Source organism: Herbiconiux sp., from assembly GCF_023264895.1.
Classification (GTDB): domain Bacteria; phylum Actinomycetota; class Actinomycetes; order Actinomycetales; family Microbacteriaceae; genus Herbiconiux.
On record NZ_JAHFUY010000016.1, the window covers coordinates 1 to 57,671 of the forward strand.

Here is a 57,671-nt window from a genome sequence, read left to right on the forward strand (position 1 = left end):
CCCGCCGTTCCCGGATGCGCCCGGCCGGCCGCCCGCCCCCGCCTACCCGCGGAGGATGCGGGTACGGCTGAGCGCCACGACGACGACGGCCATGAGCCCGATGAACCCCGCGACCGCCACGATGTAGACCGCGACCGCGCCGTAGCCACCCGGCTGCGCCGGGTTGAGGAACGGGTACGGGTACCAGCCGACGAGCGGCCCGCGGATCATCGTGTAGACCGACCACACGAGCGGGAACGCGACGATGGCCCCGATGGCCGACCACTTCAGCGGCGACTTGCCCGGCGTGAGGATCCACACGACGACGACGTAGATCGGCGCGATGAGGTGCAGCACCTCGTTCGACCACGGCACCGTGCTGCCCTGGTCGAGGGAGATCGAGCGCAGGAGCAGGTTGTAGACCACCCCGGTGGTGGCCATGTAGGTCACGACGGCCGCGAGCGAGAGGTTGTACCAGGCCGGATCGCGCCGCACCGTGAACGAGTAGTAGGCGCCGATGAGCAGGGCGAGAGCCGCCAGGGCGTTGGAGAGGATGGTGAAGTAGCTGAAGAAGTTCACCAGGAAGTGCGGCACGTCGGGCACGAGCTCGATGCTGTGCACGAGCTGCGCCACGATCGCCGCGATGATGACACCGGCCGCGACGATGCGGATGACCCCGAACACTCTGCGCATGGCCACACTCTAGCGGCGGGCCTCGCCGCCTCCGGCAGGCTTCCCGACGGCGGCCGCCTTCTCCCGCAGCACCGACCGCTCGCGCTCGTTGCGGGCGAGCGCGGCCGCGGCCTCGAACTCCGTGCGGGCCTCCTCGTGGCGCCCGAGGCGCGCGAGCAGCTCTCCACGCACGCTCGGCAGCAGGTGCGACCCGGCAAGCGCGCCACCCTCCCGCAGCCCGTCGACGATCGGCAGAGCGGATGCCGGTCCCATCGCCATCGAGACCGCCACCGCCCGGTTGAGGTCGACGAACGGATTCGGCGCGATCCGCCCGAGGGCCTCGTAGAGCAGCACGATCCGCGCCCAGTCGGTGGCCTCGACGCTCGGCGCCACGGCATGGCACTCCGCGATCGCGGCCTGCAGCGCATAGCTGCCGCGGCTGCGGCCGAGCCGCCGGGAGAGGTCGTCGGCGCGCGCGAGCACGGTGCGCCCGCGGCCGATCTGCGAGCGGTCCCACAGGGTGCGGTCCTGGTCGTCGAGCAGCACGGGCGTGCCGTCCGGTCGCTCCCGCGCACGGAACCTCGACGCCTGGAACTCCATCAGGGCCACGAGCCCGTGCACCTCGGGTTCTCGCGGCAGGAGGCCGTCGAGCACCCGGCCGAGCCGGAGCGCCTCCGCGGCGAGCTCGGTGCGGATCCAGCGGTCGCCCGCCGTGGCCGCGTAGCCCTCGGTGAACACGAGGTACACGACGCCGAGCACGGGCCCGAGCCGGGCGCGCCACTCGGCGGGCTCCGGCACCTCGAACGGCACCTTGGCGGCCGCGAGCGTCTTCTTCGCCCGCACGATCCGCTGCTGCACCGTCGAGACGGGCAGGAGGAACAGCCGCGCGATCTCCTCCGTCGTGAGACCGCCCACGACCTTGAGGGTGAGCGCGACCTGCGCCTCCCGGGAGAGCACCGGGTGGCAGGCGGTGAACACGAGCCGCAGCACGTCGTCCGGGATCGGCTGCCACGCGTCGCCCGCACCGGAGACCGACTCCTCGAGCTCGTGGGCCATCGCCCGGTGCCGCTCGTCGAGGCGCTCCCGGCGGCGCCACACGTCGATCGCCTTCCGCTTCGCGACGGCGGTGAGCCAGGCGGCCGGGTTCTCCGGCACGCCCGACTCCTGCCACTGGCGGAGGGCGTCGAGCACGGCCTCCTGCGCGAGGTCCTCGGCGAGCCCGAGGTCTCCCGTGAGGCGGGCGAGGGTGGCGACCACGTGCGATCCGTCGATGCGCCAGACGGCGTCGACCCGTCGCCGCAGGGCGTCGACGACACGCTCGCCGGCCTGGCTCTCGCCGGCCCGACCCTCGCCGGCCCGACCCTCGCCGGCCTGGCCCGCGGTCACCGCGCGGCCTGCTCCTCGCGCCAGCCCTCCTCCTTCTTCAGGAACTCGTTGTCCTGGAAGCCCTCGAAGTCGCTCATCTCGGTGACCCGGCGCACCTCGAGCTTCGAGCCCGCACCGAGGGGTGCTCGCGACGCCCACTCGACCGCCTCCTCCTTGGAGGAGACCTCGAGCATCCAGAAGCCGCTGAACAGCTCGTGGGTCTCGCCGTAGGGGCCGTCGGTCACGATCGGGGCCTCGCCGCCGAACTCCACCACGAAGTTCTTCGACATGTCGTCCGCCAGGCCCTCGCCCGCGAGGAGCACGCCCGCGTTCATCATGGCCTCGTTGTAGGCGCCCATCGCGTTGATGATCTCCTCGAAGTCGGCCGCCTCGTACTCGGTCTTCGCCGCGTCGGTCGATCGCATGATCAGCATGTACTTCATCGTCTTCTCCTCATCTCGGAGCGGCCCTCTGCGCGCTCCTACTCTGACGTCGAACGGCGGATGCGCGGATCGACACGATCGGGAAAGAAATCTCCGGCCCATACGATTGAACCGTGCCTGACACCCAGATCTCCACCCTCATCCGTTCCCGCCTGACCGAGACGCCGGACTTCCCGAGCCCCGGGATCCTCTTCCGCGACCTCTCCGGACTCTTCGCCGACGGGCCGGCTCTCCGCGCCGTGGCCGAGGAGCTCATCGAGGGCTTCGGTCCGATCGACGCCGTGGTGGGCGTCGAGGCGCGCGGCTTCGTGCTGGGCGCCGCTGCCGCGGTGGCCGGCGGCCTCGGGATGCTCGCGGTGCGGAAGGCGGGCAAGCTCCCGGGCGAGGTGCTCGCCGAGAGCTACGAGCTCGAGTACGGCACCGCGACCCTCGAGGTGCACCCCGACACCCTTCCGCGCGGCGCCCGCGTGGTGATCGTCGACGACGTGCTCGCGACCGGCGGCACCCTCACCGCCACGCTGCGGCTGATGGAGCGCGCCGGCTGGGAGGTCGCGGGCGTCGCGGTCGTGATCGAGCTGTCGAGCGAGTTCGACGGCCGAGGCGTGCTCGCGGCGTCGACGGATGCGCCGGTGAAGGCCCTCGTGTCGTTCTAGTCGCGCGCGCGTGGAGAAACGCGAGCCTGGCGGTGACCTCGGCGCCCTGGGCGATGGTCAGCACGAGGCTCGCGTTTCTCCGCGTGGCCGGCCGGGACCGGGGCCTGTGCCGGCGACTGCTGAAGCGGCAAGGCCTGGCTAGTCGCCGACGACGCGCGCGCCGGCCACCGGGCCGGTGACGCGCACGACGTGGTGGCGTGCCGCGCTCAGCGCGATCTGCAACTCGAGCGCACCGTCGAGGTCGGCGGCGAGGAAGGCGATCGTGGGGCCCGATCCGGAGACGATGCCGGCGAGGGCGCCGTTGGCCTCCCCCACCTCGAGCACGGCGCCGAGCCCCGGATGCAGGTGCAGCGAGGGCGCCTGGAGGTCATTGTGCAGCGACTCGGCGAGCATGTGCGGGTCGCCGGCCCGGAGCGCCTGCAGCACGTCGGCCTCGACCTGCGGCTGGCCCTGGGCGGGGAAGATGTCCTGGGCGTGGCGCTCGCGGTGCCGGTCGAGCTCGCGGTAGACCTCGGGGGTCGAGAGCCCGCGCTCCGGCAGCACGAGCACCCACTGGAAGTTCCCCTTCGCGAGCGCGGGGCTGAGCTGGTCGCCGCGCCCCGTGCCGATTGCCGTGCCCCCGGTGAAGGCGAACGGCACGTCGGCGCCGAGCTCGGAGGCGAGCGTGAGCAGCTCGTCGCGGCCGAGCTCCGTGCCCCAGAGCGTGTCGCAGGCGAGCAGGGTGGCTGCGGCGTCGGCCGATCCGCCGCCCATGCCGCCCGCGATCGGCACGTTCTTCTCGATCCGGAGGTGGGCGCCGCCGCGGAACCCCGTGGTGCGTGCGAGCAGCCGGGCTGCGCGGATGGCGAGGTTCGAGCCGTCGGTCTCGAGCCCCGAGGTGTCGATGTGCCCGCCGAACTCCACCGAGAAGTCGTCGGCCGCGCTCGCGAAGACGTCCTCGTAGAGCGAGACGGCCTGGTAGGCGGTGGCGACGTCGTGGTAGCCGTCCTCCATCACCGCGCCCACCTTGAGGAACACGTTGATCTTGCCGGGGGCCCGCACGTGCACGGTCTTCAGCTGGCCCCTGGTGGTCATGGATCCAACTTATCCCACCGGGCCAGCCCCTCCGTTCAGCGCCCGGAGAGCACCCGCACGAAGTCGGCGAGGAAGGCCTCGCGGTCGACGTCGAGCACCACGAAGGTGTCGGGCGCCGCCTCGGTGGGCCAGCTCACGGGGAGTCCCTCGGCGGTCTGCATGAGGTGCGCGCGGGTGAAGAAGCCGTCGCTCGTGATGTTGACCGGGCCCTCGACCGACTTCGTGATCCACTCCGGCTGCACGAGCAGCGCGGCGGCGAGGCCGTCGTGGGCGGGCGAGACGCGGCGGCCCCAGGAGACCTGGTAGAAGTCCATGTAGGCCTCGAGCACCTGGGCCGAGAAGGTGCCCCACTCGGTGCCGGCGCGGTGCAGCGCCTGCACGGCCTGCTCGTCGACGATCGTGCCGGCGGTGACGTTGACGCCCACCATGACGAGCTTGTTGCGCGGCGCGGCGAACACGCGCGCGGAGGCCTCGGCGTCGTTGTGGATGTTGGCGTCGACCATCTGCACGGTCCCGAGCGGCGGGAAGGGGCCTGAGCCTCCCATGATGACGACCGAGCGGTAGAGGGTGAGCAGTTCGGGCTCGATCTCGAGCGCGAGCCCGAGGTTCGTCAGCGGGCCGATCGGCAGCAGGTCGTAGTAGCCGGGGCGTGAACGGCCGAGCTCCACGAGCAGCTCGGCGGAGCTCAGCGGCGAGAGGTTCTTGGGGGTGAGCCGCTCGGGCCAGAGGTCGCCGAGGCCGTCGGCGCCGTGCACGTGCGCCGCGATCCGGGCCTCGCCGTCGATGGGGCCGGGAGCACCCTTGGCCACGAGGGTGTCCTCGAGGCCGGCGACCTTCAGCACGCGCGCGATGTTCTCCAGCGCCGACTCGACGGGGGTGTTGCCATAGACGCTCGTGATGGCCGAGATCTCGGCGTCGTCGCGGCCCGCGAGGTAGAGCAGGGCGAGGGCGTCGTCGATGCCCGTGTCGGTGTCGAGCACGATGTGCCGGACGCCGCCGCCGTCGATCGTGCCGTCTTGGAGCGCGGCGACGGCGGGGGTGGTGGCGGATGCGGGGTTCTGGCCGGTCATACCGAGACCTTTCTGGAGCGGGCGAAGCGGATGCGCGTGAGGACGAGCACGACGAGGGTGATGGCGTAGGGCGCGGCATCCGTGAGCTGCTGGGGGGCTCCGATGCCCTGCAGCCGGAAGCCGAGGGCCTCGGCCGCGCCGAAGCCCAGGCAGGCGAGCGGCAGCCAGAGCGGCCGTCCCGCCACGAGCATGACCGCGGCCACCGCGATCCAGCCACGGCCCGCCGTCATGTTCTCGGTGAAGACCGTGACGTTGCCGAGGGCGAGCTGCGCGCCGGCGATGCCGCAGAGGGCGCCGCCCACGATCGTGGCCCACATCTGGAACGACGGCACGTTCACGCCGAGGCTCGCAGCGGCCTCCGGATGCTCGCCCACGCCGCGCAGGCGCAGGCCGGCCGGCGTCGCCTTCAGCCACAGGCCCACGGCCACGATCACGACGAAGGCGAGGGGCACGAGCAGGGTCTGGCCGGCGAAGATCGGGCCGATGACGGGGACGTCGGCGAGGAACGCCATCTTGGGCAGCCCCTCGAGGCCGCGCGGCGAGAACGATCCGGAGACGTCGAACAGCACGCGCAGGAGGAAGCCCGTGAGACCGAGGGCGAGGAGGTTCGTGCCGATCGCGATGATGATCGGATCGGCCTTCCAGCGCGCCGACCCGACCGCGAGGATCACGGCGAACAGGGCGGTGCTGAGGAGCGCGACGAGCACGCCGCCCCAGGCGCTGCCGGTGTAGTAGCTGCCGGCCACGGCGGCGAAGGCGCCCCACAGCATCTGCCCCTCGAGCGCGATGTTGAAGACGCCCACCTGGGCGGAGATCGCACCGGCGAGGGCGGCGTAGAGGATGGGCGTGGCCGCGAGGAGCACGGCGGCCACGAAGCTCAGTTCGAAGATCTGCATCAGGCGGAGCTCCGCTCGGTGCGGCGCTGGTCGAGCACGGTGCGGAGGGCGAGCACCACGATGACGACTCCCTGGAGCACGTCGGAGAGCTGGCGCGGAACGTCGGCCGAGCGCTCCATCGACGCCCCGCCCACCTGCAGGATGGTGAAGAGGATCGCGGTGACGGGGATGAGCGCCGGGCGACCGCCGGCGAGCAGCGCCGCCGCGAGACCGGCGAAGGTGTAGCCGGGCGAGATGAGCGCCCCGTCGATGAGGCGGTAGGGCGAGGACATGACGATGATCGCGCCGACGATGCCGGCGGCGGCCCCGGCGGCGGCCATCGCACCGAAGGCGAGGCGCCCCACCCGCACGCCGCCGTAGGCGCCGAAGCGCCGGTTCGCCCCCACCACGCGGAGTTCGAAGCCGACGGCGCTGCGGGAGTCGACCACGTAGAACGCGACCATCATGGCGATGATGACGAGGAGGCCGGTGTTGGAGTAGGAGAGGTCGCCGAGCGCCCACATCCGCCCCTCGTCGGGCAGGCGTGGGGTCTGGGCCACCGCGGAGCCGGCCTCGCCGATCTGGAACCGGAGGAGGTAGGAGACCACGGCCACCGCGATCGGCGACAGCAGGAGCGTGGAGATGATGATGGGGATGCCGAAGCGCGTGGCGAGCGGGGCCGACAGCGCACCGAAGCCGCCCGACACGATCGCGGCGGCGAGCACGGCGAGCGGCACGAGCAGGATGCCGGGAAGCGGCACGTTGAGCGCGACCCAGGCCGCCGTGAGGCCGCCGAGCACCATCTGGCCGTTGCCGCCGAGGTTGAACTCGCCCATCCGGAGCGGGATCGCCGCCGCGAGGGCCATGCCGCAGATGAAGCCCCAGACCGAGAAGGTGTAGTCGAGCTGGCGCGGATCGAGGCTGCCCTCGAGCACGGCGGCGTAGGCGGTGAGGGGATCGAGCCCGGCCGCGGCGATGATGACGGCGCCGATGAGGAGGGCGAGGACGACGGCGCCGAGGGGCACGACCGCGGGGTGGCGGAGGGCCGTGGCGAGCAGGCGCCGGGCGCGGGGCTGCGGCTTGGTGGGGGTGGAGGTCATGGGGTGCGGTCGGTCTCCGGCTCGGGAGCGGGGGTGTCGGTGGGCGCGGGAGCGACTGCGGCTGCCGCGTCGGGCGCGGGTGCGGCCTCGGCGGCGCCCGCCATCGCGGCTCCGATGCGGGCCGTCGTGGCCTCGGCGGCGGTGAACTCGGCCACGACGCGGCCGGAGTACATGACGAGGATGCGGTCGGCGAGCGCGAGCAGCTCGCTGATCTCGTGCGAGACGAGCAGCACAGCTCCCCCGCCGGCCCGGTAGTCGAGCAGTCGCTGGTGGATCGACTCGATGGCGCCCACGTCGACTCCCTGGGTGGGCTGCTCGGCAATGAGCACCGGCGCGCCGTGCGAGAGCTCGCGCGCGATGACGACCTTCTGCGCGTTGCCGCCGGAGAGCGCGCCGATCGGCTGCTGCTCGCCCGACGTGCGCACGTCGTAGTCGGCGATGAGCTCGCGGGCACGGGCGCGCTCGGCCCTGATCGACATCCAGCCGCGGCGGAGGCCCTTCGAGGCGCCGATGGGGGCGGTGCGGTGGTGGCCCAGGGTCACGTTCTCGGCCACCGAGAGGGTGACCGCGGTGCCCTCGCCACGACGGTCCTCGGGGATGACGGCGAGCCCGGCCGCGCGTCGGTCGCGCACCGAGCGGCTGCCGACCTCCTCGCCGAGGAGGCGGATGCGCCCGGACGAGGCCTGCACGGTGCCGAGCACGGCGGCGACGAGCTCGTGCTGGCCGTTGCCGGAGACGCCCGCGACGCCGACGATCTCACCGCGGTGCACGGCGAGCGAGACGTCGTGCACGGCAGGGGTGCGGGGGTCGCCCACGGTGACGTGCTCGACCTCGAGCGCCACGGCGCCCGGCGTGCCCGTGCCCGGGTTCCGCACCTCGTCGATCTCGCGGCCGGTCATGGCGTGCACGAGCGACGCGCTCGTGGCCTCGCTGGTGGCGAACCGGCCCGTGACGCGCCCGTCCCGGAGCACGGTGACCTCGTCGCTCACGGCGAGCACCTCGTGGATCTTGTGGGTGACGAGCACGACGGTGGTGCCGGCATCCGCTGCCCGCCTGATGACGGTGAAGAGGGAGGTGACCTCGCTCGGGGTGAGCACGGCGGTGGGCTCGTCGAGGATGAGGATGCGGGCGTCGCGATGAAGCGCCTTGAGGATCTCGACCCGCTGGCGGGCGCCGGCCGAGAGCGAGCCCACGACGGCGGTGGGCTCGGTCTCGAGGCCGTAGCGCTCACTCAGCTCGCGCACGCGCGCGGCGGCGGCCCGGCGGTCGATGAGACCGCCCTTCGTGGGCTCGGCGCCGTAGACGACGTTATCGGCCACGGTCATCGAGTCGAAGAGCCGGAAGTGCTGGTGCACCATGCCGAGACCGGCGGCGATCGCGTCGAGCGGGCCGTCGAACTGCACGGGCGCGCCGTCGACGCGGATCTCTCCGGAGTCGGGCTTCAGGAGGCCGAAGAGCATCGACATGAGGGTCGACTTGCCGGCGCCGTTCTCGCCCATGACGGCGTGCACGGAGCCGCGGCGCAGCACGAGATCGACGCCGTCGTTGGCCACGACGGCGCCGAATCTCTTGCCGATCCCGACGAGCTCGACCGCCGGAGCGCTCGGCTCGCCGGTCACCGCTGCTGCGGAGGGTGAGGTCATCCGGCGGTGAGCGGGTCTGCCACGACGATCTCGCCCGAGATGATCTGGTCGCGGATGGCCGCGACCTGCTCGATGACCTCGGGGTGGTCGGCGATGAGGCACTCCGACTCCGCGACGCCCTCCTCGAGACCGGTGAGGCCGACGCCGCCCTCGGCGAGGCCGTAGGCGGTGAAGCCGCCCGTGGTGCCGTCGAGGATGTCACCGACCGAGTTCACGAGGGCGATGTCGACGCGCTTGATGGCGTTGTCGACGACGTTGCCGGGCGAGTCGAGGCACTGGTTGGTGTCGACGCCGAAGGCCTTGAATCCGGTCTCGGCCGCGGCCTCGAACACACCCAGGTTTCCGCCGGACGCGGCGGCCTGCACGTAGTCGGCCCCGCCGTCGGCGAGGATCTGGGCCTGCGCCTTGGAGCGGGCCTGGTCGCCGAACGGGTTGTCGCCGCCCACGTACTGCACGGCGGTGGCCACGTCGGGCTTGACGCTCTTGGCGCCCTCGAAGAACGGGTCGACCCAGCGGTGCAGGAACGGGGTGTCGAGCGAGGCGACCACACCGATGTTGTTCGTCTGGGTGAGCAGGCCCGCCTCGACGCCGGTGAGGTAGGTGGCCTCGTACTCCTTGAAGACGGCGGAGGTGAGGTTGTCGGTGGGCTCCTCGGCCGAGGTGTCGATCAGCAGGAACTGCTGGTCGGGGTAGTCGGCGGCGGCCTGCGTGATCTGGTCGAGCACGCTGAAGCTCACACCGATGATGATGCTCGGCTCCTCGCGCACGGCGGCGTCGATGTTCTGCTGGATGCTCGTGGGGTCTTCGCTCTCGTACACGTCGACCGAGGCGTCGAACTCCTCGCCGGCCTGCACGGCGCCGTCGGCGGCGAGCTGCAGGAAGTTGTTGGAGCCGATGGGCGTCGGCGTGATGAGGATGATCGAGTTCTCGGCGTCGGCCGAGGCGTCGCCGCCCTCGCCGCCCGAGCTCGAGCACGCGGCCACGGACACGAGGAGCCCGGCCGCCAGTGCGGCGGCGCTGGCTCGGCGCGCGATTTTCGACATGGAAGTCCCCTTACGGAAGGTCTGCTGTGAAGGCGTCCCGGCGGAGATGTGGCGCCCGCCTGATCGGACCCTCCATTCTATCGAGACTCGCAGTCCCATCGTGCCGGGGGTCGGTGGGGCGTGGCACATGGCGTCACAGACGCCTTCGCCGTCGCAGTCGCAGTCGCAGTCAGGGCCCTTCCGGCAGTGACGGTGGTGATGGTCGTGGTCACGGTCGCACCAAGGCCAGCGCTGCCGCCACCACGGCGGCGGGATCGTCGCGGTGCACGGAGTGGCCGGCGCCCACGACCGTCTGCACGATGGCATCCGCCTTGGCCTCGGTGAGGGCTGCACCCTGCTCCGGCGAGAAGATGGCGCCGCACGCGGGGTCGGCGGCGAGCACGTGCACGCGGGGTGCCAGTTCGGCGAGGGTCGGCTCCAGCTGCCAGCGCCTCGACGACCCGCCGGTGGTGTTGGCACGGATGGTGCGCTCCACCACGAACGGGCTGACGACGCGAGCGGCCAGGACCTTCTGCACGGCGTCTTCGACGTGCCAGCGCGGGTGCCGACTCAGGAGCTCGGCCGGATCGAGGTCGTCGAGATCGCCCAGGATGTCGGCGACGAGGTCGTCGGCCTCCTCGTGATCGACCGCGATGACGGGATCGAGCAGGAGGAGCGTGCGGGCCCACCGCGGCTCCGCAGCGGCGGCCACCACCGAGACCGCTCCGCCGAGGGAGTGCCCGACCACGAGGTCCCACGGCCGATCATCCCCGGTCGGGCTGAGGCGCACCACATCAGCCGCGTAGCCGTCGAGCGAGTAATCGGTCGTCCGCGGCGAGGCGCCGTGACCGCGGAGGTCGGCCGCGGTCACCGCCCACCCCTGCTCGGCGAGCAGGCTCGCCACCTGCCACCATGTGCCCGCGGCCGAGGGCAGTCCGTGCAGGAGCAGCACCGACGGCGCTCGGGAGGTGTGCTCGCCCCACCGCAGTGTGGCGAGCTCGACGGCGAACGGCACGGATCCACTCATCCCGGAATCCTCCCACCCCCGCGCCCACCTGGCACGCCGCCGCGACGACCTGTCGCGGACGGCGGGGGTCGGTGACCAGCCCGGGGTCGATGACCAGCCCAGGGCCGGTGATCAATCGAGAGTCAGCGGTCGGCCCGCACATAAGGCAGCAGTTCGGCCATGACCGAGTCGCTGATGGTGGAAGGGCCACCGAGCACGATGATGTGCTTCGGTCGGAGCCGGCCCAGCTCTGTGGCCGCCGCCCCCGGGAGGGAGTCGGGTCGGACGAGCAGCACCGGCGCACCGTCGACGATCGCCGCCGCCGACCCGGAGAGCGCGTCGGGGAACACGAGGCCGGAAGCGACGTACACCGTCTGGATGTCGGTGCGGAAGCCGGCGGCGGTCGCAGCCGAGACCTCGTAGCGGTCGGCGCCGGTGGTGCGGCTGACGGGCGCGATCTCACCGAGCTGCCGCGCGACCTCCGCCGAGACGGTGCTCTCCCCGCCCATCAGGACGATCCTCCCTGGCCGCAGACGCAGCAGTTCCTCCTCCACCACGCCGGGAACGAAATCCTTCGTCGTGAGCAGCACGGGTGCCTGCAGCGAGCCGGCGGCGGCCGACCCGGACAGTGCGTCAGGGAACACCGCGCCCGAGGCGACGTAGACCACGGGTCGGCCCGGCCGGAACGCGTCTCCGGAGAGCAGCGTCGAGACCTCGTACCGGTTCGCGCCGTCGAGGCGGTCGACGACCCCCGCGAAGTCGTGGAGCAGCCGGAAGGTCTCGTCGCTCACGCTCGCAGCCCCACCCGCCACCACGATGCGATCCGGAGAGAGTCGCCTGAGCTCCGTCGCCACGGCCTCGGGGATGCCCCGGTGCGGAACCAGGAGCACAGGTGCGTTGAAGGTGCCGGCGACGGCCGACGCCGACAGAGCGTCGGCGAAGCCGACCCCCGAGGTGATGTAGACGACGGGTCCATCCGGCGCGAAGGTCTTCTCCGACACCAGCGCCGACACCGCGTAGCGGTCGGCCCCGCCATAGCGCTCGACGGCCGGGTAGGCCTGGGCGGCGGGCGCGAGCACGGTCTGAGCGGCCAGCACAGCGGCAGCGACGGCCACCACGGAGACGAAGGAACGGGTACGGGATCGGGAACGGGTCATGAGAATCTCTCCTCGTCGAGATGGAAGGGAACCTCCATCTACCCGCACCCGACCCCGCCGGCGTTATGAGTACTTGCTACTCAATCGCGGCTGCTCGGCCTCCTCAGGAGGGGACGATGTAGCCGGCCAGCTGCGCACGAACGGACTCGGAGACGGTCCTATCGCCTCCGAGGACGACGATTCGCGTGGGGTTCAACCGGTCCAGCTCCAAGCCCACCAGGCCGGGAACGGAGTCCGCCGTGACGAGCAGCACGGGCCCGTGCGCCTTGATCGCAGCAGCCGACCCGGAAAGGGCGTCGGGGAACACCGAGCCGGACGCCACGAACACGGTCTTCGCGCCGACGGGGAAGGCGCTGAGCGACGTCGCGGCCGAGACGGCATAGCGATCGGCACCGCCGACACGGGTGGTGTCGCGCACGATGCCCCGCAGCTGGGTGAGGACGGTGTCGGAGATCGTGTTCTCCCCGCCGAGGACGATCAGCTTCGACGGAGCCAAACGGGCGAGCTCGAGTCCGATGGCGCCCGGGATGGCGTCCTTCTGCACGAGCAGGACCGGGCCGCCCAGCTGTCCCGCGGCCGCGGAGCCCGACAGGGCATCCGGGAACACCTGGCCGGACGCGATGTACGCGACAGGGTTCTTCGGCCACAGGGTCTGCTCGGAGAGCCTGGCGGACACCTCGTAGCGCGTATCGCCGACCACGCGTTCGACGTCATCGGCGAAGTCGCCCAGCGCCTTCTCGACGTCGCTGCTGACGGACGCGGTGCCGCCCACGACGACGATGACGTCGGGATTCAGTTTCGTCAGCTGGGCGGCCACCAGGTCGGAGATGCCCGATCGCGACACGAGCAGCACCGGTGCCTTCTGCGCACCGGCCACGGCCGAGGCGGAAAGGGCGTCGGCATACCCCTCGCCCGACGCCACGAACACGAGGGGCGAGGTGGTGAACTCGCTGGCTGCTACCCCGGCGGACACGGCGTAACGGTCCGCCCCGCCGATGCGCGTGACGCCGGCCGCGGCGAACTCCTCGCTCTGGACCGACTCGGTCGACGACGGCACAGGTGCCGTGTCGGCAACGGCGGCGGAGGGTACGGCGAACAGGGAGAGGGCCACGGCGACGGTGGCCGCAGCTCCCATCGCTCGAAGCGGAGGTCGGGTACGGGTGGTCATGAAGAGCTCCTTGCGTCTGGAAATGATCTTCCAGACTTGCGCTCACAACCGATCGAGCGTGAGGAGTACTTGCTACTCAGCGGCAGGAGCCGCGGCCCCGAGGGAGGCTCGCGCCACCGCGAGGAAGTCGTGCACCGTGAGGGACTCGCCGCGGGCCGTGGGCGCGATGCCCGCCGCCTCGAGCACGGCGATCGCGGCCTGGGAGGAGCCGAAGAGCTCCGAGAGCGCCTGCCGGAGCATCTTGCGGCGCTGGCCGAAGGCGGCGTCGACGATCTCGAAGGTGCGCACCCGCAGCTCCTCGGTGTCGAGCCCCGTGCCCACGCGCTCGAAGCCCACGAGCACCGAGTCAACGTTCGGCACCGGCCAGAACACCTGCCGCGACACCTGCCCGGCCGTCCGCCACTCGCCGTACCAGGCGGCCTTCACGCTCGGCGAGCCGTAGACCTTCGAGCCCGGGTCCGCCGCGAGCCGGTGGCCGACCTCCGCCTGCACCATGACGACCCCCGAGCGGATGCCCGGGAAGTGCTCGAGCAGGTGCAGCAGCACGGGCACCGAGACGTTGTAGGGCAGGTTCGCCACGAGCCGAGACGGCTCGTCCGGCAGCGACCGGATGCGCAGCGCGTCCTCCCGGATCACCGTGAGCTTCGCCGCCGGCGCCAGCTGCGACACCGTGAGCGGCAGCTGCTCCGCCAGCCGGTGGTCGATCTCCACCGCCACCACCGAGGCACCGGCCTCGAGGAGGCCGAGCGTGAGCGAGCCGAGCCCCGGGCCCACCTCGACGACCACGTCGCCCGCCTCGACCTTGGCGACCCGCACGATCTTCCGCACCGTGTTGGCGTCGATCACGAAGTTCTGGCCGAGCTTCTTCGTGGGCGTCAGGTCGAGCATGCCGGCCAGATCCCGGATCTCGGCCGGCCCCAGCAGGGAGACCCCGGTCGACGCGGAGTCGGTCACGAGGCCTGCACCGGCTCGTCGTCCCAGCGGCCGTAGACGAGCTCCGAGTTCGACGAGATCTGCGCCGCGAGCATCGACACGTCGGTGCCGAGGTGCGCGGCCATGGCCCGCAGCGTGTGCGGCACCAGGTACGGGGCGTTCGGCCGGCCCCGGAACGGCATCGGCGTGAGGTAGGGCGCATCCGTCTCGACCAGCAGCAGCGCCCGCGGTGCCACCTCGAGCGCCTCGCGCAGGTTGCCCGCGTTCTTGAAGGTCACGTTGCCGGCGAACGACATGTACCAGCCGTTCTCCGCGCAGATCGCGGCGAGCTCGGCGTCGCCCGAGAAGCAGTGGAAGACCGTGCGCTCAGGCGCGCCCACCCGGTGCAGCGTGGCGATGACCTCCGCGTGCGCATCCCGGTCGTGGATCTGCAGCGCGATGCCGTTCTCCTTGGCGATCTCGATGTGCGCCTCGAACGAGCGGTACTGCGCCGCGAGGCCGGCCTCACCCGTGCGGTAGAAGTCGAGCCCGGTCTCACCGACGGCACGCACCCGCGGCCAGCTCGCGAGGTCGGCGATCTCGGCGAGCGCGTCGTCGAGCCCACCGGCCGCGTCGTACTCCGGCGCCTCGTTCGGGTGGATGGCGACGGCGGCGAGCATGCGCGGCTCCCTGGCCGCCTGCTCGGCCGACCAGCGCGAGGTCTCGAGGTCGGTGCCCACCTGCACGACCCCGCGCACGCCGACGGCCGAGGCCCGGTCGAGCTGCTCGTGGTAGTCGATCGGATCGGCTCCGTGCGCGATCTCGAGGTGCGTGTGGTTGTCGTAGACGGGCACGACGAGCGCCTCGGGCAGCGGCGGGTAGGCCTGCTCGGTGCGGTCGGACGGCTCGCGCTCGCGGAGGAACGCCGGCTGCCCCTCGGGGATCGTCACGCCGTGGCCTCCACCTCGATGCGCGGGAAGAGCGCCTCGAGGGGCTGCACGCGGTCACCGCCCGTCCACTCGAAGGCCGAGCGGATCGGCTGGTCGGCGACGGCGCCGTCTCCCGACAGGGCGGTCCAGAGCTTGGCCGAGGCCTCGGGCACGACGGGCGAGAGCAGCACGGCGAGCGTGCCGAGACCGCGGACGGCCGTGCCGAGCACGACGGCGAGGCGCTCGGCGTTCGCCGGATCCTTCGACAGCGCCCAGGGCTCCTGCACGGTGATGTAGCCGTTGAGCTCGTCGACGAGCTCCCAGATGCGCGCGATCGCCTCGTGCACGGCGACGCGCTCGATGGCGGCGTCGGCGGCCTGGGTGACGCGGCGCTCGGTCTGCTGGATGGCGCGCTCCGCATCCGTCACGGCGCTCTCGACGACGGCGGGGATGACGCCGTCGAAGTAGCGGGTGACCATGGCGACGACGCGCGAGGCGAGGTTGCCGAAGCCGTTGGCGAGCTCCGCCTGGTAGCGGGCCGCGAGGTCCTCCCAGGAGAACGAGCCGTCCTGGCCGAAGCTGATGGCGCGCATGAAGTAGTAGCGGAACGCGTCCGACCCGAAGGTGTCGGTGATCTGCTCGGGCGCGATGCCGGTGAGCTTCGATTTCGACATCTTCTCGCCGCCGACGAGCAGCCAGCCGTGGCCGAAGACCTGCTTGGGCACCTCGAGGCCTGCGGCCATGAGCATGGCGGGCCAGATGACGGCGTGGAAGCGCGCGATGTCCTTGCCCACGATGTGGGTGGCGGGCCAGAGCCGCTCGAACTTCTCGTCGTCCGACCCGTAGCCCGCGGCGGTGGCGTAGTTGAGAAGGGCGTCGAACCACACGTAGACCACGTGCGACTCGTCCCACGGCACCTTGACGCCCCAGTCGAAGGTCTGCCGCGAGATCGACAGGTCGGTGAGCCCGCGCTGCACGAAGGCGACGATCTCGTTGCGCACGCTCGCGGGCTGCACGAACTCGGGGCGCTCCTCGTAGAGGTCGAGCAGGCGCTGGGTGAAGTCGCTCATGCGGAAGAAGTAGTTGCGCTCCTTCAGCAGCTCCACCGGCTTGGAGTGGATGGCGCAGACCAGCTGCCCCTCGTACTGCCCCGTGCCGTCGACGAGGTCGGAGAGCTGCTTGTACTCCTCGCAGCCCACGCAGTAGTAGCCCTCGTACTCGCCGGTGTAGATGTAGCCGGCGTCGTAGAGGCGCTGCAGGAAGAGCTGCACGTTCTTCTCGTGCCGCTCCTCGGTGGTGCGGATGAAGTCGTCGTTGGAGATGTCGATGGTCTCGAGCAGCGGCTGCCACGACTCCGCCACGAGCTTGTCGGCCCACTCCTGGGGGCTCACGCCGTTGGCGGTAGCGGTGCGCAGGATCTTCTGGCCGTGCTCGTCGGTGCCGGTGAGGAACCACGTGTCGTCACCCGCCTGGCGGTGCCAGCGCGCGAGCACGTCGGCGGCGACCTCGGTGTAGGCGTGCCCGATGTGGGGCACGTCGTTCACGTAGAAGATCGGCGTGGTGATGTAGAACGAGCCGTCGGACATGGTCTCCATCCTAAAGGCCGGGGCCTCGCGCCGACGCCGTGTGACGGGGGCTCTACGGGCGGCGGGCGGCCAGGGCGCCCTCGTAGAGCGTGCGCTTCGAGAGCCCGGTGGCCTCGGCGATCGCCGCCGCCGCATCCTTCAGCCGGTAGCCGTCGGAGACGAGCTCGAGCACCTGGGCGATGCCCGTCTCGTCCGAGACCTCGAGAGCGGTGGCGCCGGCGACCACGATGCAGATCTCGCCCCGCACTCCCCCGGCGGCCCACTCGGCGAGCTCGGTGGCGGTGCCGCGCTTCGCCTCCTCGTAGAGCTTCGTGAGCTCGCGCACCACCACGACCCGGCGGTCGGCGCCGAGCTCGGCCGCGAGGTCGGTGAGCGACTCCGCGAGCCGGTTGGGCGACTCGAAGAACACCATCGTGCGCGCCTCCCGGGCGAGCGCCCGGTAGGCGGAGGCCCGCTCGCCGTGCTTGCGTGGCAGGAAGCCCTCGAAGGTGAAGCGGTCGGTCGGCAGGCCGGAGAGGGCGAGCGCGGTGACCACCGCGGAGGGCCCGGGGATGACGGTCACGTCGACCCCCGCCTCGATCGCGGCGGAGACCAGCTGGTAGCCCGGGTCCGAGACCGTCGGCATGCCGGCATCCGAGAGCAGCACGAGGTCGCCCTCGCGCGCCATCTCGACGAGGGCGCCGGCGCGCTCGCGCTCGTTGTGCTCGTGCAGCGGCAGCAGCCGCGGGCGGTTCTCGACACCCAGGCCCCTGAGGAGCTTCGCGGTGACCCTGGTGTCCTCGGCGGCGACCACCTCGGCGGCCTCGAGCACCTCGACGAGCCGCACCGACGCATCCTTGAGGTTTCCGATGGGCGTGGCCGCGAGGATGAGCATGCCGCCCAGTCTCCCACCTCGCCCGCGCTCGCCCGTTAGCATTGCCCGGTGAGCACAGAGGTGACGACCGGCCAGCAGAAGACCGTGGCCGCCGACCCCACCGGCTCACGTCTCGACGACTGGTGGCTGCGCCTCATGAGCACCCCGGTGCGCGAGCGGCTGTGGCGCTGGGGCGGGCCGATCGCGGTCACCCTGCTCGCGGCCGTGCTGCGCCTCGTGAACCTCGGGCATCCGGGAACCCTCGTGTTCGACGAGACGTTCTACGTGAAAGACGGCTGGACCACCTGGAACCTCGGCTACGAGGCCACCTGGCCGGGCGACGCCGACCTGCAGTTCAACGCGGGCGTCACCGACATCTTCCAGACCACCGGATCGTTCGCCGTGCATCCGCCCCTCGGCAAGTGGATCATCGGGGCCGGGATGGCCCTGTTCGGCGCCGACGACCCGTTCGGCTGGCGCATCGCCGTGGCGCTCTGCGGCATCCTGCTCGTGCTCGTGACGGTGCTCATCGCCACGAAGCTCTTCCACTCCACGCTCCTGGGCGTGATCGCGGGGTTCCTGCTCGCCATCGACGGGCACGCCATCGTGATGAGCCGCGTGGCCATCCTCGACGGCATCTCGGCGCTGTTCCTGCTGCTCGGCTTCGGGGCGGTGCTGCTGGATCGCGAGTGGCACGCCACCCGGCTGGCGGCGGCCGTCGCGGCGCGCACGCGGCAGCCGTCTGACCTCTCCGCCGATCCCGAGGCCGGGGCCGTTCCGCCCTCCTGGGGCCCCGTGCTGTGGAACCGCCCGTGGGTGCTCGCCGCCGCCGTGGCCTTCGGGCTCGCCTCGTCGGTGAAGTGGTCCGGCCTGTACTTCCTGGCCGCCTTCGGGCTCTACCTCGTGGTGGTCGACGCGCTCGCCCGCCGGCGGCTCGGCATCCCGTTCTGGTTCAGCGCCGCCATCCTCAAGCAGGCGCCCGCCACGTTCGTGCTGCTCGTGCCCGTCGCCGTGCTGACCTACCTCTCCACCTGGGCCGGCTGGTTCGCCACCACCGGCGGCATGTACCGCACCTGGGCCGAGGACACGGGGGGTCAGTGGACGGGGGCGCTCTCGTGGGTCCCGCTGCCGATCCAAAACTTCTGGCACCTCGAGGTGGCCGTCTACAACTACCACGTGGGTGAGAACTCGCCGCACCCCTACCAGTCGAACCCGTTCAGCTGGCTCTTCCTCGTGCGGCCCACCCAGATGTACGTGAACGAGGTCGACCCGAGCGCCTGCGGCAGCGCCATCTGCTACGAGAACATCACCTCGATCGCCAACCCGATCATCTGGTGGTGCGCCACCGCCGCGCTGTTCTACCTGGTCTATCGGCTGGTGCGGAAGCGCGAGTGGCAGGTGGGGCTCGTGCTCATGGGCATGGTGGCCGGCTACCTGCCGTGGCTGCTCTACCTCAACCGCACGATCTTCCAGTTCTACACGATCGCCTTCGAGCCCTACATGATCCTCGGGCTGACGTTCGTGATCGGGCTCGCGCTCGGCTCCCGGGATGATCCGCGGGCCGTGCGCACGCGTGCGCTCTGGATCGTGGGCGCGTTCCTCGTGGTGTGCCTCGCCGTGACCGCGTGGTTCTACCCCGTCTGGACGGCGATCCCCGTGCCGTCCTGGTTCCTGAGCCTGCACTACTGGCTGCCGAGCTGGCGATGAGGGCGCCCGGGGCGTGGGTTCCCGGGGTCCTCGTCGCCGGAGCGGCCGCGGTCGTCGCGTTCGCCGTGCATCTGGCGGCGCCGGCCGTGCCGATGCTCACGGCCGCCGTGGTGCTCGGCGTGGTGGTGGCGCAGATCCCGGCCCTCCGGCGGCACGTCGACGGCGTTCTGAAGCCCGGTCTCGCCCTCGCGGCGAGGCCGCTGCTCCGGGTCGGCATCGTGCTGCTCGGGCTGAAGCTGAGCCTCTCCGACATCGCCGGGCTGGGCTGGGCGACCATCGGGGTCATCGTCGCGATCGTCGTGCTGACGTTCCTCGCCACGCTGGCGCTCGGCCGCCGGCTGCGGCTGCCCGGCACGCAGCCCATCCTCATCGCCGCCGGGTTCTCCATCTGCGGAGCCTCCGCGATCGGTGCCGTGGGCGCCGTGACCCGCAGCAAGGACGAGGACGCGGCGACGGCGGTGGCCCTCGTGACCCTCTGCGGAACGCTCGCGATCGCCGTGCTGCCGGTGCTGGCCATCCCGCTCGGGATGTCGCCGGAGGAGTTCGGGCTGTGGGTGGGGCTGAGCGTGCACGACGTGGGGCAGGTCGTCGCGACGGCTCAGATCGCGGGGCCGGCCGCACTCGCCGCCGCCGTCGTGGTGAAGCTCACGCGGGTGCTGACCCTGGCGCCGATGGTGGCGACCGTCGGCCTCCTCCAGCGGCGCTCCGACCGCCGGTCGGCCGGTGCGGACGCTCCCGAGCCCGGGAAGCGGCCGGCGATCGTGCCGCTGTTCGTGCTGGGATTCGTGGCGGCCGTGCTGGTGCGCTCGTTCCTGCTGCCGCTCGTGGGCGGAGGCGCATCCGGCGTCGGGACGGGTGCCGCCAACGTCATCCTGGAGACGGCCGACGTGCTGCAGACCGCGCTCTTCGGCCTCGCGCTCTTCGCGCTGGGCACGGGGATCCGTTTCGCCCAGCTCGCGCGCACCGGGTGGCGCGCCCTCGTGGTGGGACTGGCATCCTGGGCCCTCATCGCCGTGCTCTCGCTCGCCGCGGTCGAGCTGCTCTCGTGAGGCGGCCTGAGCCGGGGCTCCTCGGCGGTCAGTAGGCTCGGCAGGGTGAGTGGAGCGGTGGCCGCAGCGCCCGAGATGCGCGCCAGGCGCGTCGGCGTGCTCGGTCCCGTGGCCGTCTGGCGTGACGGCGTCTGGGTGGAGCCGTCGGGCGCGCGCGCCAAGGGTCTGATCGCCGCGCTCGCCCTCGCCGCACCGCGCGCCGTGTCGGGGGAGGCGCTCCGCGACGACATCTGGGGCGACGATCCTCCCGGCGACGCCCGCGGTGCACTCCAGGCGCTGGTGTCGCGCGCCCGCAGCGCCCACGGGAGCGAGCTGATCGAGTCGACGACCTCGGGCTACCGGCTCGGGGTCCGCCCCGAGGAGACCGATCTGGGAGCGGCTTCGGAGGCCGCCGCCGCCGGTCGCGATGCCCTCGCGCGGGGCGACGTCGAGGAGGCCGACCGCGCCGCACGGTCAGCGCTCGCGCTGTGGCGCGGCGATCCCGGTGCCGACCTCGCGCCGGGGGCCGTCGCCGACGAGCTGGCAGAGCGGGCATCCAGGCTGCGGCGCTCGCTCGAGACGACGGCGGCCTCGGCGGCCCTTGCCAGAGGCGAGGCCGCGGAGGGCGAGGAGATCGCGCGCCGGCTGGTCGCCGGGTCGCCCTACGACGACAGCGCCCAGCTCCTGCTCATGCGGGCGCTCGACGCGCTCGGGCGGTCGACGGATGCGGTGGCCCAGTTCGCGGAGTTCCGCGCCCGGGTGCAGGACGCGTTCGGCACGAGTCCCTCCCCCGAGCTCCAGGCGCTGCATCTCGAGCTGCTCGACCGGGACGGCACTTCCGCACAGACGGAGGAGCGGGCGAGCGCGCCGGAGAACGAGCGGGCAGCAGAGCGGATGCGCGGGCGCCCCGGTGCTGGGCGCGACGCTCGGCGCGGCGTCGGGCGCGGCATCCGGGCGGCGCCGAACGCGTTGATCGGGCGGGAATCCGCCGTGGCCGCTGTGCTGCGGTCGCTCGACGAGGCGCGGGTGACCACGATCCTCGGCCCGGGCGGCCTCGGCAAGACGAGGCTGGCGCACGAGGTCGCCGAGCGGGCGCTCGAGCGCTTCCCGTTCGTGGTGGTGGTCGAGCTCGCGAGTGTGCGCGACGCCGACGACGTGGTGATCGCGCTGGCGACCGCTCTCGGCATCCGCGAGGGCGCGACGTCACGACGGATGGGCGATCAGGTCGTGCGCGCCGACCTGCGCACGCGCATCCTCGATCGACTCGCCGAGCAGCCCACGCTGCTCGTGGTCGACAACTGCGAGCACCTCGTCGACGCCGCGGCGGAGTGGATCGCCGCCCTCACCGCCGAGCTGCCGCAGCTGAGCGTGCTCGCCACGAGCCGCACCGCGCTGGCGCTCTCGAGCGAGCGGGTCTACGCCCTGCAGCCGCTCGGCAGCTCCCGTGCCGAGGTGCCGGATGGGGCCGGGGGCGACGACGACGCGGACGATCCTGCCGTGCAGCTCTTCGTCGACCGCGCGACCGCAGCTCGACCCGGCGCCGCCCTTCCCCGCGACGTCGTGGCGCGGCTCTGCGAGCGCCTCGACGGCCTGCCGCTGGCCATCGAGCTCGCCGCGGCACGCATCCGGTCGATGTCGCTCGACGAGGTCGAGCGCCGCCTCGGCAACCGGTTCTCGCTGCTCACCGGGGGTGACCGCAGCGCTCCCGAGCGGCATCGCACGCTGCTGGCCGTGATCGAGTGGAGCTGGAACCTGCTCGACTCCGACGAGCAGCGCGCGCTCGCGGTGCTCTCCGAGTTCGCCGACGGCTTCAGCGCCGAGGCGGCCCGTGCCGTCGTGCGGAGCGCAGCGGCGGCCACCGGCAGGCGGGCGGGAACCGGCGCAGGGGAAGCGATACCGGCCGACACGATCGACTATGCCGTCGACGACGCCGTCGACGACGCCCTCGACTCGCTCGTCGCCCAGTCGCTCGTGACCGTCTCCGAGCTGCCCGCATCCTCGGGTGGCGGCGTCCGGTTCCGGATGCTCGAGACGGTGCGCGAGTTCGGTCGGCTGCAGCTCGAGCGCCGTGCGGAGAGCGCTGCCGCGCAGGACGCCCTCTTCGCCTGGGCCGACGAGACGGGACGGGCATTGCAGCCGCAGCTCACGGGTCCCCGCCAGGTGGACGTGTTCGCGGTGGTGGGACTCGAGGAGGACAACCTCATCGACCAGCTGCGCCGCGCGATCGCCGCCGAGCACCCCGACATCGTCTCCGGTGTCTTCCCGCTGCTCGCCAACCACTGGATCCTGCGGAGCACACCGACCGAGGTGGTGGCGTTCGCCCTGCCCGTGCTCGACACCGTGCGGCGGTACCGCCCGGATCCGGACCGGCTCGAGGCGCTCGCCTGGACTCTCGTCTTCGCGGGGATCGGCCTGCTCTCGGCGGGCGACCGTCGGTTCGCCGTGGTGCTGTCGCAGCTGCGGAAGACGCTCGCGGCGCGCGCCGGCAGCGACAGGACCAGTGGCGTGGGCGACGAGACCACGGCGAACCCCGATACCCCGCGCCTGCTCGCGATGAGCTCCCTCCTGCTCGCGCTGGGCGCCATGGACCGCGTGCTCGCAGTGATCGACCGGTTGCAGTCCTACCGCGACCCCCAGGCGGCACTGCTCGGCTGCCTCGCCGGCGCAGCCGCGGCCGAGAACGCGGGCCGCCCGCGCGATGCCGAGGCCCTGGCCCGGCGTGCGGTGACGATCGCCGAATCGGTGGGCGACACGTGGGGCACCGCCTCGGCCGCCCAGCTGCTCGCCCAGCTGCACAGCCAGAGCGCCGAGCCCGCCGAGGCCCTCCGCTGGGCGAGGCGGAGCCGCGAGGGGATGGAGCGCATCGCCGCCCTCGAGGACCTGCGCCAGCTCGACTGGATGATCGCGGTGAACGAGCTCGCCCTCGGGCACCTCGACGAGGCGAGCCGCGTGTTCGAGGAGCTGGCGACGACCCCGGGCCAGGCGGACGGCGTGGACATCGTCTCGATCGGCCTCGCCGGTCGCGCCGAGGTGCTGCGAGCCCGAGGCCTCGCGGCCGAGGCGGCAGAGGCGAACCGCCTCGTGCTCTCGTCGTTCCGGGTGCCGAGGACCAAGGGCTCCCCGTGGTACCAGATGATCCTCTCGAGCGTCCTCGCCACGCTCGTCGTCGACGGCACGGACGCACCAGGCGAGACCCGGGCCCTCGCTCGGCGGCTCCGGTCCCGCGTGCTGGCGGGCCTCCGTCTCGCCGCGGGCTTCACCGACAACCCGGTCCTCGGCTCCTCGGTCATCGGCCTCGCCACCTGGGCGGCCGAGAGCACGGAGCCCGGCCTCCGGGCCGCCGCGCCCGAGCTCCTCGCGCTGGCCGAGCTGATGGGCGCCCGCCAGGACAATCCGGGGCTCCACCTCGCCCCGCTGCGCGCCCGCTTCGCCGACTCGCTCGGAGAGCCCGCCGTGCTCTCGGCCCGCGCATCCGCCGCCCTCGTGCCCCACCCCGAGCGGCCCGAGCGTGTCGCAGCTCTGCTGCGCACACCCGGGCCGTGGTCGTGGGGCTGGAGGGACTAGGCCTTCTTCATGTAGGCCCGCACCGTCAGCGGGGCGAAGACCGCCACGATGATCGCCGCGCCGAGGAGCGAGATCCAGGCGTCGCCGCCGAAGGTCGCCGTGTTCGCCAGATCGCGGACGGCGGTGACGAGGTGCGACACCGGGTTGACGTTCACGAACCACTGCAGGAAGGGCGGCAGCGTGTCGACCGGCACGAAGGCGTTCGAGAGGAACGTCAGCGGGAAGAGCACGAGGAAAGAGATGCCCTGCACGCTCGCGGCACTCCGGGCGATGACGCCGAAGAACGCGAAGATCCAGCTGATCGCCCAGGAGCAGACGATCACGAGGAGGCCGGCGAGCACCACCGCGCCGAGCCCGCCCTCGGGGCGGTAGCCCAGTGCGAAGCCCATCGCGAAGGTGAGCGTGGTGGCGATGGCGTAGCGCACAGTGTCGGCCAGCAGGGCTCCGGCCAGCGGGGCGATGCGGGCGATCGGCAGCGACTTGAAGCGGTCGAAGACCCCCTTGTCCATGTCCTCCCGCAGCTGCACGCCCGTGACGACGCTCGTGGTGACGACCGTCTGCACGAGGATCCCGGGGATCAGAAGCGGCAGGTAGTCCGCCACGCTCCCCGCGATCGCGCCGCCGAAGATGTAGGTGAACATGAGCGTGAAGATGATCGGCTGCACCGTCACGTCGATCAGCTGCTCGGGGGTGCGACGCATCTTGATGAGCCCGCGACCGGCCATGCTGAACGAGTTCCGCACGGTCTGAGCGAGGCCCACGTGGTTCTTGAGGGTGCGTGAGGCACCGGGGGTGATGGTCAGTGCGGTCATCGTGCGGTCTCCAGTTCGGGGGTCGAGGCGGTTCCGGATGCGCCGGGCGCGCCAGGTGCGGAGCCATCGGGTGAGGTGCCATCGGGCGAGGTGCCATCGGGCGAGGGCGCCTCGTCGTCGGCCGGGTGGCCGGTCAGGGCGAGGAACACCTCGTCGAGGGTGGGCTGCTGCACCGAGAGCTCCTCGATCGCGATCCCGTCGGCGCGCAGGCGGATCAGCAGGTCGGTGACCGAGTCGGGGTCGCTCATCGGAGCGGTGATGCGGCCGGCCTCAGGGGTGAGCACCGATTCGACGCCGAGCACGTCGAGGATGGCGTGACGGGCTCGCTCGAGCGAGCCCGCATCCGCGAGCCGGAGGAGGAGCGACGAGGTGCCGACCGAGGCCTTGAGCTCGCCGGCCGTGCCCTCGGCCACGACGATGCCGCGGTCGATCACCGCGATGCGGTCGGCCAGCTGGTCGGCCTCGTCGAGGTACTGGGTGGTGAGGAGCACGGTCGAACCGGTGGCCACCAGCCGGCGGATGGTGTCCCACATCTGCGATCGGGTGCGCGGGTCGAGGCCCGTGGTGGGCTCGTCGAGGAAGATCAGGGGCGGCTGCGAGATGAGACTCGCGGCCAGGTCGAGCCGGCGCCGCATGCCGCCCGAGAACTTCTTCAGCGGCCGGGTGGCGGCCTCGCTGAGCCCGAACTCCTCGAGCAGCTCGCTCGACTTGCGCCGGGCATCCGCGCGGCTGAGGCCGTTGAGCCGGGAGAAGAGCATGAGGTTCTCGGTGGCCGAGAGGGTCTCGTCGACGCTCGCGTACTGGCCGGTGACTCCGATCAGCTGCCGCACGATCTGGGGCTCGCGGCGGATGTCGTGGCCGAACACGGTCGCGTCACCGCCGTCGGGCTTCAGCAGGGTCGCGAGCATGCGGATGGTGGTGGTCTTGCCGGCGCCGTTCGGGCCGAGCACGCCGTAGACGGTGCCCGTGCGCACGCTCAGGTCGACGCCGTCGACCGCCCGGTTGTCGCCGAAGACCTTGACGAGGCCGTGGGCCTCGACGGCCCAGTCGCTGGAATGCGTCATGGAGGACGTCCTTTCATCGTGGATGTCCCCACTCTGCGCGGGGGCGCAGACACGACGCCGACGTCACGCTGACGCACCGCTGACACGGTCCGGGAACCGTGTCAGCGGTGTGGTCAGTCGCCCTTCACGTTGACGAGCTGACGCAGCGTGTGCCGGATGCGCACGAGGTCGCGCGCATCCTCCATCACGCGGTCGATCGGCTTGTAGGCCTGCGGGATCTCGTCGATGAAGGCGTCGGTGTCGCGGAACTCGATCCCCGTCATCGCCTCCCTCAGCTGGTCGTGCGTGAAGGTCTTGCGGGCCCGCGACCGCGAGTACTCCCGCCCCGCACCGTGCGGAGAGGAGTTCAGCGCCATCGGGTTGCCCGCGCCCTCCACGACGTACGAGGCCGTGCCCATCGACCCCGGGATGAGGCCAGGGGCGCCGTCGGTGGCGATGATGGCGCCCTTCCGGGAGACCCACACCTCCTTGCCGAAGTGCTTCTCCTGCTCCGTGAAGTTGTGGTGGCAGTTGATCCGCTCGCGCTCGGCGACCGGCTCCCCCATCCACTCCGACACCTGGCGCACGACCCGGTCCATCATCTCCTCGCGGTTCAGCAGGGCGTAGTGCTGGGCCCAGCGCAGCTCGGCGATGTAGGCGTCGAACTCCGGCGTCTCCTCCACGAGGTAGGCGAGGTCGGGGTCCGGCAGCTCGATCCAGTTCTTCTTCGCGTGGGCGCGGGCGATCTCGATGTGGTGCTGCGCGATCCGGTTGCCCACGCCCCGGCTGCCCGAGTGCAGGAACAGCCAGATGGCGTCGGTCTCGTCGGCCGACACCTCGATGAAGTGGTTGCCGGAGCCGAGCGAGCCCAGCTGCAGCCGCCACCGCTTGGCACGGGCATCCGGATCGAACCCGGCCGCCTCGGCGAGCTCCTCGAGCTCGCGGATGCGCGGCTCGGCCGTCTCGACGACCTTGCGGTTCACCCCTCCCGCCGAGAGCGGGATGGCGCGCTCGATCTGCTCGCGGAGCTCCGCGAGCCCCTTCGGGTCGGTGGCGGCGCGCTTCGCGAGGTCTGCGCGCGTGTACTGCGTCTTCACTGCGATCATGCCGCAGCCGATGTCGACTCCCACCGCCGCCGGGATGATGGCTCCCAGCGTGGGGATGACCGAGCCGACGGTCGCGCCGAGTCCGAGGTGCGCATCCGGCATGAGGGCCAGGTGCGGGAACACGAACGGCATGGTGGAGGTGGTGACGGCCTGCGCGCGCGCGTTCTCGTCGAGGATGCTCGCCCAGGAGTACAGGCGATCGGTGATCTTCTCCATGATCCTTTCTCTCTGTGTGCTTGTTCTTCACGGGCCCTCGTCCGGGGCGCCCTGACCGCGCGGGCAGGAGGCGGTGGGCCCGTCGCGGACGACGAAGAAGCCCCGGACCTCGACGGGTGCGGGGCTGGGCTGCCGGGCCGGAAGGGCCGGGCGATCAGGCCAGGTGCACCGCGTCGATGATCGTGTTGCGCTCGAGAAGGAGGCGCTGCTGTCGGTCGTTGCGATACGTCACGATGCGTCCTCTCACTGCTCTGGCTGGTCTGACTGGTCTGGCTGGTGCGCTGCACGCGATGCGCGCGGGCGGGCTCCGCGGATTCGCGGGGCCGGATCAGTGTAGGAGCTTCAGGCCCACGACACAAGCGACGATGCCGAGCACGAGCAGCATCTTGACGATCGAGAACGACTCCCCGCCGAAGGCCATGCCGTAGCCCACGGTGAGCGCGGCCCCGATCCCGACCCAGACGGCGTAGCCCGTGCCGACCGGGATGGTGCGGAGGGCGAAGGCGAGACCGGCCATGCTCGCCAGGAGGCCGCCGGCGAAGATCACGGTCGGCCAGAGCTTGGTGAAGCCCTCCGAGCGGCCGAGGGCGGTGGCCCAGACGGCTTCGAGAACACCGGATGCGATCAGGATGATCCAGGACATGACTGACTCCTACGTGGTCAGTCTTGTCGCTCTCCGGGTACTGCGCCCTCGTCCGGAGGCCGCTCTGCGGCCTTGACTCCATTCTGGCAGAGCTGCCTGATCAAGGCCCGTGCACGAGCGGGTCAGCCTGCTCAGTCGGGTCAGCCGGCTCAGCCGGCGAGGCCGTCGGCGGTGGTGGTGGGGAGGCGGCAGACGAAGTCGTGGCAGAGGTAGGCGGTGGGGCGGGCGTCGCGGGTGGAGCGGTCGGCGAAGAGGGCGAAGCCGGCGTCGGCGAGCAGGCGCGCCTGGGAGTCGGTGGCGACGGCGACGAGCGCGCCCGTGCGGCGGCGGACGGCGGCGCGGAGCTCGACGGCCTCGGGGCCTGCGGCGGCCTCGGCCTCGCCGGCGGCATCGGCCTTGCCGGCGGGATCGGCGGGCCCCGGGTCGACGGCGGCGACGGGATCCGGCTCGAGGAGCACGAGCTGCTCCTCGGGGCGCCCGAACGAGGCGATGAGCTGCAGCGTGCGGCCGAACGAGATGGGCTGCGCGAGGGCCTGGGCCGCGAGCGGGGCGAGGAGCTCGCGGGCGGCCTCGCGGTGGCGGCCCTCGCCCGTGAGGCCGTGCAGCAGCAGGAGCGCCGAGGCCGTGGCGCTCGTGGCCGAGGGGTAGGCGGCCTCGGAGGGGTCGAGCTCGACGAGGAGGCCCTGGGCCGCGAGCACCGGATCGCCGCCGCCCGGGGCCCGGAAGCCGGAGTCGACGAGCGCCTGCACGAGCGTCCGGCCCGCTTCGGCGTAGCGTGCCGAGCCCGTGACGGCCGCGAGCCGCAGGAGTCCCTCGGCGAGCAGGCCGTAGTCCTCGGGGGTGGAGGCGGCCGACGAGAGGCGGCCGGCGATCGAGGCCCGCACCAGGCGGGTCGAGCCGTCGCCGGCGGAGACGACGTGCAGGGCGAGGAGGTGGTCGGCGGCGTGCCGGGCCGCGAGCATCCACTCGGGGTGGTCGAGGGCGAAGGAGGCGTGGGCGAGGGCGCCGATGGCGAGGCCGTTCCAGCCGGCGAGCACCTTCTCGTCGAGTGCGGGCGGGGTCTGGCGTGCCCGGGCGGCGGCGTCGAGGCGGTAGTAGCCGCCCTCGGTGCGGGCTCCGTCGACGGTGCTCTCGGAGTCCTGCGCCGACGCGAAGCCGCCGGAAGGGAGCTGGAGGCCCTCCACGAGGTAGCGGGCGATGCCCTCGGCCGTCTCGCGCAGCAGCTCGTCGCCCGTCTGCGCCCACGCCGTCGTGTACGCATCCAGGAGCAGGGAGTTGTCGTAGAGCATCCGCTCGTAGTGGGGCTCGCTCCAGTCGCGGCGGGTGCCGTAGCGGAAGAAGCCGCCCTCGACCGGATCGCGGAGCTCGGAGCGCGCCATCGCGGTGAGGGCGCGGTGCGCGACGGAGCGGGCTGCACCAGGCAGCTCGAGCAGCAGGCCGAGCACCGGGGCCATGGGGAACTTGGGGGCGTCGCCGAAGCCGCCGTATTCGCGGTCCTCGTGCGCGAGCAGGCCGTCGACCGCGGTGGAGATCGTCGCGGCGTCGGGCAGCGTATCCGCTCCCCCGTCTGATCCAGACCGGGCGGCCCCCGACCCCACGGCCCCCGCGATCGCCGCCGCGAGCCGCTCGGCGGTGTCGACGACCTCCTCGTGCCGGGCCGTCCACGCCTCGTCGACCGCGTCGAGCACCTGCGAGAACGCCGGATGCCCGTCGACCGGCACCGGCGGCCAGTACGTCCCCGCGTAGAAGGGCCGGCCCTCCGGTGTCACGAACACGTTGAGCGGCCAGCCGAGGTTGGGCGTGAAGGCCCCCGCGGCGGTGAGGTAGACCGAGTCGACCTCCGGATGCTCCTCCCGGTCGACCTTGATCGCCACGAACCGCGCGTTGAGGCGCTCGGCGAGCACCGGATCGGCGAAGCTCTCGCGCGCCATCACGTGGCACCAGTGGCAGGTGGAGTAGCCGATCGAGACGAGCAGGGGGACGTTGCGGCGGCGCGCCTCGGCGAAGGCCTCCTCGCCCCACGGGTACCAGTCGACGGGGTTCGAGGCGTGCGAGCGGAGGTAGGGGCTGACGGCGTCGGCGAGGCGGTTGGTCATCGGGCGGGCTCCTCCGGCAGGCGGTCGACGGTCTTCTCACCGGCCCGCACCGCCACCGGGAGGCGGTTCTGCGGGGCGGGCATGGGGCAGAGGTAGAAGTCGGCGAAGGCGCAGGGCGGCAGGTAGGCGCGGTTGAAGTCGACCTCGATCGGCTGCGAGCCGTCTCCGTCACCGTCGCGGTCTCCATCACCGGCGCCGTCACCGGCACCGTCCTGGGCCTTCAGCCGCAGGAAGCGAAAGCGGTAGGTCTCGCCGCCGCTCGTGCTGTCGCTGAAGACGACCTGCATCCCGGATCGGGCGCCGGTCGCGAGCAGGGCGACCTCCTCGCCGCCGAGCCGCAGGTGCACGGTTCCGGCGAGCGCGTAGCTCTCGACGTAGCCGTCGATCTCGTGGATGTCGACGCTCGATCCGTCGGCGGCCGGTTCGAAGCGACCGGTCAGCACCCAGGCGGGGTCGGGCGGGAAGGCGTCGATGCCGGCCACGGCGGCACGGTCCGGCGCGTCGGCGTCGAGCACCCGCAGCGCCACCTCGTCGTCGCGCCGGTGGTGGCGGAGGAGCAGCCGACCGAGCTCGAGCTCACCGCCCTCCGCGAGGTGGATGTCGGCGGACCCCGGTAGCCCCTCGCCCACGATCTCGCCCTCCTCGAGCCGCCACGTGCCGGGCAGCCCTTCGAGTCGCTGCGGCGCGGGCGAGAGCCAGTTCGTCGCCACGAGGGAGGCGAGGCCGTAGGGCGCCGTCGCCGCGCGGAGCCGCGCGGTCTGCCAGCTCGCCCAGGCCTCGCCGAAGGTGCGGGTCGTCTCACTCGTCGTCACCCCGCTGACGATACGCCTGCCTCCGGCCCGGCGCCCCGGCCTCGACTATCGGCCTGCGCTCGACTATGCGCCTGCTCCTCGACCCGATCGGCCCTCGACCTCACCGACCCTCGACCCGACCGGCCCTCGACCTCACCGACCCTCGACCCGACCGACCCTCGACCTCACCGGCCCTCGACGCGATCGGAGGGCGCGGCTACATTCGGTGGCATGACCGAGTTCACCACCACCGCCCGCGGCGACCGCCTCGCCTTCGACCGCTACGGGGAGGGCCCCGCCCTAGTCTTCATCGCCGGTGCCGGGCCGTTCCGCGCGGGCGACCCCATCACCACCGAGACCGCCGAGCTCGCCGCCCGCGAGGGCCTCACCACCCTCGTGTTCGACCGCCTCGGCCGGGGCGAGAGCGAGGCGGACGGCCTGCTCGATCTCGACCGCGAGCTCGCCGCCATCCGTGCCGCCATCGAGGCCGCCACCGGCAACGCGAGCACCCCCGCCGTGCTCTGCGGCCACTCCTCGGGCTGCTCCCTGGCCGTGGCCGCCGCGGCGGCGGGGCTGCCCGTGAACGGGCTCGCGCTGTGGGAGTTCCCGCTCACCGACGACGCCGACGACACGGCAGCCTGGATCGCGGAGTTCGAGCGGCTGCTCGACGCGGGAGACCTCGAGTCCGCCCAGCGCCAGTACATGCGCGACATGCCGCCGGAGTTCCTGGCCCAGGCCAGCGGGTCACCCGCGTGGCCGGCCATCGTGCAGGCGGCCCGCACCCTCCGGGCCGACGGCCAGTCGCTCGTCTGGGCCACGCGGGCGCTCGCCCAGGGCGACCTCGCGCGCATCCGGGTGCCGGTCCTCACGATGTACGGCACCGAGACCTTCCCCGTGATGCGCACGGCCGCCTCGCTCGTCGTGGGCGCCATGCCCCAGGCGGTCGAGAAGGAGGTCGCCGGCGCCTGGCACTCCTGGGAGCCGGCCCCCATGGCCGCCGAGCTCGCGGCCTTCACCCTCTCCTGCCCCCTCCCCGCCTGACCCTCCCGCTTCCCCGCTCCACCCCACCCCGCCCCACCACCCCACCCCGCCCACCTTCTGCTGAGTCGCGTCCAAGTGCTCCCATTCCGGGCCGTCGGCGCCCTATGACGACACTTCGGCGCGACTCACGAGCGGGTGGGGGTGGTGGGGGTGAAAGGGGGCGAGGGGCGCCCGCAGGGTGCGGTGATCGTCGTACGATGGAGGGCTCATGTCCGAGACCTCCCCGCTGCGCATCGTCTTCCCTCCCGAGCTGCCCGTCAGCCAGAGGAAGGACGACATCGCCGACGCCATCCGCGACCACCAGGTCGTGATCGTGGCCGGTGCCACAGGTTCGGGCAAGACCACGCAGCTGCCGAAGATCTGCCTCGAGCTCGGCCGCGAGAACATCGGGCACACCCAGCCCCGCCGACTCGCCGCCCGCACGATCGCGGAGCGCATCGCCGAGGAGCTCGGCCAGGAGGTCGGCGGTCTCGTCGGCTACCAGGTGCGGTTCACCGACCGCGCGAGCGCCGCCACCCGCATCAAGCTGATGACCGATGGCATCCTGCTCAATGAGATGAACCACGACCGGATGCTCAGCCGGTACGACACGATCATCATCGACGAGGCCCACGAGCGCAGCCTCAACATCGACTTCCTGCTCGGCTACCTCAAGCAGCTGCTGCCGAGGCGCCCCGACCTCAAGCTCATCATCACGAGCGCCACGATCGACCCCGAGAGCTTCGCGCGGCACTTCGCCGCGGCCGATGGGACTCCGGCACCGATCGTGGAGGTCTCGGGGCGCACGTTCCCGGTCGAGATCCGGTACCGGCCCCTGGCTCCGGATGCGGACGGCGACGACGGCGACGAGGACGTCGACGCGCGTCCGGCCGGCAGGCCGCGATCCGGGGGCTCCGGCTCCGGCGAGCGCGAGCCCAAGGACCTCTTCGAAGGCATTGGCGAGGCGCTCGACGAGCTCGAGCGCGAGGCTCCGGGCGACGTGCTCGTCTTCCTCTCCGGTGAGAACGAGATCCGGGACGCCGAGGACGCCCTGCGCGGCAAGTACGCCTCCCGCAGCGCGTCGACCGGCAACGGCGTGGAGGTGCTGCCGCTCTACGGCCGGCTCAGCGCCGCCGACCAGCACCGGGTCTTCCAGCGCTCGTCGACCCCGGGCATCCGGCGTCGCGTCATCCTCGCCACCAACGTGGCCGAGACGAGCCTCACGGTGCCCGGTATCAAGTACGTGATCGACTCCGGCACGGCGCGCATCAGCCGGTACTCGGTGCGCTCGAAGGTGCAGCGACTGCCGATCGAGCCGATCTCGCAGGCGAGCGCCAATCAGCGCTCCGGCCGGTCTGGCCGCACGAGCGACGGCATCGCCATCCGCCTCTACTCGGAGGAGGACTACACGCGGCGCCCCGAGTTCACCGACCCCGAGATCCTGCGCACGAACCTCGCAGCCGTCATCCTGCAGATGATCTCGCTCGGGCTCGGCGACGTCGCCGCGTTCCCGTTCCTGCAGCCGCCGGACTCGCGCGGCATCAAGGACGGCGTCGACCTCCTCACCGAGCTGAACGCCCTGCGCACCCCCGAGTCGAAGGATGCGCTGCCCCGGCTCACCGCCGTGGGCCGCGATCTCGCCCGTCTGCCGATCGAGCCGCGGTTCGCCCGCATGGTGGTCGAGTCCAAGCGCACGGGGACGAGCCGCGAGGTGCTCGCGATCGTGGCCGGCCTCACGATCCAGGATCCGCGGGAGCGCCCGCTCGAGAAGCGCGGCCGCGCCGACGAGCTGCACGCGCGGTTCGCCGACCAGTCGAGCGACTTCCTGACCCTGCTGAACCTCTGGAACTACCTGGAGGAGAAGCAGCGCGAGCTCTCGTCGAGCGCGTTCCGGCGGCTGTGCAAGGCCGAGTTCCTCAACTACCTGCGCATCCGCGAGTGGCAGGACGTCTACCGCCAGCTGCGCCAGCTCGCCAAGCCGCTCGGTCTCACCATCGGTGAGCCCGCGGTGAACCCGGATGGCATCCACAAGTCGATCCTGTCGGGCCTGCTCTCGCAGATCGGCCTGCGCGACCAGGCGAAGCGCGACTACGTGGGTGCCCGGCAGACGCGGTTCATGATCTTCCCGGGGTCGGCCCTCGCCAAGAAGCAGCCGGCGGCCGTCATGAGCGCCGAGCTCGTGGAGACGAGCCGCCTTTTCGCGCGCATGAACGCGGCGATCGACCCCACCTGGGCGGAGCCGCTCGCCGGTGACCTGCTGAAGCGCAGCTACTCCGAGCCGCACTGGGAGAAGAAGCAGGGCGCGGCCGTGGCCTACGAGCGGGTGACGCTCTTCGGGGTGCCGCTCGTGGCGCGGCGGCGGGTGCAGTTCGCGCGGATCGATCCCGAGTACGCGCGGGAGCTCTTCATCCGGCACGCGCTCGTGGAGGGCGAGTGGGAGTCGCAGCAGGCGTTCGACCGGGCCAACCGGGAGTTCCGCCGCGATCTCGAGCAGCTCGAGGAGCGGTCGCGGCGGCGCGACATCCTGCTCGACGACGAGGCCGTGTTCGAGTTCTACCAGGCCCGCATCCCGCGCGACGTGGTCTCGCAGCGGAGCTTCGAGGGGTGGTGGAAGAAGGCTCGGCACGACGACCCCGAGCTCCTCACGATGACCCTCGAGACGCTGCTGCCCGAGGGTGCGCCGGAGGTCGACGAGACCGAGTTCCCCGCGCAGTGGCAGCAGGGCGACCAGCGGCTGGCGCTGCGCTACCGCTTCGAGCCGGGGTCGGATGACGACGGTGTGACGGCGACCGTGCCGCTCGCACTGCTGCCGCGGCTCGAGGAGCGGGCGTTCGAGTCGCAGGTGCCGGGGTTCCGGCGGGAGCTCACGACGGCGCTCATCCGCTCGCTGCCGAAGCGGCTGCGGGTGAACTTCGTGCCGGCCACCGACTGGGCGGAGCGGCTCGTCGACGCGCTCGGCGACGACGTCGGCGACGACTTCCTGGGCGAGCTCGCGGGGCTCATGAAGCAGCTCGCGCACGTGCCGGTGACCCGCGACGACTTCGACCGGGAGAAGCTGCCCGAGCACCTGCGGGTGACGTTCCGGGTGATCGACGAGCGCGGGGCGACCGTGGGGGCCGGGAAGGATCTCGCGGCGCTGAAGGCGTCGCTCGCGGATGCGGCCCGGGCGAGCATCGCGCGCGCGTCCCGTGGTGAGGCGGGCGGGGCCGCGGGGGGTGGATCTGGCGGGTCTGGATCTGGTGGGTCTGGGTCTGGCGGGTCTGGGTCTGGCGGCTCTGCGGGATCCGGTGCCGCGCGCGGGAAGGCCGGGTCATCCGGGCCGGCGCCCACCGGTCCTGCGGTCGCGTCGCGCATCGCCACGGCGGGCGCTCGTCGTTCGGGTGGTTTCGCCGAGCGCTCTGGCATCACCACCTGGGACCTCGGTGAGCTGCCGCGCTTCGTCGACACCGAGCAGCACGGCGGAGTGATCCGCGCCTATCCGGCGCTCGTCGACGAGAAGACATCGGTCTCGGTGCGCCTGATGGCGACGGCGGCGGAGCAGTCCGAGATTACGCCCACAGGTGTGCGGCGGCTGCTCCTGCTCGCGGTGCCGAGCCCGGCCTCGTATGTGCGGGAGCACCTCACCCAGAACGAGAAGCTCCTGCTCGCCACGAGCCCGTACCAGAACGTTAACGCGCTCTTCGACGACGCCATGGCGGCGTGCGCCGACGAGGCGCTGTTCGCGCTGCATCCGGATGGCCTCGTCTGGACGGCGGCCGAGTTCGAGGCCGTGCGCGACCGGCTGTCGAAAGCGGTGCTGCCGCTGCTGGACCACACGATCGCGACGGTCCTGCGCATCCTGACCGCCGCTCGGGATGTCGACCGGGCCCTGAAGAAGACCTCGAGCATGGCGCTCCTGCCGGCCGTGAGCGATGCCCGGGAGCAGCTCGGTGCGCTCGTGCGCCCCCGCTTCATCAGCGAGACGGGTCTCGCCCGGCTCGAGCACCTGCCGCGGTACCTCGCGGCGATCGTCTACCGCCTCGAGAAGCTCCCCGACAACCCGGCTCGGGACCGCGCGTGGATGACCGAGGTGCAGACCGCCACGGCCCGCTACACCGACGCCGGCGGCCGCCTGCCCCTCGCCCCGCACTCCCCCGACGCGCTCGTCCGCGCCCGCTGGCTCCTCGAGGAGCTCCGCGTGAGCCTCTTCGCCCAGCCCCTCGGCACGGCGGAGCCGGCGTCGCTGCAGCGCCTGACGAAGCTGCTGGCTGGCTGAACTACTGGGAGCTGGCTGCCAGGAGGGCCTGCTCCGAGAGGCGGGCTCGGGGGATGTCGGCCAGCGTCGTGCCGTCGCCCAGGACCACGACTCGGTGGCAGATCTCGACGAGCTGCTCGTGGTCGCCCGAAATCACGAGCACCGCCGCTCCTGCTTCCGCCCGCGCGACGACCTGGTCGAGGAGCTCCTTCGCGGCTCCGGCGTCGACGCCCTGAGTGGGCTCGTGCAGCACGAGCACTCCGGGATCCAGCTGCAGCCACTTGGCGAAGACGACCTTCTGCTGATTGCCGCCACTGAAGCTCGACATCGGGCGCTCAGGGGCGAGCGGTCGCAGCCCCACCCCTTCGAGCGAGGCACGGGAGGCCGAGCGCTCCGCCCGAGAACGCAGGCCGAAAGCGCTCGAGAAGCGCCGCAGCACGGGCAGCGTCACGTTCTCCTCCGCCGTCGCGGCCACCCAGCAGCCGTCCCGCAGGCGATTGCCTGGCACCACGACGACGCCCGCCCCGATGGCATCCTGGGGCTCACGGAGCTCGAGCACCCGCCCGTCGACCTCGATCCGGCCGGAGTCGGCGCGGTGGGCCCCCGAGAGGATCTCGGGCACCTCGTCCTGCCCCATCCCGGCCAGACCGGTGAGGCCCACGATCTCGCCCGCCCGCACCTCGAGGTCGAACCGGCGCAGCACGCCTCCGTCGAGTTCCCGCAGCCGCAGCCGCACCTCTCGAGGGTCGGCCGAGGGCGGCTCGGGGAAGAACTCATCGAGCTCACGGCCGAGCATGCTCGCGATGATGGCGTGCCGGTCGATGTCGGCGACGGCGCCGGTGAGCACGGTGGCTCCGTCGCGCAGGACGGTCAGCCGGTCGCAGGCCTCCTGCACCTCGTTCAGGCGATGGCTGATGAACACCACGGCGGCCCCCGTGTCGGCGACGGTGCGCATGAGTGCGAGCAGCCGCTCGGAGTCCTCCCGGCCGAGCGCGGCCGTCGGCTCGTCGAGGATGAACACATGGCGCCCGGGCCCACCCGATCCGTCGTGACCGAGCTGGGCCATGGCGCGCAGGATCCCCACCATGGCCCGCTCGGCGGGGCTGAGCTCGGCCACGAGGACATCGAGGGGCACCACGAAGCCGATCGATTCCATCAGTCGCGTGAAGAGCGCCCGCTGCCGGCTGTTCCGTACCGGGCCGAGCAGTCGGGCTCCGTAGCCACCGGTCACGCCGAGGTTCTCGAGCACCGTCATCGTGTCGGCGAGGCCGATGTCCTGGTGGATGACGGCGATCCCGAAGCCGGCGGGATCGGTCACCGGCAGAGCGAGCTCCTCGCCGAAGAACGAAGCCGTGCCGGCATCCGGAGCGTGCACGCCCGTGAGGATCTTGACGAGCGTGCTCTTGCCGCACCCGTTCTGGCCGAGGAGCGCGTGCACCTCCCCGGCCCTCACCTCGAGGTCGACCCCGCGGAGCGCCCGCACGCCTCCGAACGATTTCTCGAGCCCCTCGACACGCAGCGCCACCGTGCCGCTCGGGGCCGCGAGCCCGCTCGATGCCCCTGACCCACCGAGGGCCGCGTCGCCGCTCATCGCAGCGCCCGCTTGCGCCCGGCGAGCTTCGACGCGGCCACCGCGACCATGAGGGCGACGCCGTAGAACACGTTCGTGACCCAGGTCTGCGCCCCGAGCACCTGGAGCCCGGTGATGCCCACGATGAGCAGGTACAGCGCCACGACCGTGCCGATCGCGTTGAAGCGGCCGATCACGATCGCCGTGGTGCCGAGGAACGCCGCCGCGAGCGGCTGCAGCATGTACTGCCCGCCCACCCCGGGGTCGACGGCTCCGAAGTAGCCGAGGAAGATCAGGCCCACGAGCGCCGAGAGCACGCCGGAGGCGAGGTAGGCACCGAACCGGACAGCCTTCACGCGGACACCGGCCAGGCGCGCCGCGTCCGGATTGCCGCCCACGAAGAGCATGTAGCGGCCGAGCGGGGTGCGCTGGTACACGAACCACAGCACGAGCGCGAGGATCCAGGCGTACCAGGTGACCAGCGGGATGCCCAGCACCTCGGAGCGCACCGCGTTGACGAGCTCGGGCGGCACGCCGGCCACGATGCTGGAGTTGGTGACGAGGTAGGCGAAGCCGGCGAGTGCCGAGTAGGAGCCGAGGGTCGTCACGAAGGAGTCGACGCCGATGCCCACGACGAGCAGGCCGTTCAGTGCTCCGACGGCGGCGCCGAGCACGATGGCGAGCGGGATGGCGACGGCGAGCGGCACGTCGGCCTTGATGAGCACGATCGTGAGCGCCGCACTGCCGACCATGGTCTGGGAGATCGAGAGATCGAAGCCGCCCGTGCGCAGGACGATCGTGGCCACGAGGGCGAGCAGCAGGATGATCGACTGCGAGTTGATCATGCTCGCGATCAGCCGCCAGGAGCGGAACTCCGGGATGGCGATGAGGCACAGCAGCAGGATGAGCACCAGGATGCCGAGCAGCGCGAAACGCTGCGCACCCCCGGTGCCGAGGAAGTTCTTGAACGTCGAGCGCATGAGCGGTCTCTCCTTGAGGAACGGGACGGTGCCCGGGCGGGCGGGAGCAGAGCTCCGCCCGCCCGGGCTGCCGGGGGCGATTACTCCGACCAGGCCTTCGTGAAGGCGGCCTCGTAGTCGGTGTAGTTGGGCGAGACGTCGCCGACGGAGCCGTCTCCCACGTTCTCGGTGGTCACGAGCCGGGTGGGGATGACGTAGTCGGGGATCTCGGCACCGGTGACGGCACGCGCGACCTCGTCGAACGCGGCCCAGCCGATCCAGCCGGGCGGGGGCATCGCCACGGTGCCCTGCTGGTCCGTCCCGGCGGCGATCAGCTCGAGGCTGGCCGAGATGCCGTCGTGCGCGAGCACCTTGGCGCTCGTGCCGGAGCTCAGCACGGCCGGCGCGACGTAGGGCATCGCGCTGTCCCACACGGGCAGCACGTAGTTGACGTCGGGGTCGACCTGCAGCGCGGTCTGCAGCTGCGTGCCGGTGTCGGTCGCGATCTTCGCGGGGTCGATGTCGAGCACCTTGACGGAGCAGTCGGAGCAGTCCGCGGTCACGGCCGACTCGATGCCCTGGGCGGCGAGGTCCCAGACGTGCACGGGGCTCGACTGCACCACCACGACGTTCGCGGCGCATCCGGAGTCGTAGACGGCCCAGCGGCCCATGAGCTCGCCGTCGGCCGTGTAGTCGGCGGTGAGGTTGCCGAAGGTGCCGTCGGCCACCGGCTCGTCCGGGTCGCCGTTGAGGGTGCTGAGCACCTGGATGCCCGCGGCCTCGGCGGCAGCGAGATCCTCCTTGACCACGGCGGGCTGCACGGCCATCAGGATGATGCCGTCGGCGTCCTGGGCGATCGCCTGGTTGATGCCCTCGCTGTATCGGCTGGTGGAGTTCTGGCCGTCGAACACGGTGATGTCGACCCCGGCCGCCTCGCCCGCCGCCTCGACGCCGTCCGACATCTCGGTGGAGAACTGGTTCTGGCTGTTGGTGATGTACCAGATGCTCTTGCCTGCGAGGGCGGTCAGGTCGAGAGCCGCCTCGGGCGCCACGAGCTCGCTTGGCTCGAGGGCCGCCTCGACCTCGGGGGCGACCGCGGCCACGCAGTCGGCGTTCGCACCGTCGACGGGGGCGGCGGAGCTGTCGCCGCCCGTGGAGCTGACGGCGGGCGTGCAGCCGGCCAGGGCGAACACGAGCACCCCCATCCCCACGACGGCTGCTGTGGACTTCCTCATGATTCCTCCTGCTGTTCGGGCGAGCTGGTGATGGGCTCGAAACGTAGCCGAGCCGGAACGGCGGATGAGGGGCGGAAACATGGTGTTTACGGCCGGGGCCCGGAACAGGGCGGAAATCATCCGTTCGGCAGAGACCGATCTCGACCTTTCGGCTACCCGATAGGCCGATGTGCCGGGCGGGGCCCGATCCGCACACTGGGGGTTCGCCCATCAGCACGCACAGCCAGCACGAATCGGAGAACAGATGGCTTTCAGGATCTCGGTCGACACCGGCGGTACCTTCACCGATGTCGTCATCACCGACGCCGACGGTGGAATCCACATCGGCAAGGCCCTCACCACGTACCAGCGCGCCTTCGACGGCGTCTCCACCGCGGTCGAGCAGGTCGCCGGCCGACTCGGCCTCACGGTGCGGGAGCTGCTCGCCGACACCTCGCACTTCGCCTACGGCACCACGCGCTCGACGAACGCGATCGTGGAGAAGAAGACGGCCGTCACGGCCCTGTTCACCACGGCCGGATTCCCCGACACGCTGCTGCTGCGTGAGGGCGGCCGGCTCGGCGGGGCGTTCTCGCCCCGGGAGTTCGAGCCGCCGTACGTGCCGCGCTACCTCACGTTCGAGATCACCGAGCGCATCGACAGCGACGGCGAGGTGCACGTCGAGCTCGACGAGTCCAGCGTGCTCGCCGCCATCGAGAGCTGCAAGGAGCACGGCGTCGAGGCGATCGGCGTGAGCCTGCTCTGGTCGACGGTCAATGCGGCGCACGAGCTCTCCGTCGAGCGGTTGCTGGCCGAGCACCTCCCGGAGATCCCGCGCACCCTCAGCCACCAGCTGAACCCGGTGCTCCGCGAGTACCGGCGCACCTCGTCGACCGTGATCGACGCCTCCTTGAAGCCGCTCATGCAGGCCTTCCTCGGCACGCTCTCCGACGACCTGGTGGCGGCGGGCTTCGACGGCAAGCTGCTGATCTCGACGAGCTACGGCGGATCGTGGCCGGTCGCGCGAATGGCCGACCGCCCCATCTACAGCGTCGGCTCCGGCCCCTCGATGGCCCCGATCGCGGCCCTGCACACCGGGCGCACGACCCTCGGCCAGGCCGACCCGAACGTGCTCGTCTGCGACACCGGCGGCACGACCTTCGACGTAGGCCTGATCAGCGACGGCACCATCCACTTCAGCGCCGACACCTGGCTCGGGCAGAAGTGGACCGGCCACATCACCGGAACGAAGTCGGTCGACGTGCGCTCGATCGGCGCCGGCGGCGGATCCATCATCAGCGTCGACTCGTCGGGCCTCGTGCGCGTGGGTCCGGAGAGCGCGGGAGCCGATCCGGGACCGGCCTGCTACGGCCGCGGCGGCACCCTCCCCACCATCACCGACGCCGCCCTCGTGCTCGGCTACTTCGACCCGATCGGCTTCATCGGCGGCACCCTCAGCCTCGACGTCGAGGCGGCGCGCGGTGCCCTGGGCCCCATCGCGGAGGCCCTCGGCACCTCGGTCGAGCACGCCGCCCGCGGCGCTCTCGTGATCGCCACGCAGAACATCGTGTCGGCCGTGCGGGAGATGACCATCTCGCAGGGCATCGATCCGCGCGACCTCTCGATCATCGCCGGCGGTGGAGCCAGCGGAGTCAACATCGTGCAGATCGCCCGGGAGCTCGGAGTCACCACCGTGGTGCTGCCGAAGACCGCCGGCGCCCTCTCGGCCGCGGGTGCGCTGAACGCCGACCTGATCTCGGACTTCACGGCGAGCGCCTTCACCACCACCCGTTCGTTCGACGACGTCTCCGCGGCGGCGGCCATCGCGCAGCTGGCCGAGCAGGCCGAGCAGTTCTCCGCCGAGATCGAGTCGCTCTCCCCCGTCTCCGTCACGACCCAGCTCTCGGTCGATGCCCGCTACCCCGGGCAGGTCTGGGAGCTCGAGACGCCCGTGTCGCTCCGGCCGGACGGCACGGTCGACACGGGTGCGCTCGAAGCGGCCTTCCACGCCCACCACCAGAGGGTCTTCCAGGTCAACGACCCCACGCAGCACGTGGAGTGCCTGATCTGGAAGCTGCGGGTGACCGCGGCCCTCGACAAGCCCGCCGTGAAGTCGGCACCCGTCGCCACCGAGGCACCCGAACCGGTGCGCACCCGCCCGGTGCTGTTCGCCTTCGAGGACGCCCCGGAGACCCCGGTCTACGACGGCGGCGCCCTCGGCGCCGGCAGCACGATCCACGGCCCCGCGATCATCCTCGAGGCCACGACGACCCTCGTCGTGGACCCCGGAGCGACGGTCGTCGTCGCCCCCACCTCCGACTACGTCATCAGCACCGGCTCGAACGACTCCCTGGGAGCATTCGCCGCACACGAAGGAGCACTCGTATGACCGCGCCCCGAGCGACCGACGCCACCGTTGCGACCGCACTCCCCGAGAAGACCGACCCGATCCTGCTCGCGGTCATCTCGAACCGTCTCGACTCGATCGTGCGCGAGATGGAGAACACGCTGCTGCGCACCGGCCGCAGCGGGGTGCTCAACATGGCGCGCGACTTCTCGTGCGCCATCACGACGGGGCAGAACGAGCTGCTCTCCTCGGCCGAGGGCCTGCCGTGCCACATCTTCGGCGCCCACCTGATGACCGAGGCGATGACCGAGCTGCAGCCGGACCTGGCCGAGGGCGACGCGTTCCTGCACAACGACCCGTACCGGGGGAACTCGCACGCGGCCGACCACACCATCCTCATCCCGGTGTTCTTCGAGGGCGAGCACATGTTCACCACCCTCGCGAAGGCCCACCAGGCCGACATCGGCAACTCCGAGCCATCCACCTACATGCCCTTCGCCAAGGACGTCTACCAGGAGGGCGCGCTGATCTTCCCCTGCGTGCGCGTGCAGAAGGAGAATCGGGATGTCGAGGACATCATCCGGATGTGCCGGGCCCGCATCCGCGTGCCTGAGCAGTGGTACGGCGACTACCTCTCCATGGTCGGTGCAGCCCGCGTGGCCGAGGCTCGGCTCAAGGAGCTCTGCGACCGGTACGGCCGGGCGGCGCTGAAGGCGTTCATCCGGGACTGGATGGACTATTCGGAGGACCGGATGGCCCAGGCCATCGAGAAGCTCCCGGGCGGGAGCACCGTCGGGACCGGGCGCCACGACCCCATCCCCGGTGTGCTGCCCGATGGCATCGAGATCACGGTCAAGCTCGACGTCGACACCGCCGAACGACGGATCACGGTCGACCTCAGGGACAACATCGACTGCATCCCGGCCGGGGTCAACGAGTCGGAGGCCTGCACCGTCAGCAACGTGATGGCCGGCATCTTCAACTCGCTCGAGACCGGGATCCCCGCGAACTCCGGCTCCTTCCGGCGGATCGAGCTGCTGCTGCGGGAGAACTGCATCGTGGGCAAGCCGCGGTTCCCGCACTCCACGTCGGTGGCCACCACGAACGTGGGCGACCGACTCACGGTCACGACGCAGAAGGCGGTGGCGGATGCCTGGGCCGGCTTCGGAGCGGCCGAGGGCGCCACGGGCCTCGGCCCGGGCTTCTCGGTGGTCTCGGGCACCGATCGACGCAACGGCGACGAGCCGTACGTGAACCAGGTCTTCCTCGGCTCCCAGGGCGGCCCCGCCCACCCCGACATCGACGGCTGGGTCACCTACGGGCTCGCGGTGGCCGCGGGCCTGATGTTCCGCGACAGCATCGAGCTCTCCGAGCTGAAGTACCCGTTCCGGGTGGAGGAGCTGCGTATCCGCACAGACTCCGAGGGCGCAGGCCGCCGCCGGGGCGCACCCGGCGCCACAGTCGCCTTCGGCCCGAAGTGGGACCCGATGGAGGCCGCCTACGTCACCGACTGCGTGTCGTTCCCGCCGCGAGGCACCCAGGGCGGACTGTCCGCCGCGCGCAACGTCGCCTTCGCCCGCGATGAGTCCGGCGAGCGCGAGATCGAGTCCCTCGGCGCGATCACGCTGCAGCCGGGCGAGCGGATCGGGCAGCACTCGACCGGCGGCGGTGGCTACGGCCACCCGTTCGAGCGGGAGCCCGAGCGCGTGATCGAGGACATCCGGCTCGGATTCGTCTCCATCGAGCGCGCCCGCTCGGTGTACGGCGTCGCGGTGTCGGGTGACCGGCCCTCTGCGGCGCTGCGGATCGACGAGCAGGCCACCGCGGAGCTCCGCGCGGGCGCTCACTAGCCGGCCGGGAGGAACCCGTGATCGTCGCCGGGCGCGTGCGTCTCGACGCGTGGAATGATGTGGCGATGACCGACGGCACCCGCGCGAGCGTCCCCGACCTCGCGGTGTTCGAGGCCCTCCCCGCTGCCTGCGCGCTGTTCGCGTGGCGGAGCGGGGAGGCATCGGGCACGGGTCGGCGCGAGGTCGTGCTGCTCGCCACGAACGCGGCGTTCGAGCGCCACGTCGACGTGGACCTCGCCTTCCTCGTCGACGAGGAGGACCTCTCCGCCCGGCTGTCGGCCGTGGTGGAGGCCGCCCTCGTCGACGGGCAGTGGCGGAACATCACCCTGCCCGGCTACAGCGGCAGACTGAGAGCCAACACCCTCCCCGCCTCGGCGGCCGGGGCCGTCGTGGTGGAGTTCGCCGAACGGCATCAGTTCGACGAGGTGGCTCTGCGCTCTCGGGTCGACCAGCTGCAGGACCTCGTCGACAACTCGACGGCGCTCATGTACGTCAAGGATCTCGACGGCCGCTACCTCATCGTCAACGACTACTTCGCGCGCCGCTTCGGTGTGCAGCCCTCCGAGATCGTCGGCAAGAGCGACCACGACCTCTTTCCGCAGTCGAGCGCGGCGGTCTACAGCGACCACGACCGCGACGTGGTCTCGCTGGGGGTCTCCGTCGAGGTGGAGGAGCCGTTCGCGCCGATCGGGGGCGAGACCGACGTCGACGACGATCGCCGCTGGCTCTCGATCAAGTTTCCGCTGCTCGACGCCGCGGGCAAGCCCTACGCCCTCGGTGCGATCTCGACCGACATCACCGACCGCAAGCGCGCCGAATCGGCCGCCCGCATCGCGATGCACGAGGCCGAACGGGCCAACCAGTCCAAGAGCGAGTTCCTCTCCCGCATCAGCCACGAGCTGCGAACACCGCTGAACGCGATCATCGGCTTCGCCCAGCTCATGCACGACGGCTCCGTCACCCCCTCGCAGCTCGAGGGGTCCCAGCACATCCTCGACGCCGGTCGTCACCTGCTCTCCCTCGTGAACGACGTGCTCGACATCACCTGGATCGATGCCGGAGCCCCGGGCCTCGTGCTGCAGAACATCTCGGCCGTCGAACCCATCCACGAGGCCCTGCAGCTCATCCGCCCGATCGCCCGCGCCGACGACATCGAGGTGGCGAGCGACCTGCACGACGCCCTCTTCCGCACGGTGGTCGGCGACGGCCAGCGGCTCCGCCAGGTGTTCCTCAACCTCCTCAGCAACGCGATCAAGTTCAACAGCCGTAACGGGGCCATCCGGGTCACCTGCAAGGCCGGGGACGAGCGGCTCCGCTACCTCGTGACCGACACCGGACGCGGCATCCGCGACGACGAACGCGAGCTGCTCTTCACGCCCTTCGGACGGCTTCCCTCGTCGGCGGGCATCGAGGGCACGGGCCTCGGGCTGGCGCTCTCGAAGCGGCTGGTCGAGGAGATGGGGGGCGAGCTCGGGATCGAGCACAGTGCGCTCGGCGAGGGCACGACCTTCTACGTGGAGCTGACGCTCGCCGAGGAGCCCGTCGCCGCCATCGTGCCGGAGTCGCCCGCCCCGGTGGATCCTCCGGACGACGGCCTCGCGGCGACCGTGCTGCACATCGAGGACACGCACGCGAACCTGCGGCTGGTCGAGCACATCCTGAGCCGCTATGAGAAGCTGGACCTCATTCCGGCCACGAGCGGCTCGGCCGGGATCACCGCCGCCCGTGCCCTCGGGAGCGACCTCGACCTCGTGCTGCTCGACCTGAACCTGTCCGACATGACCGGAGCCGATGTGATCTCCGCGCTGCGAGCCGATCCCGTGCTGCACGACGTCCCGGTGATCGTGCTGTCGGCGGATGCCACGCCGGCACACATCGCGCACCTGCTCTCGATGGACATCGCCGAGTACCTCACCAAGCCGCTCGACCTGCACCGGTTCCTCGAAGCGGTCCGCTCGGCACTGGTGGCACGCCGATGAGGAGCGTGCGGGTCGTCATCGCCGACGACCACCCGGTCTACCGCGAGGGTCTCGCGCGCAACTGGGAGGGCGACCCGCGAATCCACGTGATCGGGGTCGCAGCCGACGGCGTGGCGGCGCTCACCTCCATCCGCGAGGAACGGCCCGAGGTGGCCGTGGTCGACCTCCGGCTGCCGGAGATCGACGGGATGCAGGTGATCGAGGTGCTGACGGCCGAGAAGGCGCCCACGAGCATCCTCATCCTCACCGCCTACATGGACTCGGCGACGGTGTACCGGGCCTTCGCGAAGGGCGCCAAGGGCTTCCTGGAGAAGTCGGCGTCGTTCGCCGAGATCACGGCGGCAGTGCTGAAGATCGGGGCGGGTGGCACGGTCATCTCACCGTTCGCGCAGGAGGTGCTCGCCGATGAGATCCGGGCCAGGCAGATCAACGAGGAGAAGCCCGCCCTCACGGCGCGCGAGCTCGAGATCCTCCGCCTCGCGGCCGACGGCTACCCGGCCCAGCGCATCGCCACCGAGCTCCATGTCTCCCTCGCCACCGTCAAGAGCCACCTCCAGCACATCTACGACAAGCTCGACGTCTCCGACCGAGCCTCCGCGGTCGCCCAGGCCATCCGCCGAGGTCTCCTCGCCTGAGGGCGGATCCTGGGCAAGCCGCAGGGGCTTCCCACCCGCGCCCGATCCCGAACGCGACAGGGCCCTCCCACCCGCGCCCGAATCCGAACGCGACAGGGCCCTCCCACCCGACCCAAGGTGATACCGACGCCGCGCAGCGACGGCGGCATCACATGCCCCGCTGCGCCGCAGCAGCGGCGGCGCAGCTAAAATAACTCAGTGAGCAGCTACACCGACCTCCTCAAGACCCGCGGGGTCGCCCGCATCATCGCTGCTCAGTTGACCGCGCGGTTCCCGTTCGGGATGCTGTCGCTGGCGTTCCTGCTGCACATCGAGCACACCTACCAGTCGTACGGCGTGGCCGGGCTCGTGCTCGCCGCCCTCAGCATCGGGCAGGCGATCGCCGGGCCGCTGACCAGCCGGCTGATGGGTGTCTGGGGCATGCGCCCGGTCATCCTCATCACCATGATCATCTGCGCGGCCGCCATCTCGGTGATCGCCCTCGTGCCGCTGGGCATCGCCGCCGATATGGCCGTGGCGTTCGTGGCCGGCCTCACGATGCCGCCCATCCAGCCCGCGGTCCGCACCATCTATCCGAAGATGGTCAACTCCAAGCAGCTCACGCCGCTGTTCTCGCTCGACGCCTCGGCGCAGGAGATCATCTGGGTGCTCGGGCCCGTCATCACGACGTTCGTCTCCGTGCAGATCGGCACCGTGTGGGGCATCCTGCTCGCGGTCGCGTTCCTCGTGGGCGGCGGCATCTGGTTCCTCACGAGCCCCGAGCTCGGGCGGGTGCGCATCCCGCGCTCGAAGCGCAAGCTCGGAGCCGTGCTCAAGAAGCCGCCGGTGCTGCTGTCGACCATCGTCGGATTCCTGCTCGTCGCCACGTGCGCCGCCATCGAGGCTGGCGTCGTGTCCGCCTTCGGCGAGGGGGGCGCCGAGGCCGGCATCGTGCTCGCGATCTTCGCCGTGGGATCTCTCGTCGGCGGCCTCTCGCTCGGACACCGGCCGATCGGGCCCTGGGCCCTCGCCCGGCGCATGGCGATCGTGTTCGTCGGAACCGCCGTGGCCGCCGCCTCGCTCAACATCTGGTGGCTCTCGATCGTGCTGTTCATCGCCGGCGTGGGCATCGCGCCCGCCCTCGCCGTGATGTTCGCGATCGTCTCGTCGAGCGTGCGCTTCAGCGACACCGCCGAAGCCTACGGCTGGGTCGGCACGGGGCAGCTCATCGGTGCGGCGGTGGGATCGGCCCTCGCGGGCTTCCTGATCGACGGCATCGGGCCCACCGGGGCGTTCCTCGTCGCGGCCGGGCTCGCGTTCTTCGGGTTCCTCGTTCCGCTGTTCGGCAAGCGGTTCCACCCGGATCTCCGCGGCCGCGATGCGAGTCCGCTGCCCGACACCGAGCCCGTGACGGTCGTCGGCTGATGGTCAACGCTCTCTCGCCCCTGCTCACCCTGAACGACTCCCGCACCCTCCCCCAGCTCGGGCTCGGCGTCTACAAGACGACGGACGACGAGTCGGCCGAGGCCGTCTCATTCGCGCTGCAGCAGGGCTACCGTCTCGTCGACACGGCCGCGATGTACCTCAACGAGAAGGGCGTGGGCGAGGGACTGCGGCGAAGCGGCCTCCCCCGCGCGGACGTGACGCTGGCCACGAAGGTCTGGTTCACCGACAACGGATTCGACTCCACCCTGCGCTCGTTCGACGAGAGCCTCGAGCGGCTCGGCACCGACTACGTCGACCTGTACCTGATCCACTGGCCGGCGCCGGCGAACGACCTCTACGTGGAGACCTGGCGAGCTCTCGTGCGGCTGCGCGAGGAGGGGCGGGCGCGGTCGATCGGGGTCGCGAACTTCCACCCGAAGCACGTCACGCGGCTGATCGACGAGACCGGCGAGGTGCCGTCGGTGAACCAGGTCGAGCTGCACCCGTGGCTGCCGCAGGCGGCGCTCCGGCAGTTCGACGGCGAGCTCGGGATCGTGACGCAGGCGTGGTCGCCGCTCGCTCGCGGGCACGTGTTCGACGCCTCCCACGGCGGCGACGCTCTCGACGCGGTCGCCCGGAAGCACGGCAAGTCGCCGGCGCAGGTCGTCATCCGCTGGCACCTGCAGCTAGGCAACGCGGTCATCCCGAAGTCGGTCACGCCCTCGCGCATCCGCGAGAACATCGACGTCTTCGACTTCGCCCTCGACGCCGACGACCTGGCGGCCATCGCCGCCCTCGAAACGGGCGAGCGCACGGGCGTCGACCCCGACGACCGCAACTAGCCCGGCCCCTGCCGCCGCGCCCCGCGTCCCGCGTCCCGCGTCCCGCGTCCGATCCGTCCCGCGCCCGCGCCGACCACGACCGCGACCGCGCCGGTAGTCGAGCCGCGACAGCCGACTTGACACAAGAGGTGCCAAGTCGGCGCCTATTCGCGCATCTAGTGTCAAGTCGACGTTCCCAGGTGGCGTCGGGCTTACCTCACGACCCCGCGACCGCGCGACTTGACAGAAGTTGGGCCTAAGAGCGCCGACTTGGCACAAGATGTGTCAAGTCAGCAGCTTCAAGCGCAGTTTGTGTCAAGTCGACGTACCCGGGGAGTTCTCGACGCGAGCCGCGGCGTCAGGTCCGCGCGCGACTTGACAGAAGTTGGGCCTAAGAGCGCCGACTTGGCACAAGATGTGTCAAGTCGGCGGCTCCGGGCACAGGGTCACCCGGACGCGGGAGGGCGGGCTGGAGGCTGTGGCGGCTACCAGCGGTGGCGGCTACCAGCGGGGGTGGATGGCGGCGCGGAAGGTGCGGTCGTAGAGGTCACGAACGGCGGCGTCGAGGCCCGCGGGCAGCTCGAGCGAGCCCGCAGCCGCGTTCGACTCTGCCTGGGCGCGGTTGCGCGCGCCCGGGATGACCGTCGAGACACCGGGCTGCGCGACCACCCAGGCGATCGCGGCCGCCGCGGGCGTGACTCCCTCGGGCAGCTGCGCCGCGAACTCCTGGGCGGCGGCCACTCCGGCCTCGTAGTCGACACCGGAGAAGGTCTCCCCGACGTCGAAGGCGCTGCCGTCGCGGTTGTAGTTGCGGTGGTCGTCCGGCGAGAAGGTCGTGTCGGCGGTGTAGCGGCCGCTCAGCAGTCCCGACGCGAGCGGCACCCGCGCGATGATGCCGACCCCGGCCTCACGCGCGGCGGGCAGCACCTCGTCGAGCGGCTTGAGCCGGAACGCGTTGAGGATGATCTGTACGGTGGCGGTGCCCGCGCGCGCGATGGCGGCGAGCGCCTCGTCGCAGGTCTCGACGCTCACGCCGTAGGCCGCGACGGCGCCGTCGGCCACGAGGGTGTCGAGGGCGTCGTAGACCTCGTCGCTCGAGAACACCGGCGTGGGCGGGCAGTGCAGCTGCACGAGGTCGAGGGTGTCGACGCCGAGGTTCTTGCGCGAGCGGTCGGTCCACGCCCGGAAGTTCGACAGCGTGAACTCCCCCGGCTCCTGCGGTCCGCGCCGCCCCATCTTGGTGGCGACCGTGATCCCCGATCCGGGGTTCTCAGCAAGGAAGCGGCCGATCACCTGCTCGCTGCGGCCGTCGCCGTAGACGTCGGCGGTGTCGAAGAAGGTGACCCCTGCGTCGGCGGATGCGCGGAGCACGTCGAGTGCGGCATCCTCGTCGACGTCGCCCCAGTCGGCGCCGAGCTGCCACGTGCCGAGTCCGACGGAGGAGATGGTGCGGCCGGTGCGGCCGAGAGTGCGATGGTCCATGCCTTCGACTCTAGGCTCCCGGTGCCCCGCCCGCTCGCGGGTAACGACCGGATAACCATCGACCGCATCCCAGCCGCGTCCCAGCCTCGCGTCTTTAGTGTGGCGGCATGAAACGAACGATCCTCGCTTCCGCAGCCGTCCTCGCCGTCGTCCTGCTCGCGGGGTGCTCGGCATCCCAGGGCTCCTCCTCGAGCGGCCCCGCCATTGACCAGTCCGCGCCCGACCTCGGCCCGCAGAGCGCCGAGGGTGCCGAGGGCGGCGACAGCAGCGCTCTCGCCGAGGGCTCGTCCGAGGCGGAGGCCAGGGCCGATCAGAGCATCATCACCACCGGCTGGATCAGCATCACGGTCGACGATGCCATCGCCGCGACCGACGAGGCGATCGCACTGGTCGACTCGTTCGAGGGCCGCATCGACTCCCGCTCGCAGCAGGTGGGAAGCGACGACAGCCGGGCGAGCGCCCAGCTCACGGTGCGCATCCCCGCCGACGAGCTCGACGAGGCCATCGAGGGCCTGCGCGAACTCGGGACCGTCGACTCCGTCTCGCTCGACGCGAGCGACGTCACGCTGCAGGTGCGGGATCTCGACGCTCAGATCAAGGCCCTGCAGGCATCCGTCGACCGGCTGCTCGCCCTCGTCGACAGCGCCGCCACGACGGCCGACCTCGTGGAGCTCGAGACCGCCATCTCCGACCGCCAGGGTCAGCTCGACAGCCTGAAGTCGCAGAAGCAGTACCTCTCGGACCAGATCTCGTACTCCACCATCACCCTCGACCTGCAGGAGGAGGGGGCCATCCCCTCGAGCGTTCCGGGCGACTTCTGGAGCGGCCTGGCCGCCGGGTGGGCCTCCCTCACCGCAGCGCTCTCGGGTCTCGTCGTCGTGATCGGCGTGCTCATCCCGTGGCTGCTGCCGTTCGCGGTGATCGCCGCGGTGGTCGTGCTGATCGTCGCACTCACCCGCCGCAGCTCGCGCCGCTCGACGCCCGCCCGCGCCGCGCAGGGCGGGGCCGGGGGTGGCGCCGCCGGTCGTCCGGCAGGTGCACACACTTCGGCAGGTGGATCCGCTTCGGCAGGTGGATCCGCTCCGGCAGGCGGAGCAGCTCCGGCAGGTGGATCCGCTTCGGCCGGTGGAGCACCTCCGGCAGATGGAGCAGCTCCGGCCGGTTTCGCAGCTCCGGCCGGTGGCGCAGCTGCGGCAGGTGGAGCCGCTCAGGCAGGTGGCGGTGATCAGGCAGCAGTCGATCCGACTGGTGGCGCAGCCGTGGCGGGTGGTGCCGGTCCGACTGGTGGCGCAGCTGCGGCAGGTGGCGCCGGTCCGACCGGTGACGCAGCGCCGGCTGGTGGCGCACCCACGGCAGGTGCCGTCGGGGGCGCCGGGAGTGTTGGTGCGACTCAGGTTTCCGCCCCGCTCGCCTCCACGGCGGCGGAGTCGGAGTCGGATGCGCCGTCGGCGCCGACGTCACCCCAGCAGTCCGGGCCGTCGCAGGAGCAGCCGCCGCAGAACCCGCAGACCCCGCCTGCGGTGTGACCCGCGACCGGCAGCAACGGCGTGACGCGCGGATGGCGGCCAGCGTGACGCAACGCTAGCTCGCGGCCACCGGGTTCTGCTCGAGCCACAGCTCGCGGCGGAGCTCGAGGGTGCGGAGGGCGGCCTCGTCGACGGTCTCGGCCGGGAGCTGCCCCGCCCGCACCGCTCCAGCGACCGAGGCGACGAGCTGCGGCACGTCGACGGTCGTGTTGTAGAGCAGGATGTCGTTGCCGGCGCCGATCGCCGCGATCGCGTTGGCCGTGCGGTCGGCATAGGCCGGCACACCGGAGGCCTCGAGCATGAGGAGGTCGTCGGTCACGGCCACCCCCTCGAAGCCGAGCTCGTCGCGCAGGATGTCGTGCCACGGCCGCGAGAGCGACGCCGGCGCGGCGTCGACCGAGGAGTAGACGAGGTGTCCGAACATCACTAGCTCCGCGCCCGCGTCGATGCCCGCCGCGAAGGGCGGGGCGTCCTCAGCCCGCCAGGTGTCGAGCGGCAGATCGGTCGTCGGCACCGAGCTGTGCGAGTCTCCCGACGCGGCGCCATGTCCCGGGAAGTGCTTCAGCGTGCTGAACACCGCGCCCTGCTCCGCCTCCACCGCCGCCGCCACGCGCTCGCTCGCCGACCCGGCGTCGGTGCCGAGCGCCCGCTCGTAGATGAACGAGGACGGATCGCCCGTGACATCGGCGACCACACCGATGTTGACGCTCATGCCGGTGGCGTCCAGGAGCGCCGCGCGCTGGCGGAACGCGTCGGTGGTCGCGGCGACGGGCTCGGTCTTGAGGGTCTCGGCCGAGGGATAGGTGTCGGCCTGCAGCCGGGCCACGATGCCGCCCTCCTCGTCGATCGCCACGAGGGTGCCGAGCCCGTCCGAGCCGCCGCTGCCCGGAGTGCCCGCGCGGAGCGCCTCCGTGTAGGCCGCCGTCTGATCGGTGCCGCCCGGCACGTTGTCGCCGAGCAGCAGCACGCCCGCGATGCCGTTCGCCGCGAGGTAGGCGCGCGTGGCCGCCGGATCGGGCCCACCCACATGCACCATGAACAGCGACGCGATCTTCTGCTCGAGCGTCATGCCCGCGAGCCGCACCTCGGCGTAGAGGCGGTTCTGCTGCTCCTGCGTGACGACCGGGAACTCAGCCCGGTGGCGCGTGGCCGCGGAGGCCGTCGGCGTGGCCGTCGAGGTGGAGGGCGTGGGAGCCGGCGACGAGCTGGCGGTCGGGCGCGCCGACGATGTGGAGGTGGGAGTAACGGCCGAGGAAGAGGTGGGAGTCACGGCCGAGGCAGAGGTGGGAATGACGGCCGAGGCAGAGGTGGGAGTGACCGCCGAGGCAGGGGTGGGAGTGACGGCCGAGGCAGGGGTGGGAGCAGCGGCACGGACGGAGTCAGCAGAAGCGGTGGCGTGACCGGCGGAGCCGCCAGACACAGCAGCAGCCCCCGCCGCGCCCGCGCCGCAGCCGCCGAGACCGGCCGTGACGAGCACGACGAGTCCGGCCGCGAGGACCCGCGCCCGCCCGTTCACTCGGGGATCGGCCCCAGCAGCGCGCTGGCCACCGTCGAGTGCGCAGACTCGCCGTCGGAGGGGTGGAACAGGCCCGCCACGACGTCGCGGTAGAGCCGCCCGAGCTCGCTCGACGAGGCGATCGCCGAGCCGCCGGACACCCGCAGCGCCTGGTCGACTACGACCCGCGCGGTCTCGGTGGCGCGCACCTTGAGCCCCACGAGCTTCGGGAACCACGCCGCCCCGTGCGCCACGAGCCCGTCGACGTCGGATGCGAGCGCCGCGATCTGCGGCGGGATGCCGTCGTGCGCGATCCCCGCCTCGGCCACCTTCCAGCGGATGTCGGGGTCGTGCGCGTAGGGCCGCCCGCCGTTCTTCATCGAGGTGCGCCGGTGGGCCGCCTCGACGGCGAGCTCGAGCGCCCGCTGCGCGAGCCCCGTGTAGACGGCGGCCACGAGGATCTCGAAGTTCGAGAAGATGGCGAAGATCAGCGGATCGGGGTTCGGCCCGGGTGCGAGCCTGCGGAACACCCGCGACGCCGGTGCCACAGCACCGTCGAGCACGGTGGTGCGGCTCTGGGAGGCCCGCATGGCGAGCGTGTCCCAGTCGTCGAGCGTGGTGACACCGGCGGTCTCGCGGTCGAGGAACGCGTGCACGAGCAGCGGATGCGATGGGTCGCTGTCATCGCGCCCGAAGACCCCCAGCCTCGTCCAGACCGGCGAGAGCGACGTGAAGATCTTGCGGCCCGTGAAGGCGTACGAGCCGTCGGGGCCCGGGACGGCGGCCGTGCGCGAGTCGAACAGCACGAGGTCGTTGCCGGCCTCGCTGTTGCCGAAGGCGTAGACCTCGCCGGCCACCGCATCCTGCAGCACCCCGCGGAGCGAGTCGTCACCCCGGTCGAGCAGCACCTTGGCCACACCCGTCCAGACCAGGTGCATGTTGATCGCGAGCGCCGTGGCGGGCGCCGCGGTCGCTAGGCGGGTCTGCTCCCGCGCCACGCGCTCGAGGCCGAAGCCGAGCCCGCCGTCGGCGACGGGCGCGAACATGCGCAGGTAGCCGACCTCGGCGAGCTCGCGCAGGTCGTCGTGCGGGAACGTGTTCTCGCGATCGTGAGTGGCCGCCCGCGAGCGGATGCGGGCCAGCAGCCCGTCGTCGATCAGCGAGTCGGCAGGGGTCGTCTCTGCCATGCGGCCAGGATACCGACCGCCCCTGACAGTGGGATCAGCACCCGAGCCCTCAGCACCCGGTCGATCCTCCGCGCCCAGCACCATCAGCGCCGAGCACCCCGCCCTCAGCGCCCCTCGAGCTCCCGCACCCGCGGAATGACCTGCTCCGCGAACCGCCGCATCTCGCGGAGGTGCGGCGAGAACTGCAGCAGCAGCAGGTCGACGCCGGCGTCGGAGAACTCCACGATCCGCCGCGCCACCTGGTCGGGCGTGCCCACGAGATCGGGGCGCAGCCCTCGGTTCGACACCGAGTAGTCGCGGAGGTCGACGGTGGTCTCGAGCTGCGACTTCGACACGAAGTCCTGGTACGACTCGTACGCGGCCCCGCCCCGCACATCCGTGATGCGCTCGAGCTCGGCCTGCGCCTCCTCCTCGGTGTCGCGCACGATCGCGTAGGCGGCCATGCCGAACGAGGAGAACGGCGTCTCGGAGACGGCCGCGCGGCGAGCGGTCAGGTCGGCGATCTTGGTGCGCAGCTCCGCGGGCGTGCCGCCGTGCGTGACGTAGGCGTCGGCGAACCGGGAGATCGCGTTCTTGCCGCCCTCGCTCTCACCGCCGGCGTAGATCACCGGTGCCACCTGGGGCTTCGGCGACAGGTAGGTGTTCTCGAGCTCGTAGTACTCGCCCTTGAAGCTGTAGGGCGTCTCGCTCCACAGCCCCTTGAGGATCTCGACGAACTCGAGGCTCCGCTTGTAGCGGTCGTCGTGCTCCGAGAAGATGCCGCCGTACTGCCGCGCCTCCTCGGCCCACCACGCCGAGACCACGTTGAGCGTGAACCGCCCGCCGCTGATGTCGTCGATCGTGGCGGCGCGCTTCGCGGCGACCGCGGGCAGGTGGTAGCCGGGGCGGATGGCGGTGAGGATCTCGATCCGCGAGGTCACGGCGGCGACGGCTGCGGCGAGCTCCCACGCGTCGAGGCTCGGCGCCTCCTGGCCCTTGACGTCGTTGAGGTTGAGCTCGGCGATGAGCGTCACGTCGAATCCGGAGGTCTCGGCCGTCTGCGCGATCTCCTTGACGTGCTCGAAGGTCGTCGGCGTCTGTTCGTCGTCGACGTTGCGGAGCCAGCCGCCGAAGATCGGGGTCCAGTAGCCGAAGCGCATCGGTGAAGCCGCCATCAGAGCAGTCCTCCCAGGAAGCGCGCGATCGAGCGCGGGCCCGAGACCGGGCTCGACGCTTCGACGTCCGGGTTGTAGTTCGTGTTGGTGTTGATGTCGTAGGTCACGCGGCGGCCGTCGGCGGTCTCGATGAACTCGATCCCGGCGATCTCGATGCCGTTCGTGGCCAGGAACTCCTCGTAGCGGGCGATCAGCGGATCGCCGTCGAAGCCCTCCCGCAGCGAGAACAGCGGCGGAGGCGTCGAGCCGTCGGCCCCGGGCACGGCGCACGCGTCGGCGGGGCACAGCTCGAAGCTTCCGGCCGAGGTGTCGACGCGCACGGCGTAGACGAAGCGACCGCCCACGAACTCGGCGCGCGTGACGAAGGGCTCCGCGGCCACGAGGAACTCCTGCAGCAGCGTGATTCCGTCGACGGGCTCCTCGAAGTCCGAGCCGCCGACATAGGCGTCGAACTCCTCGTAGCTGTCGAAGCGGCGCACCCCGAGGCCCTTGCCGCCCTGGTTGTGCTTCGAGATGAAGGGGAGGCCGAAGTCGCGGGCGGCTGCGCTGAGACCCGCACGCCCGAAGACCGCCACGGTGCGCGGCACGTCGAAGCCGGCGCGGCCGAGCCGGAGGTGCTGATCGACCTTGCTCACCTCGAGGTCGATCACGCCGCGGCCGTTCACCACACGGGCACCCGAGTTCTCGAGCCACGACAGCAGGGCGCGCGTGTAGTCCTTCGAGTGCGGGTTGCCGCGGGTGTGCGCCGAGGCGCTCATGCGCGACCAGTAGACGCCCGGCTCGGGCGCCGCCGAGAGGTCGATGCCGCCGTGCACGGCATCCTCGGTGAGCAGGATCTCGGTGAACGGCACGCCCTCCGCCTCGAACGCCGCGGCGAGCGGCGGCAGCCACTCGGGGTTCTCGTGGATGACGTGCACGCGTGGTTCTGAAGCCATGCTCCGAGTCTAGGAGCGGCTCAGGAGGTCGCTTCCCGATGGGCGCTCGAGAGGCCCAGATATGTCGCCGCGTTACGCCGGATGCCCTCGCGCTCCTCCTGCACGAGCTCGCGACGCACCTTCGCGGGCACACCGGCCACGAGCGATCCGGGCGGCACGACCGTGCCCTCGAGCACGAGCGCGCCCGCCGCCACGAGGGAGCCCGTGCCGATGACCGCACCGTTCAGCACGGTGGCGTTCATGCCGATGAGGCAGTCGTCCTCCACCGTGCAGCCGTGCAGCACGGCGCCGTGGCCGACGCTCACCCCGCGGCCGATCGTGGCGGGCTTGCCGAGGTCGGTGTGCACGACCACGTTGTCCTGCAGGTTCGAGCCCTCGCCCACGACGATCGGATCGTTGTCGCCGCGGAGCACGGCGCCGTAGAACACGCTCGCGGAGGCCGCGAGGTGCACGCGCCCGATCACGGTGGCGGTCGGCGCGACCCACGCCGTGGGGTCGATCTCGGGGGTCTGGCCCTCGTACGTGATGAGCATCGTCGTCTCCTGGTCGTGTGTGTGGCGCCCGACTCAGAGCCGGTCGCCGAGCTGCGAGACGATGGCCGCCTCCTGGTAGTCGAGCCGCTCGAGGAACTCCCGCGTGGCGTCGTCGTCGAGCCGGTCGGCGTCGCGCTCGCGCACGACCGCGACCCGCTGCGCGTGCAGCACCCGCCGGTAGAGGGCTCCGAACTCGGCCCCCAGGCCCTCCCCCGGCCCGGGCGCGCGCTCCGCGTCGTCCGACTGCCGCGCCACCGTCTCGGCGATCCGCTCGAGCATCTCGGGCGGCACACCGGCGGGAGGCGACTGCAGGAACTCGGCGAACACGCCGGCCGACGCCGCGCGCGCGACCTCGCGGGCGTGCTCGGACTGCGCGAGGTCGTACTCGTCCTGCTCCGGATCGCTGAGCCCCAGCGACCGGATCAGCAGCGGCAGCGTGAGTCCCTGCACGAGCAGCGTGCCGACGGCCACGATGAACGCGATCGCCTGGATCTCCGCCCGCCCCGGGAACGGCTCCCCGTTGGCGAGCACGAGCGGCACACCGGCCGCCGCCGCGAGCGTCACGACTCCGCGCATGCCGGTCCACGACACCACGAGGCTCTCGCGCCAGTTGAGGAACACCGGGTACTGCTTCGGCTTCCGCCCGCGCGCCACGCGCTGCTCGTTGGCCACGCGCATCCGCTCGCGGAGCCGCTCGTCGCTCGCGATCTTGCGCCGCATGACCTTGTCGGTCAGGAAGTTGCGGCCGAAGGAGACGAACACCCAGATGGGCCGGATGAAGAGCACCACGAGCAGCACGAGCGCACCGAGCCC

Annotated in this window: 45 protein-coding genes and 1 riboswitch (1 of these 46 running past the window's edge); of the genes, 13 read left to right on the plus strand and 32 right to left on the minus strand. The window is 71.7% G+C overall.

Annotated elements, in window-relative coordinates:
- Nucleotides 1-42: 42 nt before the first annotated feature.
- From Q0D57_RS01430 to Q0D57_RS01440, 3 genes are all read right to left on the minus strand, one after another.
- Entirely contained in the window at nt 43-672 is a 630-nt protein-coding gene (locus Q0D57_RS01430; protein ID WP_291036992.1) for a Pr6Pr family membrane protein, read from the minus strand.
- 9 nt (nt 673-681) lie between these two features.
- Nucleotides 682-1,953: an RNA polymerase sigma factor gene (locus tag Q0D57_RS01435; RefSeq protein ID WP_291037203.1), complete on the minus strand. Its 1,272-nt coding sequence runs from the start codon at nt 1,951-1,953 to the stop codon at nt 682-684.
- A gap of 80 nt (nt 1,954-2,033) precedes the next feature.
- Nucleotides 2,034-2,459, minus strand: a complete 426-nt coding sequence (locus Q0D57_RS01440; RefSeq protein ID WP_291036994.1) for a YciI family protein — start codon at nt 2,457-2,459, stop codon at nt 2,034-2,036.
- Nucleotides 2,460-2,572: 113 nt separating this feature from the next.
- On the opposite strand from Q0D57_RS01440, the gene Q0D57_RS01445 reads away from it, so the two are divergent.
- Nucleotides 2,573-3,112, plus strand: a complete 540-nt coding sequence (locus tag Q0D57_RS01445) for an adenine phosphoribosyltransferase (protein WP_291036996.1) — start codon at nt 2,573-2,575, stop codon at nt 3,110-3,112.
- Between the two features lie 138 nt (nt 3,113-3,250).
- Here the strand turns inward: Q0D57_RS01445 and Q0D57_RS01450 are convergent, their stop codons facing one another.
- The 13 genes from Q0D57_RS01450 to rsmI all read right to left on the minus strand — a co-directional run bounded on the left by Q0D57_RS01450 (nt 3,251) and on the right by rsmI (nt 17,528).
- On the minus strand, nt 3,251-4,186 hold the full coding sequence (locus Q0D57_RS01450) for a 4-(cytidine 5'-diphospho)-2-C-methyl-D-erythritol kinase (protein ID WP_291036998.1): 936 nt from the start codon (nt 4,184-4,186) through the stop codon (nt 3,251-3,253).
- A 35-nt stretch (nt 4,187-4,221) separates the two neighbouring features.
- On the minus strand, nt 4,222-5,256 hold the full coding sequence (locus Q0D57_RS01455; protein WP_291037000.1) for a nucleoside hydrolase: 1,035 nt from the start codon (nt 5,254-5,256) through the stop codon (nt 4,222-4,224).
- Nucleotides 5,253-6,152, minus strand: coding sequence for an ABC transporter permease (locus Q0D57_RS01460; RefSeq protein WP_291037002.1), 900 nt, complete (start codon nt 6,150-6,152; stop codon nt 5,253-5,255). The genes Q0D57_RS01455 and Q0D57_RS01460 overlap by 4 nt, the downstream gene beginning before the upstream one ends.
- Nucleotides 6,152-7,231 (minus strand): hypothetical protein, encoded by a 1,080-nt coding sequence (locus Q0D57_RS01465; RefSeq protein ID WP_291037004.1) that lies wholly within the window; start codon nt 7,229-7,231, stop codon nt 6,152-6,154. Before Q0D57_RS01465 ends, Q0D57_RS01460 begins: the two co-directional genes overlap by 1 nt.
- Nucleotides 7,228-8,874, minus strand: coding sequence for an ABC transporter ATP-binding protein (locus Q0D57_RS01470; RefSeq protein WP_291037008.1), 1,647 nt, complete (start codon nt 8,872-8,874; stop codon nt 7,228-7,230). The genes Q0D57_RS01465 and Q0D57_RS01470 overlap by 4 nt, the downstream gene beginning before the upstream one ends.
- Entirely contained in the window at nt 8,871-9,917 is a 1,047-nt protein-coding gene (locus Q0D57_RS01475) for a BMP family ABC transporter substrate-binding protein (RefSeq protein WP_291037010.1), read from the minus strand. Before Q0D57_RS01475 ends, Q0D57_RS01470 begins: the two co-directional genes overlap by 4 nt.
- A gap of 208 nt (nt 9,918-10,125) precedes the next feature.
- Nucleotides 10,126-10,923, minus strand: a complete 798-nt coding sequence (locus Q0D57_RS01480; protein ID WP_291037012.1) for an alpha/beta fold hydrolase — start codon at nt 10,921-10,923, stop codon at nt 10,126-10,128.
- Between the two features lie 122 nt (nt 10,924-11,045).
- Complete coding sequence (locus Q0D57_RS01485) at nt 11,046-12,059, minus strand: cell wall-binding repeat-containing protein (protein WP_291037014.1); 1,014 nt, start codon at nt 12,057-12,059, stop codon at nt 11,046-11,048.
- Between the two features lie 103 nt (nt 12,060-12,162).
- Complete coding sequence (locus tag Q0D57_RS01490) at nt 12,163-13,227, minus strand: cell wall-binding repeat-containing protein (protein WP_291037016.1); 1,065 nt, start codon at nt 13,225-13,227, stop codon at nt 12,163-12,165.
- Nucleotides 13,228-13,299: 72 nt separating this feature from the next.
- Nucleotides 13,300-14,115, minus strand: a complete 816-nt coding sequence (gene rsmA / locus Q0D57_RS01495; protein ID WP_291037206.1) for a 16S rRNA (adenine(1518)-N(6)/adenine(1519)-N(6))-dimethyltransferase RsmA — start codon at nt 14,113-14,115, stop codon at nt 13,300-13,302.
- 62 nt (nt 14,116-14,177) lie between these two features.
- Nucleotides 14,178-15,089: a TatD family hydrolase gene (locus Q0D57_RS01500; RefSeq protein WP_291037018.1), complete on the minus strand. Its 912-nt coding sequence runs from the start codon at nt 15,087-15,089 to the stop codon at nt 14,178-14,180.
- Nucleotides 15,086-16,654, minus strand: coding sequence for a methionine--tRNA ligase (gene metG, locus Q0D57_RS01505; RefSeq protein WP_291037020.1), 1,569 nt, complete (start codon nt 16,652-16,654; stop codon nt 15,086-15,088). The genes Q0D57_RS01500 and metG overlap by 4 nt, the downstream gene beginning before the upstream one ends.
- A gap of 52 nt (nt 16,655-16,706) precedes the next feature.
- Nucleotides 16,707-17,528, minus strand: coding sequence for a 16S rRNA (cytidine(1402)-2'-O)-methyltransferase (gene rsmI / locus Q0D57_RS01510; protein WP_291037022.1), 822 nt, complete (start codon nt 17,526-17,528; stop codon nt 16,707-16,709).
- Nucleotides 17,529-17,576: 48 nt separating this feature from the next.
- Here rsmI and Q0D57_RS01515 point away from each other — a divergent pair, with 48 nt between their 5' ends.
- Genes Q0D57_RS01515 through Q0D57_RS01525 form a run of 3 tightly spaced genes read left to right on the plus strand, consistent with a single transcriptional unit; the run spans nt 17,577 to nt 23,806 of the window.
- Nucleotides 17,577-19,214, plus strand: a complete 1,638-nt coding sequence (locus tag Q0D57_RS01515; protein WP_291037023.1) for a phospholipid carrier-dependent glycosyltransferase — start codon at nt 17,577-17,579, stop codon at nt 19,212-19,214.
- Nucleotides 19,211-20,263: a putative sulfate exporter family transporter gene (locus Q0D57_RS01520; protein WP_291037025.1), complete on the plus strand. Its 1,053-nt coding sequence runs from the start codon at nt 19,211-19,213 to the stop codon at nt 20,261-20,263. Before Q0D57_RS01515 ends, Q0D57_RS01520 begins: the two co-directional genes overlap by 4 nt.
- Nucleotides 20,264-20,308: 45 nt before the next feature.
- On the plus strand, nt 20,309-23,806 hold the full coding sequence (locus Q0D57_RS01525) for a BTAD domain-containing putative transcriptional regulator (protein WP_291037027.1): 3,498 nt from the start codon (nt 20,309-20,311) through the stop codon (nt 23,804-23,806).
- Here Q0D57_RS01525 and Q0D57_RS01530 read toward each other — a convergent pair.
- The 6 genes from Q0D57_RS01530 to Q0D57_RS01555 form a co-directional block, all read right to left on the minus strand.
- Entirely contained in the window at nt 23,803-24,618 is an 816-nt protein-coding gene (locus tag Q0D57_RS01530; protein ID WP_291037032.1) for an ABC transporter permease, read from the minus strand. The genes Q0D57_RS01525 and Q0D57_RS01530 overlap by 4 nt on opposite strands.
- Nucleotides 24,615-25,682 (minus strand): ATP-binding cassette domain-containing protein, encoded by a 1,068-nt coding sequence (locus tag Q0D57_RS01535; RefSeq protein WP_291037034.1) that lies wholly within the window; start codon nt 25,680-25,682, stop codon nt 24,615-24,617. Before Q0D57_RS01535 ends, Q0D57_RS01530 begins: the two co-directional genes overlap by 4 nt.
- Nucleotides 25,683-25,795: 113 nt before the next feature.
- Nucleotides 25,796-26,983, minus strand: coding sequence for an RtcB family protein (locus Q0D57_RS01540; protein ID WP_291037036.1), 1,188 nt, complete (start codon nt 26,981-26,983; stop codon nt 25,796-25,798).
- Between the two features lie 328 nt (nt 26,984-27,311).
- Nucleotides 27,312-27,626, minus strand: a complete 315-nt coding sequence (locus Q0D57_RS01545) for a multidrug efflux SMR transporter (protein ID WP_291037038.1) — start codon at nt 27,624-27,626, stop codon at nt 27,312-27,314.
- A gap of 13 nt (nt 27,627-27,639) precedes the next feature.
- A riboswitch (guanidine-III (ykkC-III) riboswitch) is annotated at nt 27,640-27,702 on the minus strand.
- A 73-nt stretch (nt 27,703-27,775) separates the two neighbouring features.
- Complete coding sequence (locus Q0D57_RS01550) at nt 27,776-29,722, minus strand: DUF255 domain-containing protein (protein ID WP_291037040.1); 1,947 nt, start codon at nt 29,720-29,722, stop codon at nt 27,776-27,778.
- Nucleotides 29,719-30,534 carry a DUF1684 domain-containing protein gene (locus Q0D57_RS01555; RefSeq protein ID WP_291037043.1) on the minus strand — a complete coding sequence of 272 codons (816 nt, stop codon included), beginning with the start codon at nt 30,532-30,534 and terminating at the stop codon, nt 29,719-29,721. Before Q0D57_RS01555 ends, Q0D57_RS01550 begins: the two co-directional genes overlap by 4 nt.
- Nucleotides 30,535-30,744: 210 nt before the next feature.
- On the opposite strand from Q0D57_RS01555, the gene Q0D57_RS01560 reads away from it, so the two are divergent.
- Complete coding sequence (locus Q0D57_RS01560; protein ID WP_291037045.1) at nt 30,745-31,554, plus strand: alpha/beta hydrolase; 810 nt, start codon at nt 30,745-30,747, stop codon at nt 31,552-31,554.
- A 208-nt stretch (nt 31,555-31,762) separates the two neighbouring features.
- Nucleotides 31,763-35,788, plus strand: a complete 4,026-nt coding sequence (gene hrpA, locus Q0D57_RS01565) for an ATP-dependent RNA helicase HrpA (protein ID WP_291037047.1) — start codon at nt 31,763-31,765, stop codon at nt 35,786-35,788.
- Nucleotide 35,789: 1 nt separating this feature from the next.
- On the opposite strand, the gene Q0D57_RS01570 is transcribed toward hrpA, so the two are convergent.
- From Q0D57_RS01570 to Q0D57_RS01580, 3 genes are all read right to left on the minus strand, one after another.
- Complete coding sequence (locus Q0D57_RS01570; RefSeq protein ID WP_291037049.1) at nt 35,790-37,358, minus strand: sugar ABC transporter ATP-binding protein; 1,569 nt, start codon at nt 37,356-37,358, stop codon at nt 35,790-35,792.
- Nucleotides 37,355-38,317 (minus strand): ABC transporter permease, encoded by a 963-nt coding sequence (locus Q0D57_RS01575; protein WP_291037051.1) that lies wholly within the window; start codon nt 38,315-38,317, stop codon nt 37,355-37,357. Before Q0D57_RS01575 ends, Q0D57_RS01570 begins: the two co-directional genes overlap by 4 nt.
- An 80-nt stretch (nt 38,318-38,397) precedes the next feature.
- Nucleotides 38,398-39,531: a sugar ABC transporter substrate-binding protein gene (locus Q0D57_RS01580; RefSeq protein ID WP_291037053.1), complete on the minus strand. Its 1,134-nt coding sequence runs from the start codon at nt 39,529-39,531 to the stop codon at nt 38,398-38,400.
- 244 nt (nt 39,532-39,775) lie between these two features.
- On the opposite strand from Q0D57_RS01580, the gene Q0D57_RS01585 reads away from it, so the two are divergent.
- The 6 genes from Q0D57_RS01585 (at nt 39,776) to Q0D57_RS01610 (ending at nt 48,567) form a co-directional block, all read left to right on the plus strand.
- Nucleotides 39,776-41,899 carry a hydantoinase/oxoprolinase family protein gene (locus Q0D57_RS01585; RefSeq protein ID WP_291037055.1) on the plus strand — a complete coding sequence of 708 codons (2,124 nt, stop codon included), beginning with the start codon at nt 39,776-39,778 and terminating at the stop codon, nt 41,897-41,899.
- On the plus strand, nt 41,896-43,707 hold the full coding sequence (locus Q0D57_RS01590) for a hydantoinase B/oxoprolinase family protein (RefSeq protein ID WP_291037057.1): 1,812 nt from the start codon (nt 41,896-41,898) through the stop codon (nt 43,705-43,707). Before Q0D57_RS01585 ends, Q0D57_RS01590 begins: the two co-directional genes overlap by 4 nt.
- 65 nt (nt 43,708-43,772) lie before the next feature.
- Nucleotides 43,773-45,686 (plus strand): ATP-binding protein, encoded by a 1,914-nt coding sequence (locus Q0D57_RS01595; protein WP_291037059.1) that lies wholly within the window; start codon nt 43,773-43,775, stop codon nt 45,684-45,686.
- Nucleotides 45,683-46,321, plus strand: coding sequence for a response regulator transcription factor (locus Q0D57_RS01600; RefSeq protein WP_291037060.1), 639 nt, complete (start codon nt 45,683-45,685; stop codon nt 46,319-46,321). The genes Q0D57_RS01595 and Q0D57_RS01600 overlap by 4 nt, the downstream gene beginning before the upstream one ends.
- A 198-nt stretch (nt 46,322-46,519) precedes the next feature.
- Nucleotides 46,520-47,725: an MFS transporter gene (locus tag Q0D57_RS01605; protein ID WP_291037062.1), complete on the plus strand. Its 1,206-nt coding sequence runs from the start codon at nt 46,520-46,522 to the stop codon at nt 47,723-47,725.
- On the plus strand, nt 47,725-48,567 hold the full coding sequence (locus Q0D57_RS01610; RefSeq protein ID WP_291037064.1) for an aldo/keto reductase: 843 nt from the start codon (nt 47,725-47,727) through the stop codon (nt 48,565-48,567). Before Q0D57_RS01605 ends, Q0D57_RS01610 begins: the two co-directional genes overlap by 1 nt.
- 480 nt (nt 48,568-49,047) lie before the next feature.
- Here the strand turns inward: Q0D57_RS01610 and Q0D57_RS01615 are convergent, their stop codons facing one another.
- Nucleotides 49,048-50,028, minus strand: coding sequence for an aldo/keto reductase (locus Q0D57_RS01615; protein WP_291037066.1), 981 nt, complete (start codon nt 50,026-50,028; stop codon nt 49,048-49,050).
- A 107-nt stretch (nt 50,029-50,135) separates the two neighbouring features.
- On the opposite strand from Q0D57_RS01615, the gene Q0D57_RS01620 reads away from it, so the two are divergent.
- Nucleotides 50,136-51,554, plus strand: a complete 1,419-nt coding sequence (locus Q0D57_RS01620; protein WP_291037069.1) for a DUF4349 domain-containing protein — start codon at nt 50,136-50,138, stop codon at nt 51,552-51,554.
- Between the two features lie 55 nt (nt 51,555-51,609).
- On the opposite strand, the gene Q0D57_RS01625 is transcribed toward Q0D57_RS01620, so the two are convergent.
- From Q0D57_RS01625 to Q0D57_RS01650, 6 genes are all read right to left on the minus strand, one after another.
- Nucleotides 51,610-53,070: a glycoside hydrolase family 3 N-terminal domain-containing protein gene (locus Q0D57_RS01625; protein ID WP_291037071.1), complete on the minus strand. Its 1,461-nt coding sequence runs from the start codon at nt 53,068-53,070 to the stop codon at nt 51,610-51,612.
- The gene (locus Q0D57_RS01630; protein WP_291037073.1) at nt 53,067-54,236 is read right to left on the minus strand and encodes an acyl-CoA dehydrogenase family protein; all 1,170 of its coding nucleotides are present in this window, start codon (nt 54,234-54,236) and stop codon (nt 53,067-53,069) included. Before Q0D57_RS01630 ends, Q0D57_RS01625 begins: the two co-directional genes overlap by 4 nt.
- A gap of 104 nt (nt 54,237-54,340) precedes the next feature.
- Nucleotides 54,341-55,390 carry an LLM class flavin-dependent oxidoreductase gene (locus Q0D57_RS01635; RefSeq protein WP_291037075.1) on the minus strand — a complete coding sequence of 350 codons (1,050 nt, stop codon included), beginning with the start codon at nt 55,388-55,390 and terminating at the stop codon, nt 54,341-54,343.
- Nucleotides 55,390-56,325 carry an alpha-L-glutamate ligase gene (locus Q0D57_RS01640; RefSeq protein WP_291037078.1) on the minus strand — a complete coding sequence of 312 codons (936 nt, stop codon included), beginning with the start codon at nt 56,323-56,325 and terminating at the stop codon, nt 55,390-55,392. Before Q0D57_RS01640 ends, Q0D57_RS01635 begins: the two co-directional genes overlap by 1 nt.
- Nucleotides 56,326-56,345: 20 nt before the next feature.
- Nucleotides 56,346-56,858: a gamma carbonic anhydrase family protein gene (locus Q0D57_RS01645; protein WP_291037081.1), complete on the minus strand. Its 513-nt coding sequence runs from the start codon at nt 56,856-56,858 to the stop codon at nt 56,346-56,348.
- 33 nt (nt 56,859-56,891) lie between these two features.
- A protein-coding gene (locus Q0D57_RS01650) for a sodium:proton antiporter (RefSeq protein WP_291037084.1) crosses the window boundary here: on the minus strand, nt 56,892-57,671 show its 3' portion. 903 nt of this gene lie beyond the right edge of the window; only the last 780 of its 1,683 coding nucleotides appear in the window; its start codon lies beyond the right edge, outside the window — the gene reads right to left on this strand; the stop codon is at nt 56,892-56,894.

Coding starts and splice junctions, on each gene's coding strand:
- Q0D57_RS01620 (WP_291037069.1), top strand. CDS start 50,136: ATGAAACGAACGATCCTCGCTTCCGCAGCCGTCCTCGCCGTCGTCCTG.
- Q0D57_RS01615 (WP_291037066.1), bottom strand. CDS start 50,028: ATGGACCATCGCACTCTCGGCCGCACCGGCCGCACCATCTCCTCCGTC.
- Q0D57_RS01635 (WP_291037075.1), bottom strand. CDS start 55,390: ATGGCGGCTTCACCGATGCGCTTCGGCTACTGGACCCCGATCTTCGGC.
- Q0D57_RS01580 (WP_291037053.1), bottom strand. CDS start 39,531: ATGAGGAAGTCCACAGCAGCCGTCGTGGGGATGGGGGTGCTCGTGTTC.
- Q0D57_RS01570 (WP_291037049.1), bottom strand. CDS start 37,358: ATGAGCGGCGACGCGGCCCTCGGTGGGTCAGGGGCATCGAGCGGGCTC.
- Q0D57_RS01545 (WP_291037038.1), bottom strand. CDS start 27,626: ATGTCCTGGATCATCCTGATCGCATCCGGTGTTCTCGAAGCCGTCTGG.
- Q0D57_RS01630 (WP_291037073.1), bottom strand. CDS start 54,236: ATGGCAGAGACGACCCCTGCCGACTCGCTGATCGACGACGGGCTGCTG.
- Q0D57_RS01575 (WP_291037051.1), bottom strand. CDS start 38,317: ATGCGCTCGACGTTCAAGAACTTCCTCGGCACCGGGGGTGCGCAGCGT.
- Q0D57_RS01440 (WP_291036994.1), bottom strand. CDS start 2,459: ATGAAGTACATGCTGATCATGCGATCGACCGACGCGGCGAAGACCGAG.
- Q0D57_RS01645 (WP_291037081.1), bottom strand. CDS start 56,858: ATGCTCATCACGTACGAGGGCCAGACCCCCGAGATCGACCCCACGGCG.
- rsmA (WP_291037206.1), bottom strand. CDS start 14,115: ATGCTCGACCTGACGCCCACGAAGAAGCTCGGCCAGAACTTCGTGATC.
- Q0D57_RS01595 (WP_291037059.1), top strand. CDS start 43,773: ATGACCGACGGCACCCGCGCGAGCGTCCCCGACCTCGCGGTGTTCGAG.
- Q0D57_RS01490 (WP_291037016.1), bottom strand. CDS start 13,227: ATGACCACCCGTACCCGACCTCCGCTTCGAGCGATGGGAGCTGCGGCC.
- Q0D57_RS01600 (WP_291037060.1), top strand. CDS start 45,683: ATGAGGAGCGTGCGGGTCGTCATCGCCGACGACCACCCGGTCTACCGC.
- Q0D57_RS01535 (WP_291037034.1), bottom strand. CDS start 25,682: ATGACGCATTCCAGCGACTGGGCCGTCGAGGCCCACGGCCTCGTCAAG.
- Q0D57_RS01590 (WP_291037057.1), top strand. CDS start 41,896: ATGACCGCGCCCCGAGCGACCGACGCCACCGTTGCGACCGCACTCCCC.
- Q0D57_RS01560 (WP_291037045.1), top strand. CDS start 30,745: ATGACCGAGTTCACCACCACCGCCCGCGGCGACCGCCTCGCCTTCGAC.
- Q0D57_RS01465 (WP_291037004.1), bottom strand. CDS start 7,231: ATGACCTCCACCCCCACCAAGCCGCAGCCCCGCGCCCGGCGCCTGCTC.
- Q0D57_RS01585 (WP_291037055.1), top strand. CDS start 39,776: ATGGCTTTCAGGATCTCGGTCGACACCGGCGGTACCTTCACCGATGTC.
- rsmI (WP_291037022.1), bottom strand. CDS start 17,528: ATGCTCATCCTCGCGGCCACGCCCATCGGAAACCTCAAGGATGCGTCG.
- Q0D57_RS01550 (WP_291037040.1), bottom strand. CDS start 29,722: ATGACCAACCGCCTCGCCGACGCCGTCAGCCCCTACCTCCGCTCGCAC.
- Q0D57_RS01430 (WP_291036992.1), bottom strand. CDS start 672: ATGCGCAGAGTGTTCGGGGTCATCCGCATCGTCGCGGCCGGTGTCATC.
- hrpA (WP_291037047.1), top strand. CDS start 31,763: ATGTCCGAGACCTCCCCGCTGCGCATCGTCTTCCCTCCCGAGCTGCCC.
- Q0D57_RS01520 (WP_291037025.1), top strand. CDS start 19,211: ATGAGGGCGCCCGGGGCGTGGGTTCCCGGGGTCCTCGTCGCCGGAGCG.
- metG (WP_291037020.1), bottom strand. CDS start 16,654: ATGTCCGACGGCTCGTTCTACATCACCACGCCGATCTTCTACGTGAAC.
- Q0D57_RS01540 (WP_291037036.1), bottom strand. CDS start 26,983: ATGGAGAAGATCACCGATCGCCTGTACTCCTGGGCGAGCATCCTCGAC.
- Q0D57_RS01530 (WP_291037032.1), bottom strand. CDS start 24,618: ATGACCGCACTGACCATCACCCCCGGTGCCTCACGCACCCTCAAGAAC.
- Q0D57_RS01480 (WP_291037012.1), bottom strand. CDS start 10,923: ATGAGTGGATCCGTGCCGTTCGCCGTCGAGCTCGCCACACTGCGGTGG.
- Q0D57_RS01610 (WP_291037064.1), top strand. CDS start 47,725: ATGGTCAACGCTCTCTCGCCCCTGCTCACCCTGAACGACTCCCGCACC.
- Q0D57_RS01640 (WP_291037078.1), bottom strand. CDS start 56,325: ATGGCTTCAGAACCACGCGTGCACGTCATCCACGAGAACCCCGAGTGG.
- Q0D57_RS01460 (WP_291037002.1), bottom strand. CDS start 6,152: ATGCAGATCTTCGAACTGAGCTTCGTGGCCGCCGTGCTCCTCGCGGCC.
- Q0D57_RS01485 (WP_291037014.1), bottom strand. CDS start 12,059: ATGACCCGTTCCCGATCCCGTACCCGTTCCTTCGTCTCCGTGGTGGCC.
- Q0D57_RS01455 (WP_291037000.1), bottom strand. CDS start 5,256: ATGACCGGCCAGAACCCCGCATCCGCCACCACCCCCGCCGTCGCCGCG.
- Q0D57_RS01475 (WP_291037010.1), bottom strand. CDS start 9,917: ATGTCGAAAATCGCGCGCCGAGCCAGCGCCGCCGCACTGGCGGCCGGG.
- Q0D57_RS01450 (WP_291036998.1), bottom strand. CDS start 4,186: ATGACCACCAGGGGCCAGCTGAAGACCGTGCACGTGCGGGCCCCCGGC.
- Q0D57_RS01470 (WP_291037008.1), bottom strand. CDS start 8,874: ATGACCTCACCCTCCGCAGCAGCGGTGACCGGCGAGCCGAGCGCTCCG.